51 protein-coding genes and 2 pseudogenes are annotated in these 49,891 nt (G+C 39.5%); 47 read left to right on the forward strand and 6 right to left on the reverse strand.

The annotated features are described in order from the left end of the window. The 27 genes and pseudogenes from ACTB0Y_RS12270 to ACTB0Y_RS12400 form a co-directional block, all read left to right on the forward strand. Positions 1-108, forward strand: a pseudogene (locus ACTB0Y_RS12270) (IS1595 family transposase); the annotation flags it as partial. A gap of 55 nt (positions 109-163) precedes the next feature. Then, a complete protein-coding gene (locus ACTB0Y_RS12275) occupies positions 164-4,549 on the forward strand; it encodes a CusA/CzcA family heavy metal efflux RND transporter (protein ID WP_463207119.1) in 4,386 nt (1,461 codons plus the stop codon). 27 nt (positions 4,550-4,576) lie between these two features. After that, positions 4,577-6,019: an efflux RND transporter periplasmic adaptor subunit gene (locus ACTB0Y_RS12280; RefSeq protein WP_463207120.1), complete on the forward strand. Its 1,443-nt coding sequence runs from the start codon at positions 4,577-4,579 to the stop codon at positions 6,017-6,019. A 21-nt stretch (positions 6,020-6,040) separates the two neighbouring features. Further along, complete coding sequence (locus ACTB0Y_RS12285) at positions 6,041-6,370, forward strand: P-II family nitrogen regulator (protein ID WP_463207121.1); 330 nt, start codon at positions 6,041-6,043, stop codon at positions 6,368-6,370. A 751-nt stretch (positions 6,371-7,121) separates the two neighbouring features. Continuing rightward, positions 7,122-7,772: a helix-turn-helix domain-containing protein gene (locus ACTB0Y_RS12290; protein ID WP_463207122.1), complete on the forward strand. Its 651-nt coding sequence runs from the start codon at positions 7,122-7,124 to the stop codon at positions 7,770-7,772. A 171-nt stretch (positions 7,773-7,943) separates the two neighbouring features. Next, positions 7,944-8,537, forward strand: a complete 594-nt coding sequence (locus ACTB0Y_RS12295; RefSeq protein ID WP_463207123.1) for a DUF6448 family protein — start codon at positions 7,944-7,946, stop codon at positions 8,535-8,537. 76 nt (positions 8,538-8,613) lie between these two features. After that, positions 8,614-8,766 carry a VIT1/CCC1 transporter family protein gene (locus tag ACTB0Y_RS12300; RefSeq protein ID WP_463207124.1) on the forward strand — a complete coding sequence of 51 codons (153 nt, stop codon included), beginning with the start codon at positions 8,614-8,616 and terminating at the stop codon, positions 8,764-8,766. 242 nt (positions 8,767-9,008) lie between these two features. Next, complete coding sequence (locus tag ACTB0Y_RS12305; protein WP_463207125.1) at positions 9,009-9,584, forward strand: TetR/AcrR family transcriptional regulator; 576 nt, start codon at positions 9,009-9,011, stop codon at positions 9,582-9,584. Positions 9,585-9,654: 70 nt separating this feature from the next. Then, on the forward strand, positions 9,655-11,967 hold the full coding sequence (locus tag ACTB0Y_RS12310; protein WP_463207126.1) for an efflux RND transporter permease subunit: 2,313 nt from the start codon (positions 9,655-9,657) through the stop codon (positions 11,965-11,967). Positions 11,968-11,972: 5 nt separating this feature from the next. Further along, on the forward strand, positions 11,973-12,755 hold the full coding sequence (locus ACTB0Y_RS12315; protein WP_463207127.1) for an outer membrane lipoprotein-sorting protein: 783 nt from the start codon (positions 11,973-11,975) through the stop codon (positions 12,753-12,755). A 172-nt stretch (positions 12,756-12,927) separates the two neighbouring features. Next, on the forward strand, positions 12,928-13,806 hold the full coding sequence (locus ACTB0Y_RS12320) for a hypothetical protein (protein ID WP_463207128.1): 879 nt from the start codon (positions 12,928-12,930) through the stop codon (positions 13,804-13,806). Positions 13,807-13,866: 60 nt separating this feature from the next. Further along, positions 13,867-15,111, forward strand: coding sequence for a DUF1302 family protein (locus tag ACTB0Y_RS12325; RefSeq protein WP_463207129.1), 1,245 nt, complete (start codon positions 13,867-13,869; stop codon positions 15,109-15,111). Positions 15,112-15,138: 27 nt separating this feature from the next. Continuing rightward, complete coding sequence (locus ACTB0Y_RS12330) at positions 15,139-15,579, forward strand: DUF2147 domain-containing protein (RefSeq protein ID WP_463207130.1); 441 nt, start codon at positions 15,139-15,141, stop codon at positions 15,577-15,579. A gap of 18 nt (positions 15,580-15,597) precedes the next feature. After that, entirely contained in the window at positions 15,598-15,987 is a 390-nt protein-coding gene (locus ACTB0Y_RS12335) for a TetR/AcrR family transcriptional regulator (RefSeq protein ID WP_463207131.1), read from the forward strand. 164 nt (positions 15,988-16,151) lie between these two features. Beyond that, positions 16,152-17,234 carry a sensor histidine kinase gene (locus ACTB0Y_RS12340; RefSeq protein WP_463207132.1) on the forward strand — a complete coding sequence of 361 codons (1,083 nt, stop codon included), beginning with the start codon at positions 16,152-16,154 and terminating at the stop codon, positions 17,232-17,234. A gap of 2 nt (positions 17,235-17,236) precedes the next feature. After that, positions 17,237-17,998 (forward strand): LytR/AlgR family response regulator transcription factor, encoded by a 762-nt coding sequence (locus ACTB0Y_RS12345; protein ID WP_463207133.1) that lies wholly within the window; start codon positions 17,237-17,239, stop codon positions 17,996-17,998. A gap of 138 nt (positions 17,999-18,136) precedes the next feature. Beyond that, positions 18,137-18,916, forward strand: coding sequence for a polyphosphate polymerase domain-containing protein (locus ACTB0Y_RS12350; protein WP_463207134.1), 780 nt, complete (start codon positions 18,137-18,139; stop codon positions 18,914-18,916). Then, the gene (locus ACTB0Y_RS12355) at positions 18,888-19,589 is read left to right on the forward strand and encodes a DUF4956 domain-containing protein (RefSeq protein ID WP_463207135.1); all 702 of its coding nucleotides are present in this window, start codon (positions 18,888-18,890) and stop codon (positions 19,587-19,589) included. The genes ACTB0Y_RS12350 and ACTB0Y_RS12355 overlap by 29 nt, the downstream gene beginning before the upstream one ends. Before the next feature lie 18 nt (positions 19,590-19,607). Then, positions 19,608-20,183, forward strand: coding sequence for a hypothetical protein (locus tag ACTB0Y_RS12360; RefSeq protein ID WP_463207136.1), 576 nt, complete (start codon positions 19,608-19,610; stop codon positions 20,181-20,183). Between the two features lie 63 nt (positions 20,184-20,246). Further along, entirely contained in the window at positions 20,247-22,514 is a 2,268-nt protein-coding gene (locus tag ACTB0Y_RS12365; RefSeq protein ID WP_463207137.1) for a CotH kinase family protein, read from the forward strand. Continuing rightward, the gene (locus ACTB0Y_RS12370; protein WP_463207138.1) at positions 22,511-23,155 is read left to right on the forward strand and encodes a DUF2490 domain-containing protein; all 645 of its coding nucleotides are present in this window, start codon (positions 22,511-22,513) and stop codon (positions 23,153-23,155) included. Before ACTB0Y_RS12365 ends, ACTB0Y_RS12370 begins: the two co-directional genes overlap by 4 nt. Positions 23,156-23,334: 179 nt before the next feature. After that, positions 23,335-24,627 (forward strand): MFS transporter, encoded by a 1,293-nt coding sequence (locus ACTB0Y_RS12375; protein WP_463207139.1) that lies wholly within the window; start codon positions 23,335-23,337, stop codon positions 24,625-24,627. Positions 24,628-24,647: 20 nt separating this feature from the next. Next, the gene (locus tag ACTB0Y_RS12380) at positions 24,648-28,376 is read left to right on the forward strand and encodes a nitrate reductase subunit alpha (protein ID WP_463207140.1); all 3,729 of its coding nucleotides are present in this window, start codon (positions 24,648-24,650) and stop codon (positions 28,374-28,376) included. 6 nt (positions 28,377-28,382) lie between these two features. Then, a complete protein-coding gene (narH, locus tag ACTB0Y_RS12385; protein ID WP_463207141.1) occupies positions 28,383-29,867 on the forward strand; it encodes a nitrate reductase subunit beta in 1,485 nt (494 codons plus the stop codon). A 2-nt stretch (positions 29,868-29,869) separates the two neighbouring features. Continuing rightward, the gene (narJ, locus tag ACTB0Y_RS12390) at positions 29,870-30,487 is read left to right on the forward strand and encodes a nitrate reductase molybdenum cofactor assembly chaperone (protein WP_463207142.1); all 618 of its coding nucleotides are present in this window, start codon (positions 29,870-29,872) and stop codon (positions 30,485-30,487) included. A 158-nt stretch (positions 30,488-30,645) separates the two neighbouring features. After that, the gene (gene narI, locus ACTB0Y_RS12395; RefSeq protein ID WP_463207143.1) at positions 30,646-31,329 is read left to right on the forward strand and encodes a respiratory nitrate reductase subunit gamma; all 684 of its coding nucleotides are present in this window, start codon (positions 30,646-30,648) and stop codon (positions 31,327-31,329) included. Between the two features lie 102 nt (positions 31,330-31,431). Beyond that, positions 31,432-31,791, forward strand: coding sequence for a DsrE/DsrF/TusD sulfur relay family protein (locus ACTB0Y_RS12400; RefSeq protein ID WP_463207144.1), 360 nt, complete (start codon positions 31,432-31,434; stop codon positions 31,789-31,791). 411 nt (positions 31,792-32,202) lie between these two features. Here the strand turns inward: ACTB0Y_RS12400 and ACTB0Y_RS12405 are convergent, their stop codons facing one another. The 5 genes from ACTB0Y_RS12405 to ACTB0Y_RS12425 are packed head-to-tail and all read right to left on the reverse strand — an operon-like array spanning position 32,203 to position 34,834. Then, entirely contained in the window at positions 32,203-32,721 is a 519-nt protein-coding gene (locus ACTB0Y_RS12405) for a hemerythrin domain-containing protein (protein ID WP_463207145.1), read from the reverse strand. A 14-nt stretch (positions 32,722-32,735) separates the two neighbouring features. Further along, a complete protein-coding gene (gene nadA / locus ACTB0Y_RS12410; protein ID WP_463207146.1) occupies positions 32,736-33,668 on the reverse strand; it encodes a quinolinate synthase NadA in 933 nt (310 codons plus the stop codon). Between the two features lie 7 nt (positions 33,669-33,675). Continuing rightward, positions 33,676-34,119, reverse strand: coding sequence for an RrF2 family transcriptional regulator (locus ACTB0Y_RS12415; protein WP_463207147.1), 444 nt, complete (start codon positions 34,117-34,119; stop codon positions 33,676-33,678). A gap of 3 nt (positions 34,120-34,122) precedes the next feature. Next, entirely contained in the window at positions 34,123-34,677 is a 555-nt protein-coding gene (locus ACTB0Y_RS12420) for a hemerythrin domain-containing protein (RefSeq protein ID WP_463207169.1), read from the reverse strand. Continuing rightward, positions 34,661-34,834, reverse strand: coding sequence for a DUF542 domain-containing protein (locus ACTB0Y_RS12425; protein WP_463207148.1), 174 nt, complete (start codon positions 34,832-34,834; stop codon positions 34,661-34,663). Before ACTB0Y_RS12425 ends, ACTB0Y_RS12420 begins: the two co-directional genes overlap by 17 nt. Before the next feature lie 449 nt (positions 34,835-35,283). Here ACTB0Y_RS12425 and ACTB0Y_RS12430 point away from each other — a divergent pair, with 449 nt between their 5' ends. The 4 genes from ACTB0Y_RS12430 (at position 35,284) to ACTB0Y_RS12445 (ending at position 37,942) form a co-directional block, all read left to right on the forward strand. Further along, a complete protein-coding gene (locus ACTB0Y_RS12430; protein WP_463207149.1) occupies positions 35,284-35,754 on the forward strand; it encodes a hypothetical protein in 471 nt (156 codons plus the stop codon). After that, positions 35,754-36,551 (forward strand): cation efflux transmembrane domain-containing protein, encoded by a 798-nt coding sequence (locus ACTB0Y_RS12435; protein WP_463207150.1) that lies wholly within the window; start codon positions 35,754-35,756, stop codon positions 36,549-36,551. Before ACTB0Y_RS12430 ends, ACTB0Y_RS12435 begins: the two co-directional genes overlap by 1 nt. A 152-nt stretch (positions 36,552-36,703) precedes the next feature. Next, positions 36,704-36,982 carry a hypothetical protein gene (locus tag ACTB0Y_RS12440; RefSeq protein WP_463207151.1) on the forward strand — a complete coding sequence of 93 codons (279 nt, stop codon included), beginning with the start codon at positions 36,704-36,706 and terminating at the stop codon, positions 36,980-36,982. Positions 36,983-37,045: 63 nt separating this feature from the next. Further along, positions 37,046-37,942, forward strand: a complete 897-nt coding sequence (locus ACTB0Y_RS12445) for a cation diffusion facilitator family transporter (protein WP_463207152.1) — start codon at positions 37,046-37,048, stop codon at positions 37,940-37,942. Positions 37,943-37,959: 17 nt separating this feature from the next. Here the strand turns inward: ACTB0Y_RS12445 and ACTB0Y_RS12450 are convergent, their stop codons facing one another. Further along, positions 37,960-39,147 (reverse strand): ATP-binding protein, encoded by a 1,188-nt coding sequence (locus tag ACTB0Y_RS12450; RefSeq protein WP_463207153.1) that lies wholly within the window; start codon positions 39,145-39,147, stop codon positions 37,960-37,962. Positions 39,148-39,389: 242 nt separating this feature from the next. Between ACTB0Y_RS12450 and ACTB0Y_RS12455 the strand changes: the two genes are divergently transcribed. From ACTB0Y_RS12455 to ACTB0Y_RS12530, 16 genes and pseudogenes are all read left to right on the forward strand, one after another. After that, entirely contained in the window at positions 39,390-39,818 is a 429-nt protein-coding gene (locus ACTB0Y_RS12455; RefSeq protein WP_463207154.1) for an HYC_CC_PP family protein, read from the forward strand. A 99-nt stretch (positions 39,819-39,917) separates the two neighbouring features. Then, positions 39,918-40,136 (forward strand): hypothetical protein, encoded by a 219-nt coding sequence (locus ACTB0Y_RS12460; RefSeq protein ID WP_463207155.1) that lies wholly within the window; start codon positions 39,918-39,920, stop codon positions 40,134-40,136. Positions 40,137-40,165: 29 nt separating this feature from the next. Beyond that, entirely contained in the window at positions 40,166-40,507 is a 342-nt protein-coding gene (locus ACTB0Y_RS12465; RefSeq protein WP_463207156.1) for a P-II family nitrogen regulator, read from the forward strand. Between the two features lie 10 nt (positions 40,508-40,517). Further along, positions 40,518-41,078 (forward strand): helix-turn-helix domain-containing protein, encoded by a 561-nt coding sequence (locus tag ACTB0Y_RS12470; RefSeq protein WP_463207157.1) that lies wholly within the window; start codon positions 40,518-40,520, stop codon positions 41,076-41,078. Between the two features lie 109 nt (positions 41,079-41,187). Further along, positions 41,188-41,802 (forward strand): Spy/CpxP family protein refolding chaperone, encoded by a 615-nt coding sequence (locus tag ACTB0Y_RS12475; RefSeq protein ID WP_463207158.1) that lies wholly within the window; start codon positions 41,188-41,190, stop codon positions 41,800-41,802. Positions 41,803-41,814: 12 nt separating this feature from the next. Continuing rightward, entirely contained in the window at positions 41,815-42,201 is a 387-nt protein-coding gene (locus ACTB0Y_RS12480) for a DUF302 domain-containing protein (RefSeq protein WP_463207159.1), read from the forward strand. Between the two features lie 21 nt (positions 42,202-42,222). Next, positions 42,223-42,450: an SHOCT domain-containing protein gene (locus ACTB0Y_RS12485; RefSeq protein ID WP_463207160.1), complete on the forward strand. Its 228-nt coding sequence runs from the start codon at positions 42,223-42,225 to the stop codon at positions 42,448-42,450. A 15-nt stretch (positions 42,451-42,465) separates the two neighbouring features. Beyond that, complete coding sequence (locus tag ACTB0Y_RS12490; RefSeq protein WP_463207161.1) at positions 42,466-44,913, forward strand: copper-transporting P-type ATPase; 2,448 nt, start codon at positions 42,466-42,468, stop codon at positions 44,911-44,913. Positions 44,914-44,936: 23 nt separating this feature from the next. Then, on the forward strand, positions 44,937-45,464 hold the full coding sequence (locus ACTB0Y_RS12495) for a hypothetical protein (protein ID WP_463207162.1): 528 nt from the start codon (positions 44,937-44,939) through the stop codon (positions 45,462-45,464). A 29-nt stretch (positions 45,465-45,493) separates the two neighbouring features. Next, complete coding sequence (locus ACTB0Y_RS12500) at positions 45,494-45,874, forward strand: heavy-metal-associated domain-containing protein (RefSeq protein ID WP_463207163.1); 381 nt, start codon at positions 45,494-45,496, stop codon at positions 45,872-45,874. Between the two features lie 59 nt (positions 45,875-45,933). After that, positions 45,934-45,981, forward strand: a pseudogene (locus ACTB0Y_RS12505) (hypothetical protein); the annotation flags it as partial. A gap of 16 nt (positions 45,982-45,997) precedes the next feature. Then, entirely contained in the window at positions 45,998-46,195 is a 198-nt protein-coding gene (locus tag ACTB0Y_RS12510; protein ID WP_463207164.1) for a GDCCVxC domain-containing (seleno)protein, read from the forward strand. A 372-nt stretch (positions 46,196-46,567) separates the two neighbouring features. Continuing rightward, positions 46,568-46,927, forward strand: coding sequence for a heavy-metal-associated domain-containing protein (locus ACTB0Y_RS12515; protein WP_463207165.1), 360 nt, complete (start codon positions 46,568-46,570; stop codon positions 46,925-46,927). Beyond that, positions 46,917-47,723 carry a hypothetical protein gene (locus ACTB0Y_RS12520; protein WP_463207166.1) on the forward strand — a complete coding sequence of 269 codons (807 nt, stop codon included), beginning with the start codon at positions 46,917-46,919 and terminating at the stop codon, positions 47,721-47,723. Before ACTB0Y_RS12515 ends, ACTB0Y_RS12520 begins: the two co-directional genes overlap by 11 nt. A 308-nt stretch (positions 47,724-48,031) precedes the next feature. Continuing rightward, positions 48,032-48,241, forward strand: a complete 210-nt coding sequence (locus ACTB0Y_RS12525) for a GDCCVxC domain-containing (seleno)protein (protein WP_463207167.1) — start codon at positions 48,032-48,034, stop codon at positions 48,239-48,241. A gap of 85 nt (positions 48,242-48,326) precedes the next feature. Further along, the gene (locus tag ACTB0Y_RS12530) at positions 48,327-49,592 is read left to right on the forward strand and encodes a cation:proton antiporter (RefSeq protein ID WP_463207168.1); all 1,266 of its coding nucleotides are present in this window, start codon (positions 48,327-48,329) and stop codon (positions 49,590-49,592) included. The last annotated feature ends 299 nt before the right edge of the window (positions 49,593-49,891 follow it).

Below are 49,891 nucleotides of genomic sequence, written 5' to 3' on the forward strand. Positions count from 1 at the left end.
AGAACATCAAATAGTAGAGGTTTATTGTTTATGCGGTTACTTGAACAGGCTGTTATTGCAGAGCCTTTAACATATGATAAAATTATTAACGAAAATCACGGGTGTTGATCGGATACCCCATATAAAACAATACAGTGAAGAATAATAAAAATAAACGGATGAAATGATAAACAAAATCATAACATTTTCAGTCAGAAATAAATTTATTATCGGGTTGTTTATCTTTGCCTGGATTGGCTGGGGGATGTATTCGGCGTTTAATTTGCCGTTAAGTACGCTGCCCGATTTGACGAACAATCAGGTGAAGGTCACCACGTACACTCCCGACCTGGCAACGGAGGAAGTTGAACGGCTGATTACTTATCCCATCGAACTTGAGATGGGAAATTTGCCGGGTTTAAAGGAAATTCGGTCGGTCTCAAAGTTTGGATTATCCGACATTACGTTGGTTTTTGAGGATGACATGGGCATGTATAAGCCCCGTCAGCTGGTTAAGGAAAAATTAAACAGCGCAGCCGATAAATTACCTGCCGGGGCAGGTAAACCGACAATGGGGCCCATGACCTCAGGACTGGGCGAGATTTACCAGTATGTTTTGTCAACAAAACCCGGCTACGATACGGTTTACGACGCCATGGACTTGCGCGAAATACAGGATTGGATTGTTAAAAAGGAACTGATTAATATTCCGGGTGTTGTGGGTGTAAACACCATGGGTGGCTACCTGAAACAATACGAGGTGGCAGTGGACCCCGACAGGTTGCGAAGTTACAACCTTGCCATAACAGACATTTATGATGCTTTAAAGAAAAACAACGCCAACACGGGCGGAAGCTACATTGAGAAAAACAGACGCGCATATTTTGTTCGCGGACAGGGTTTAACGCAGTCGCTGGATGATATCCGCAAAATTGTGCTGAAAAACAACAACGGTACGCCCTTACAAATTGGCGATGTTGCAACTGTGCAATATGGAAGTGCACCACGTTTTGGCGCTTTTACATACAACGGCAAAGGCGAAGCTGTGGGAGGCAAAATCATGATGCTACGCGGAGAAAATCCCGCAGAGGTAATTGCCAATTTAAAAGAGCGTTTGCCACAAGTAAAGGCTGCACTTCCGGAGGGCGTGCAGATGAAATCTTTTCTCGACCGTTCTTCGCTGATTAGTAAAACCACAAACACGGTAACCGAAAACCTGGCATTGGGAGCCTTAATCGTTATTTTCGTTCTAATTCTCCTGATGGGAAGCTTCCGTTCGGGATTAATTACCGCTTCGGTAATTCCCCTTTCCCTGCTTTTTGCCCTGGGAATTATGTACACCTTTGATTTTTCGGCTAACCTGATAAGTCTCGGGGCTATCGACTTCGGGATTATTATTGACGGCGCGGTGATTATCATCGAGTTTACCGTATTCCAAATCAGCAGGCATGTAAAGTCGCTGAGAAACCTCAAAGGAAAAGAATTGAAAACGAAACTCAATGAAATTACCATCTGGTCTTCGGGCAGGATGATGCGGACTGCCTTTTTCGGTCAAATAATTATCCTGATTGTTTTTATTCCCATACTTACGCTTACCGGACAGGAAGGCGAAATGTTCCGGCCCATGGCTATTGCATTTGGTTCGGCACTTATAGGCGCCATCATTTTATGTCTGACCTACGTGCCCATGATGTCGGCGCTCTTGCTGCGTCCTGAAAAATCGGATAAGCCCGGCCTGGCCGCTAAAATTTTTGACCGGGTACGCAACGGATACAGGGTTGTTTTAAGAAAAGCACTTCGTTACCGATATGCCGTAACATCTGTTATCATCCTGCTACTAATAAGCGCAATCCTTATTTTTGGAAGAATGGGTTCTGTGTTTATTCCTCAGTTAGACGAAGGCGATTTTGCCATTCACCCCATCTTACAGCCGGGTACATCCCTTACGGAAACAGTGGAAATAAACACGAAGCTGGAAAAAGTGCTGCTCAGTGAATTTCCTGACGAAGTGAAACAAGTTGCCACAAAAATCGGGACCGGCGAAATCCCCACCGACCCCATGTCGCTCGAAATGGCTAAGATGATTATCAACCTGAAACCGAAGGAGGAATGGAAGCGGGCCGAAACTAAAGATGAACTGGAAGCGATGATGAAACAGGAAATGTCGGCTACAGTTCCCGGGGTTAGCTTTTTCTTTGCGCAACCTATCGAAATGCTATTCAAACACTTGCTCACCGGCTCTACAGCAGATATTCTTATGAATATTTACGGCACCAACCTGGATACCTTGTACCACTACGGACAAAAAGCCAAAGGGATTATCAGCGAAATTCCCGGCGCGGGCGACTTGAATGTTCAGAAAGTAATTGGTCTCCCACAAATTGTAATTGATTATGACCGCGATAAACTGGCAAGGTATAACCTTGATATTGAAACGGTTAACCGCACCATTCAGGCAGGTTATTCCGGAGCAAAAGCTGGAATTATTTACGAAGGCGAAAGACAATTTTCACAAGTTGTACGATTGAAGGAGGAATTCCGCAACGACCCGCGTTCCATGGGCGAATTGTATATTAAGCGGCCCAACGGTCAACAAGTACAACTAAAAGAAGTGGCAAATATACGAATGCAGGCGGGTCCGGCATCTATCTCACGTAGAGCGGTAAAAAGAAAAATTGAAGTGGATATCAATGTAGGCGACCGGGATACAGAATCGTTCATTCAGGCCGTTCAGCTACAACTTGGTGAAAAGCTCAATTTACCAAAAGGTTACAACATAAAATACGAAGGAGATTTTGAGAGCCTTCAGCGTGCAAAAACACGACTGTCGTGGGTGGTACCACTAATATTGGCGTTTATCTTTACCTTGCTCTATTTCACTTTCAATTCGTTAAAACAATCCTTGCTCGTGTTCTCGGCAGTTCCACTTGCGGCTATTGGAGGTGTTTTTTCTTTATGGCTCAGGGGCATGCCGTTTAGTATTTCGGCAGGTGTAGGATTTATCGCACTTTTTGGTATAGCGGTGCTTAATGGCGTTGTGCTTATGAGTTTCTTTAATGAGTTAAAAGCAGAAGGTATGAGGAATGTTTTTAAACGAATATATCATGGAACAGACATGCGGTTGCGGCCTGTAATTCTCACAGCACTTACCGATGCACTGGGATTTTTACCAATGGCCGTATCCACATCTTCGGGCGCAGAAGTGCAAAAGCCCCTGGCTACAGTTGTAGTAGGCGGGCTGGTTACAGCCACTTTGCTTACGCTGGTTTTACTGCCTATTATTTATTCATTCAGCGAACGAATGCATAAAGTTCCTTCTTTAGGCCAAATGTTGTCACGGAACGGAAAAAGATTCAACAAGCCGCTTATAATGGGACTGTTGGGAATAGCTTTGATGATTCCGGCAACAAACTTTGCGCAAGAACCTGTTAAGCAATCTGTTCAGATTGACAATGTGAAAGAAGCCATAGAAATTGCCCTGAAAAACCATCCGTACATCAAAGCCGGGGAATTACAGGTAAAACAACAACAAAAGCTGAAAAAAACAGCATGGGATTTACCGGATACCGAGATGGCTTATGAAAAGGAGAATAATGCAGCGGGACTGAAAAAATGGTCGGTTGAACAGGAAATTAATAATCCTATGGAATATATTGCCGGGAGCAAGCTGGCAAACCAACGCATTGCACAAAGCAAAACGGATTTGGGAAAGCGCAAAGCACAATTGATAAGAGATGTTCGCTCAGCATATTTCAATGTGCTTTTTGCAAAAGAGAAGGTAAAGCTTTTGGAAGATTTGAAAAAGATATTCAGTGAACTTAGCAAGGCCGGAAAACTTCGGTATGAAACCGGTGATGTCTCTTACCTCGAAAAAGTATCGGCCCAGGCAAAATACAAGGAAATAAAAGTAGCTGAAGAAGAAGCGCTTAATCTGCTTGCTCGCAATACAAATACCCTGATGAACAGGCTGTTTGTAAATGATACGATAAAGATTGCTGAAAACCAATTAAGTAAAATGGCTATGGAAAATAGTTACACCGGAATGGATTCGCTGAATTCAAATCCGGATGTAGTGCTTTTTAAGCAAAAATGGAGAACAAAGCAGGCAGAAAGTAAAGCTGTCAAATCTATTTCATGGCCCGACCCTTTCTTCCGATACAGTCAAAATGATTTTACAGGTAACGATAGTTTCTCAGCCTTTGAATTAGGCCTTCGTATTCCACTTGATATCTGGGCTGAAAAAGGCAGAAACCAGGCTGCAAAAATTGCGGCTGAAGCATCGTACGAAGATTTCCGGCAGGTTGAAAATGACATGATGACGGCCTATAATAATATCATGAAAAATCTGGAAACCTACAGTCAGCAACTGGATTACTTTGAAAACAGCCGGTTGAAGGAGGCCGATATGATTATTAAAAGCGCCTCGAAGCAATATGAAGCCGGAAACATTGATTATTTGCAATATATCCAGTTTTTTGACCAGGCTACACGAATCCGGTTGAATTATCTGGACAAATTAAAAATGTATAATCAAAACATCATTGAACTTCAATATCTTATCGGACAATAAATCATGAATTATAAAAATTGCAATACAATGAACACTATAAAAATAAAAGCTAAACCAATCATTTTTTCCTTGTTGTTTGGAATGGCCTTATACGGCTGCTCATCGGACATAAATTCAAAAGAGCAACAAGATACAACAGAAGAACATGCAGGGCACGATCACGAAGCAGCAAAAGCAGAGGAGGGACACAATGAAGCCCTTCATGCCATAAAAGAAAAATTGGACGAAAACGAAGTGCTGATTACCGGAAAACAGATGAAAGGTGCCGGTATTCAATTAGGAGAAATTACGGAACAACAATTATCTAACGTGGTTAAATCGTTTGGCGAGCTTGTACTTGCCCCATCCGATGAAGCCTCGGTAAGCGCCCTGATTGGAGGAATAATCAGCGATATTCGTGTAATGGAAGGCGATTATGTACGTAAAGGTCAGGCTATTGCCCGCATAGTGCATCCCGACATTGTAAATTTGCAACAGGAGTTTCTGGATGCACGCAGCCAGAATGAATACCTGAAAGCCGAATACCTGCGACAAAAAAAGTTGCTTGAAGACAGTGTGAATGCGCAAAAAACGGTTCAGAGCGCCAGGGCTGCATACCAATCGAACAGGGGCAAAATGCAAAGCCTGAAGAAAAAACTTCAGCTTATCCATATCGACCCGGAGAATTTAACGCCAGAAAATATCAGGGATGGATATGCTTTAAAAGCGCCGATATCCGGTTATATTGCGCAGGTGAAAATCAATACAGGCAGCCATGTTACACCGCAACAATCGCTTTTCCATATTACAGCAAACGAAAAAACACACATTGATTTGAAGGTGTATGAAAAGGATATCAATAAAATAACGCCCGGTCAAAAAATCACCTTCAACCTGGCTAATAATACCATGAAACGACCCATGGAAGGCGAAATCATAAAAATGGGCAGGAGGTTCGATACAGAACAACGCACAGCAATTGTTCACGCCGACATCAAAGAAATAAACGAAAATATGCTGCCCGGCATGTCGGTTATTGCCTACATCCAAACAGGCGGCAAAAACCAACATACGCTCCCCGAGGCTGCTTTTGTTTCCGATGGCGGAAAAGATTATGTGTTCGTTTTAAAACGCGAAGGTAATGTTGAAGAAAACCATGCCGGCGAAGAAACTCATGCCCACCAGGAAGAAGCGCATGATGCTAATTCAGGTGAAGAGCACAACCATTCAGCTGAAAAAGCTGAAAAAGAACATATCCATCAACATGAAGCGGCCCATGATGCACATAGTAACGAAGCACATGCTGAAGGCAACCATTTTTATGTGTTTGAAAAAGTGCAGGTCAATAAGGGAATTACCCAGGCCGGATTTTCAGGTTTTTCAGCGGATATAGTGCATATGACCACGGCCAAATTTGTCGTTAGCAATGCCCAGGCACTATTATCCGAAATGAAAAAAGGCGGTAGCGGGCACAGCGGGCATGCCCATTAATGCAACAAAAAATAATGAACTATGAAAGAAATAAAAGCTTTTATCAAACCTTTTAAGGTAATGGATGTCTTTCATCATTTGAAAGATGCCGGTTTTCCCAACCTGACGGTATCAAAAGCCGAAGGAACAGGTACTTTGAAATCAGATGAAACAGAAATTTCAACTGAGTTTTCGATTACCAATACCGAAGTGGCAAAAATTGAAGTGGTTTGTAATGACAGTGATGAAGAAAAAATTGTCAGTATTATAAATGAGCAAGCCCGAACAGGTGACCGTGGCGATGGTATTATCTACGTATCGGATGTTCAAAAAGTATATAAAATAAAAAATGGTCGGAAAAGTGATATATAGTTTGTCCTAAAGCATTGAAATTTAAAATGAGTAGTGAGGGTCTCACTCACCGCGAGGCCCCCACTATACTCCCAATTGATTTTTTATTGGTCTGCAAAAAATTACAGATAATCTTTTTATATTTGAAACCTCCATGCCAGGACTTTTAACACATAGCCTGTTCCATGAAAGCGGAAAGCATGATTATTTGGAACAGTAAAAGTAAAAACTTGGTAATCAACAAATGGGAGATTCTGCCGCTTGAAGCAGGAACCATTAAAATCAAAATTATAAACGAGTGAAATATATATTTTTAATAGCCTCTTTCAATGCTATATTCTTTGCTGTTTTGATTTTGCAAAAGAAAAAGGCCTTACATGATAGAATACTGATTTACTGGCTTATTTATTTAGGTTTATACATCGGCATATACGCTTTGTTTTCAAATAAACTATTTACAGATTTTCACCTCCTTTCAGCAAGCTTTATTTCCTTACTCCTACTTCATGGCCCATTCTTGTTTTTATATATTTCTGCATTGATTGACCAAAAATTTCAATTAGATAGGAAAAAATTGTTCCATTTTGTTCCTTTTATCCTATTCAATCTTTTTATAATAATTGCTTCCTTTTTCCCTGAAATATCAGAACGAATAAGATTAGACCATGTGGAAAGTGAAGCCGGGGTTCCTCTGTTGTTCAATTTTTTCCTGATTATTACCGTTTTATCCGGCCCATTCTATTTTGTTTTGTCAATTCGGCGATTTAAAAAATTGGATATTAACATCTTCAATAATTTCTCATCGTATGAGAATGTTAACCTCGACTGGTTAAGAAAGCTTGTTTATACTTTTGGTGCTATCTGGACTGTTTTAATGATTTTTACTACGGTTCATCATATTTTTGGAATGTTCACATGGATTTTTTGTACGCACGGCTTATCTCTTTCGTTGTCCGTTTTTATTATCTTAATAGGGTATTTCGGGCTAAGGCAAAAAGAAATTTTTATTCAATATCACGATAACCGCGTTGAATACGTAACGGAACCGAAGACGAAGTATGCCGGTGTAGTATTGAAAGAATCTGAGGCAAAAAAATATGTAAGCCAAATACGGCATTTTATGAGCAAAGAAAAACCGTATTTGGATGCCAACCTTTCACTACCTGAGTTAGCCAATAAACTTCATATACCTTCGCATCATCTTTCGCGGGTTATAAATGAACAGTTTAATCTTAATTTCTTCGATTTTATTAACCAATACAGGGTAGATGAAGTAAAATCAAGGATGAAAAATCCTGAGTTTGAAAATTTGTCTCTTTTAGGAATTGCCTTCGATAGTGGTTTTAATACTAAATCGGCATTTAACAGGGTATTTAAAAAAATGACAGGATTTACCCCGAGTGAATTTAGAAATCAAATTTAAGAGCAGCACTCCAATAGTTTACTTGTTTTTCTACGGGGACTGTTTTATAAATCAGGTCTTTTTATCGTTGCTAAATGGGTACTACATTACAAAGTAGGTCGCACAGCTTAAAGAAGCATCATACTTTTGTTTCCAAATAGTTTAATATTAATCATTTAAAAAAGGATTATCATGGTACAAAAAACAAAATTGTATGCGATTTTATTACTGACATCATTTATTTTTTTGATGTCAAACACAGCTTTTGCACATTGCGATAGGGAAAACGGGCCCGTTGCCAAAGACGCGAGGGAAGCCCTAAAATCCGGAGATTTCAGCAAAATTGTTATATGGGTCGGTGAAGAGCAGGAAGAAGAGCTTCAAGCGAAATTCAAACAAACACTTGTAGTTTATAAAAACGGGGGTGAAGCCCGCAAACTGGCCACAGATTATTTTATGGAAACGGCTGTAAGGTTACACCGTGCAGCGGAAGGCATGCCATTTACCGGCCTGAAACCCGCCAGCCCCAATCCTAAAGATATCGCGAAAGCGGAAAAAGCCTTGGAAACCGGCGATATTGGCCCCTTACAAACCCTTCTTAAAGAGGAATTGGAACAAGAGACCTCCAGGTGGTTCCAAAAAGCCTTGGAGGCCAGTAAGAAAAAAGACAAAAGTTTAGAAGCCGGCCGTCAATGGGTGGATAGTTATGTCAAGTATATTGTTTATACTCATAAACTCTACCAAAAGATTCAGGCTGGCCCCCCACATGGTGTCGGTGATGAATAGACACAAAAAAATGTTCTACAACGATATGAACCCGGCCCGGAGAAGTTTTAAAAATTCTCCGGGCCAGGTTTGTTAATTGTTAAGTGCTTGTCACTTAAAAACGACATATAAAACACACAAAACACAACGGGTTGGCTGGCTTCGTGCAGCGGTTCTTGGAGCAAATGATGGAATTGTCTCCACTGCCAGTCTGGTTTTGGGAGTTGCTTCGTCAAGAGCAAATTCATAAAGCTAATGACATGCATAATCCGGGTTAGCTTAAAATACAAATAGAAAAGTATTAGAATCTGTTGAAATTTCTTTCTTGATCTCTCCGGCCGATACTAAAAAAAAAACCTGAAGCAAATACCTGCTTAGTAACTACTTATATTCTTTTTGTCTAAAATTTCAATAAAAAATTTTGCAGGTTAGCGAACATTAACTAACTTTGTGCGTATATATAGTTGAAAAAGATACTTAAAAAATTAACAAATGCATACACAACGCCAACAAGAAATTATAAACGCAGCCCTCGAGCTCATTAATAAAAAAGGAATCCAGGGGCTTACTATTAAAAACTTATCGAAAAAGATAGGTATAAGTGAACCTGCTATATATCGACATTTCGAAAATAAAATACAAATTCTATCGGCCGTATTAGCACTGTTTCAGAACAATAGTATGCAAATTTTTAAAGAGAAACTAAACCAAGAAGATTCGGCAATAGCAAAAATCAGCATGTTATTCAAGCATCATTTTAAAATTATAGCAGCAACTCCTGCACTATCAGCGGTAATCTTTTCAGAAGAAATTTTCAGGAATGAACCTTTGCTGGTTGATAAAATCACTGAAATAATTGAACGGAACCAACAAATGGTGGCAGAAATCATCGTACATGGTCAAAAAGCCGGTGAAATCAGAAATGATATTGATGCGAAGAACCTGTCGACCATTATTTTAGGGACCTTGCGACTATTCGTAAAAAACTGGCAGTTTTCTGCATTTTCCTTCGATCTTGAGAGGGAAGGAGATAAAGTAATTGAAGATATTTTAACATTAATCAAATAACTTATTGTTAGTAAAGTGGAGTCTACACTTCACTTTTTTTCAATTCTAAAGTTAGTTAATATTCACTATTATGGAAAAATTATTACAGCACTTATTAAAAACGCCCTGGTTAGTAACAATTACTACCCTGGTGTTGGGCGTAGTTTTCTTCTGGTTCATGAAGGACAATTCGCGCATGGAAACCGACCTGGACGAGTACATGCCGCAAGACCACCCGGCATTTGTTTACAGCGACAGTGCCGAAGATTGGTTCGATATTAAAGACGGCATTATTGTGGCCATCGAAGATCAGCGCGGTATTTACAGCACTGAAACGCTCGATACGCTCAAACAGCTCACCAAAAGGTTGCAGCGCATGAAGGAAATCGATAAAGATGATGTCACCTCGCTTTACACCGCCGACAACATTACTGGCACGGAGTTGGGGCTCGATGTAAAGCCTTTTTTCACACGGGTGCCAAAATCTGACGAAGCCCTGCAAAAGCTACGGCAAAATGTAGAAACCAACGAGATGACCCACGGTCGCATAGTTTCTGAAGATGGCCAAGTGGTGTTGATTATGGCTGAAATTAATGATTCGGTTTTTACACAGGAATTTTATGACCGTATTCTGGCCACAACCGAGGCTGAGGAGACAAATGATATTAAAGTTCATGTGGCCGGGCGTCCCATTGTCGAAGGCACGCTTGCGTTGCTGGGTCCGGCTGATATGAAACGCATGGTTCCTATCGTGCTTGTCGTCATTATATTAGTGTTGTACCTCATGCTTCGCAGCGTAAAAAGTACATTGCTTACCTTGTCTGTGGTGTTTTTTAGCGTGCTTTGGGCTTTCGGACTGATGGCCATCCTGGGCATTCCCATTTATTCGGTTACCACGATGATGCCGGTAATGCTCATAGCCATTGGGGTGGCCGACGGGATTCATCTTTACTCCCATTTACAACTGTACCTCAGGCATAACGAGGGCGCCTCTAAAATAGATGCAGTGAAAGATATGCTCCAAAAAATGTGGAAACCCGTTGCAATTACATCCATTACCACATCGGTAGGTTTTATTTCGTTGCTTACTTCGGAAGTTTACCCGATCAAATATTTCGGAATATTCACAGCTTTTGGCGTCATGACGGCCATGCTCTTCTCACTCGTATTCATTCCGGCCGGAATTATAATTTTTGGCCTGCCACGTGTAAAAACTGAACAAGAACAATCAGGTTCTAAAATCAGGGAATGGGCCAACCATTTTGCCGGAAAAGTTCTTTTACACAAAAAATGGTCAATTATTGTAACTGCGGCAATTATTGCACTATCAATCATCGGATTACAAAAAGTGTGGATCAATTCCAGTTTCCTGGACAAGTTTGAAAAAGACAGCGATATTGTGCAAACCGATGCGTTTATCAACCAACATTTTGGTGGAACAACAAACCTGAACCTGATTCTGGATGCTGGAAATAACGGGAAAGACATTTTTAAACAACCCCATGTTTTGCGGCTTGTAGAAGAAATGGAAAACCATGTGGACGATAGTCTGCATATTGTAGGGCAAACCTTCTCGCTTACAGATTACCTAAAACGGATGAATAAGGTGATGAATGCTGATGATGAAGCGTTTAACAAAATCCCTCCAACGCAAAATATGGTTGCGCAATACCTGCTGCTTTACGAAATGTCGGGCGACCCCGAAAATCTCGACCGTGTAGTAGATTACGATTACTCAAAACTGAATGTAAATTTTCAGCTTAAAAGTGACGATACCAAAGCGATTAATTCGGCTTTGTCAATTATCGATCAGTACGAAGGCAATTTTAAGGATAAAGGTATTGATATAAATTACGCCGGTAGCGGCTACACAGGATTAGTATTTACCGATTTAATTCTCGAAGGACAAATTAAAAGCCTTATCATGTCGCTATTTATCGTGATTATTTTGTTGGGACTGATGTACAAAAACATCAAAGCCGGTTTAATTGGCGCGGTCCCTATTACTGTTACAGCTCTTATCAGTTTTGGTGTGATGGGGTTCCTCAATATTCCGCTAAACACTACAAGTGCCCTGTTATCGAGCATTGCTATCGGAATTGGGATTGACTACGCCGTGCATTTTATTGAACAATATAAGCTCAACATTAGAGATACGGGCGACAGGTTAAAGGCGGCACAACATACCATGAACCATTCGGGAAGGGCCATCAGCTACAATGCAATAGTCGTAATTGCCGGGTTCCTTGTCTTACTTTTCTCGGTTTTTCCACCCAACCGTACGCTTGGCGCATTGGTATCATTCAACATGTTTACCAGTTTTCTGGGCACAGTAACCATCATGCTAGTATTGCTCCATGTAACCAAACCATTTATGAAAAAATCAGAACCATTAAAAAAATAGAAACTATGAAACGAATTAAATTTTTCAAAACCGTATTTGCAGTTATTTTAATAGCTGCTACCAGCGCACTGAGCGCACAAACAATGTCCGGACGCGATATTGTTAACAAATCGTACAACCGACCTACTGGCGAAGACCAGATTTCAAATCTGAAGATGACGCTGATCAACAGTCGTGGAAGCGATCGCGTAAGGGAAATTAAACAGTTTTCCCGCGACGATGGCAAGGTAGAAAAAAGCATCATGTTTTTTCTGGCTCCGGCCGATGTAAAAAATACATCGTTCATGAACTTTTCATATAGCGACGATAGAGCCGATGACCAGTGGATTTATCTGCCAGCACTTCGCAAAGTAAAACGCATTTCGAGCGACAGCAAAAGCGATTATTTCATGGGCTCGGACTTTACGTACGATGACCTTGGCGACCGTAAGGTAGACGAAGATAAACATAAGCTCTTGCGATCAGAAACAATAGATGACAAAGACTGCTACGTAGTAGAGAGTGTATCAAAAGACCCCGACTACATGTATTCGAAAACCATCACATGGATCAATAAGGAAAACTTTATTGGTGTAAAAAAAGAATTTTACGACGAGGATGGTGAATTGCTGAAAATACTTCACATTAAGAATTATAAAAAAGTGTCGGGATTTGACATTATCACCCATTCAGAAATGGAAAATGTGCAGAGAGAGCACAAAACAAAAATGGAACTGACAAATGTAGAAATCAATACAGGCGTTTCTGACAGCAAATTTTCGCAACGTATGATGATGCGCGGATTGTAGGCCACGAATAACCTAAGAATATAAGTCCACGAATAGCACGAATTAACACGAAGAGGGTTCTAATAAATCTGCAAACAGTTAAGCGGCTATTCGTGGAATTCGGGAAATGGTAGAAAGAACACCGGAAAGTTAGAAAAACTGAGCTGGAAATACACACCCAAAATACATTGAAATGAGAAATGTAATAATCATCGGGCTTTTACTTTTGAGTGTTAGTGCAATATGGGCACAATCGGAACCTGCCATTAAACTGGATCAGCTGGCAGAAATTGGAGCGGGTAACAGCTACATTACTTTCCCAACCGATATAGGGAATTTGGAGCCCTTGTGGTTCGAAGGCAATGTAAAGCCCAACTTCATGATCCGTCAATCGAAAAATGCCCGTTTAATGGGTGTGCTTACGCCTCAGATAATTATACGAATGTACCAGGAAGCGTCGTACCCCGTGCGAACACCAAGTTATATTCCACACATTAGCGTTTACTATCGGTTATACGGAGAAGAATCAAACTCTCTGACGCTAAGGGGAAAAATCGGGCACCATTCCAATGGCCAGGATGAAGCATTTTACCTGCCAGACGGCAGCATCAACCGGAAATCAGGCAATTTTGCTACCAATTATTTTGAATTGGGGCTGTTTAAAACCCGTTACAGTCGTTTTTTTAATGCCCATCAAATCATCCAGTCTTCTTTTGAAGTGCATCCTAAAGGATGGATGATGGGAGAAATAGACGATAATTATGGTCGCTATCGCTGGAAAATTGCGTTGAATATTTTCAAGTTATACGATAATGAAACAAAACCACAAGATAAAGCACCATTTTCTGTGAAAAGCGAACTGACCTGGTTGTTCGGTAAGTTGGACAATGTAGACAACGTAAACCTGGACAGGCTCATAGCAAAATTGACGCTCTATTACCATCCGTCCTTTTTCGAGGAGATTGGGTTTTTTGTACAGTTGTATCACGGCAGAGATTATTACAACATCTATTTCGACCATGACCTGAATGTCGTGCGTTTCGGCATTATGACAGAAAAACTCAGCTTTTGAACCAGGAAAAAAATTCAGGAACTCAAACCGTCAAAAGCTAACAACTAAAAAATAAAAGAAATGAGAAACTTGAAAATCATATTCAGCACTGCAGCAATACTATTGTTTACACTGCCGGCATTTACTCAAAACATTGATATAAACGGTTATGCACGCAATTACATAGGAGTATTGACCGACAATGGCGACTTTTCAATTTTACAAAACACACTCGACCTCAATTTCGAACGCAGAGGCGACAAATCGTTGCTCAAGGCCAACCCAATGCTCTATTCTTATGGAACAGACAGCCTTGATTTCCGCTTACGTGAATTGTACCTTGATTTGTATTTTAAAAAATTCGACCTGCGCATAGGAAAACAACAGGTTGTATGGGGCAAAGCCGATGGTGTATTTATTACCGATATTGTTTCGCCATTGGACCTCAGTGAATTCCTGTTGCCCGATTTCCGTGAAATCAGGCAGGGTGTAACAGCAGCCAAGCTTAACTATTATATCGGCACCGATATTGTTGAATTGATATGGATTCCGCAGCTTACCGCAACTCAAATGCCGCCAGGCAAATCAATCTGGTACCAGTCGCCTGATTTTCCCGCACCTGCCACCTTCGATTGGTCGCAATCGGAAATTGAGCCTACGCTGGAAAATAGTGAGTTTTTTGCCAAATACTCGGCGCTTACCTCAAAAATCGATTTTGAAATTATGGGCGGTTACACCTGGGATGATAACCCGGCCATGCACATCGAAAAGGAATTTGACATGTCTTCCGGTCAGCCGGTGCTTACGGGACTTAACATTACACCGGAACATCACCGGTTAACTGTTGGCGGCGGATCGTTCAGCACAGAAATTGCCGGCATCATATTCCGGGGTGAAGGAGCCTATTATCATGGTAAATATTTCAACACAACCGACCCAACCCAAACTGACGCATTGGTGAAAAAAGATTATGTACACTACCTGGCCGGCATGGATTTTATTATTGCAGACATTAACTTTAGTACACAGTTTATTCAGGAAGCAATTATTGACTACAATGCCGATATTGAACAAGATGAACTGGATAACACCATGACATTTTTGGCAAAGTATGACCTGCTGCACGAAACATTACATCTGGAACTTTTCACTTATTTAGGATTAAACAATGAAGATGCACTCCTCAGACCCAAAGTTACATACGATTTTGAAGATGGGTTCAGCATTCTGGCAGGCGCCAATATTTTTACAGGCAATAAAGACGGCCGGTTTGGCCAGTATAGAGATAACACAATGGTTTATACCAAAATTAAGTACAATTTCTAAATCAAAAAGCAGTTAATCGAAATTTTTATGAAGACAATGAAAATGTATCATATCACCATCTTTCTTGTGGTTATTTTGCTATTGACTATTTCTGCACTAAAAGCACAACATGGAGATATTATCCTGGGTAATTACCTTATGCCAAATGGTTTGGAGGTTAAAATTTTTAAAATAGATAACAAATATCATGGAAAAATTGTGGCTCTATATGATTTTGCCAATGGAGAAATTTATGATGTTGAAAACCCGGATGAATCGAAACGGAAGGAGCGGTTAGTGGGTAAAGTAATTATCTGGAATCTGGTATACGATGAGCAAAAAAATAGGTGGATTGAAGGTCGAATGTATGGCCCCGACAAAGGCATTACCGTAGACCTGGAAATACTGCAGGTCAATAAAAACACCATTTTAATAGAAGGCTCTAAATATTTTTTCAGCAAAGAGATGGAATGGAAAAGATTAAATTGAACAAGAAATATTTGAAAAATGAAAAAGGAAGAGAATATAAAAAAATCGGCATTTAGTTGTTTCATTTTGAATGGATACAAAGGCACCACAATTGATGAAATAGCAAAAGGAGCAGGGGTGAATAAAGCGTCTGTGCATTATTATTTGCGAGATAAAGAAACTTTGTATTTTTTGCTATTAGAAGAGATTAGCAATGAATTAGTTCAGCCTGTAAATATTTCTTCTGGGAAACTACTTTTTTTATTGCACGAAATACGGAGCAATAAGAACATGCTGCTAAGGACTTTGGAAAATATCAAACAATTGCCATGGGAAATGTTGATAACTCAGGAATTAAAGAAGGCACCTTCTTCATTATTTGTTGAGCTCGTAAAAGAGCATAAAGATTCAAATCAACAAGAGGGTTGATTCCATGGAATCCTAAGTTAATTAACCGGAATTAATATTTTTTTACATTTTAGCTATAGAATACTACAACTGGCGCAAATAAAATAGCATTTCAGCATCATAGGTCTTAACTGTGATATTTTTAGACTTATTTTTGCATTAACATGGTAATACAACACAGAGATATGCATTATTCAACAAATGATATACCCACAGAGCGTTTTATTAGTCGACTGCCTTCGTATGCGCCTACATCAATCCTATTTAGGTTTGTTTTTGTGAGTCTGATTGCAGTGCTTTCACTTAAATTGATTTTGATAACACTCACAAATGGAACACCTGTTCCCCGGCTAATAGACTTCGTTGTTGTGGTTGTTGCATTTAATATTCTGAGTGAATTGAACATTATATTCGACAATATTTTAGAAAGGTTTCTTCCAATCCCCCAGTATATACGCCATCGGTTAATGGTGCAGTTATTTGTTAGTTTGGGCTTGGTTGTGCTGGTGCATCAAGGAACAGTTAATATACTAAATTATAAAGCAGATGGACAACTTCATATGGTATATGTCAGCATTGCCACAGGTTTGGTTTTTGTAACGCTGGCATCAAGTAGTCTTTTAATAATAAGGCTCATGGAAAAATGGCATCATGTGCAGAAACAAGTTGAACTTATGAAGCAGGAGAAGCTCAGAATGGATTACAATACGCTGCAAGATCAGCTTAATCCGCATTTTATGTTTAATAATTTAAGTGTGCTTACCTCTCTGATTATTTATGACAAGGAAAAAGCTGTCAACTTTACACAAAATTTCACCGATGTATACCGGTATGTATTAAAAAGTCGTGATTTACACACTGTTTCATTAAAACAGGAATTAGAGTTTATTAAGAGCTATATTACCTTGCATCAGGAACGATTGGGCAAGGGATTACGTGTTAATATTAACGTTCCTGCTGAATTTTTTGTAACGGAGGTAGCACCTCTAGCTTTGCAACTTATTGTGGAAAATGCGTTGAAGCATAATATTGTAACAGCTGCTATGCCGTTACATATTGATATTTATATCCGGGAGAGAAATCTATATGTACGCAATAATGTACAAAAAAAGCAAAGTAGTTACTCAACCCATACAGGGCTTAAGAATTTATGCGACAGATATAAGATGCTTTCTGACAATGAGGTTAGTGTTGTAGAAAGTGAAAAGTATTTTGAAGTTAGTATTCCTTTATTGAAAGGAAATGACAAAATTCTAAAAGAAGCTTAATTATGCGTGTACTTATTGTAGAAGATGAAATACACAATGGCAGACTATTGCAGGGTATGATTGCTGAATTGCGTCCAACCTGGGAAATTGAAACTGTACTGGAGTCTGTGAAAGAAACTGTGGACCGGCTAAAGAATCATATCGAACCAGATCTAATCTTTATGGACATTCAGCTGAATGATGGAATTTGTTTCTCCATTTTTGAACAGGTGAAAGTTGAAAGTATGGTTATTTTCACAACAGCCTACGACGAATATGCCATTCAATCTTTTCAGGTCAACAGCATTGATTATTTGCTTAAGCCTGTAAAACAAGAACGATTAATAGAGAGTATTGATAAATTCGAGCACTTGTATAGACAGATAAAACAGGCCGATTTGCCAGATTATAAGCAACTTGTTGATTTGATAATGTCACCTGGAAAATATCGTAAGCGTTTTATGGTAGGCAATGGCAAGTCAATGATAAAACTGGAAGTGGAAAAGATTGCTTGTTTTATTACAGAGAACCATAATACGTTTGCTATAAATTTTAATAATGAAGAATATCTTCTGGATGCTACACTCGAAAAACTTGAAAAGGAAATAGATCCTGATATGTTTTATAGAAGCAGCAGAAGTTCAATTATTAATATAAACGCAGTTTTTAAGGTAGAAAATAACTTAGGTGGAAAATTAAAAGTTACACTTTCACCTCCAATTAATCGAACGGTGAAAATTAGCCGATTAAGAGCAGCTGCTTTTAAGGGCTGGGTTGATAAATAATATAAGACCAAATTAAAAATGAAAAGTACAATGGATGTGCAGGGGAGAGGTATATCCTATTGTGAAACAAAAAGCAAAGGGTTAATAAATTGAATATTAGAAGGTTATTGTTGTTTTGTAACATAAATCCCATAAACCATGCAATACTTAATTAAAAATACGCAAAACGACCTCACTGCTGATTTAATCTCTTTCAGTAGTGTGAGTTTGCAAGATATTGAGCAGGCTCAATTAATGAAACGTATTGATCATAAGTTTTTACTTAATAAGGCACAATTAAATGAAATTATACCTGAACTATACCATGATTTCTATGTGTTGACTATCAATCAGGTAAGTAATCATAATTATGTGTCAACCTATTTCGATACTTACGATTTGAGTATGTATTTTGCCCATCATAATCAGCGTGCCAATCGTTTCAAGATCAGACAACGCATCTATAATACTTCAGGCGATACTTTTTTGGAAATAAAACACAAAAATAATAAAGGCGTTACCCAAAAAATAAGGGTGCATCTGCCTGAAAAAATCGAAAATATACCTTACCACTACTTTGAATTTGTATCGAACAACTCAATTTATCACCCTATGGGATTGCGGCCGGTAATGGATAGTAGTTTTTTTCGGTTTACGCTAGTGAACAAGCAAATGAATCAGAGAGTTACAATTGATACTGACTTAGCATTTGTTAGTGGTAGAGAAGAGATACTCCTGCCGGAACTTGTAGTGGCTGAGGTGAAATCTGCAAAAAGTGATATTGATAAAACCATATTCGAAGTGCTTCGAAAGCAAGGTATTAAGCCTACTGGGATGAGTAAATATGGTGTTGGAATGGCTATGCTTAATCCTACTCTAAAGCAGAATTTATTTAAACAAAAAATTAACCATGTTAAAAATCTATGCTATGCTTGCTGAAATCAATACACAATTAATTAGTCTTCCTCTATGGAATGGTGCAGATTTAGGCATCTTTACTGTAAGATTGATCATGCACTTATTAGTGCTTTTTATCATCGTGAGGTATCTATATTACAGTAAAACTAAACGTCGCGACTATCTTTTCACATATTTTTTAATCAGTACTGTAATTTTTCTGTTAAGCTACATGCTCGAAAGTGTTAAACTTGAGTTGGGTATGGCGTTGGGCCTTTTTGCTGTTTTCGGTATAATTCGGTATCGAACCATGCAAATTCCTATTAAAGAAATGACTTATCTGTTTATAGTTATTGGGGTAGCAGTAATTAACGCATTGGCAAATAATGGGGTTTCAATGGCAGAACTGGTGGCCACTAATTTTGTAATTATTCTTATTACCTGGTCTTTGGAGCAACTGTGGCGTATTCCACATGTGAGTAGTAAGGTTGTGCAATATGATAAAATTGACCTAATTGTGCCTTCAAGAAGCCAGGAGCTAAAAGATGATCTCCGAAATAGACTGGGACTCGATATTTTTAGAGTTGAAGTGGGTAAAGTGGATTTCTTAAAAGATACAGCCAAGTTGGTAGTTTATTACAAAATTTCAGACCCGAATAATACTAATATGGCTGATGATATAGAGAGTTATACTGTAATTCAACAAGACAATTAATTAGCTTAAATAGAGGAAATGAAACGAATTTTCATACTGTTTTTTATAATTTTTATGGGGTTTTGTGTATTTGCGCAAAACGAACCTGACCGCCGGGATTTTAAGTTTTATCAACGCATAAGCGGGGGGTATATCTTTGGTGGTCAGGTTTATAATCAAGATTTTGAGTATAATCCTGGTGTTGAAATTCAGGGTGTTTATGGCTTAAAACTTAGTAAACGTGTAAGCGTCGGGGTTGGAACTGGCATTACAGTGCTCGAAGATGAGCAATTCTTACCGGTTTTTGCCGAAGTGAATGGGCTCACCAGCAAAAAGAACAATCCTGCCGCTTTATCCATGCAAGTAGGTTATGCTCATGGGTGGTATAGTGGCTACGATGATGTGGAGGGACTTGAATTTCGGGGCGGAATATATTTTGATGCTGGCCTGGGTAAGCAACTATTGGTGTCTGAAAATATCAGTGTTTTGTTTCGTGTTTCTTACAGGCATCAGTTTGCTCAAATGCAGTTTGAAACTTTCAATAACCCTGATTATAGAGAGGCTGTGCATTATGATATGCTTGTGCTTTCTTTAGGTATTGTCAATTTTAATTGACACTATTTTCTTGATATGGAAGTAAATATCAAATCAATTATAAACTAAATGCAAATTCCTGAAATGCAATATATATTTAACGCTTTTTGGTTTAGAATAATTATCAGTGGCTTTGCTCTTACGGTTAGTATATTTGATTCAAACGCACAGTCTTTGGTGATTAATGAAGTAATGTTTTCTAATCATTCTACCATTGAGGATGAAGATGGCGATACCCCAGACTGGGTAGAACTTTATAATTTAAGAAATGATCCATTAAATCTTCGCGGATACCAATTAACAGACGATACAACTGAGACCTCTCATTGGTCATTTCCTGATTATACTATGTTGCCCGGGGAGTATTTGGTTGTTTTTCTTTCAGATAAAAATCGGATCAGTGGTGCTGAATTACATTGCGATTTTAAGCTGAGTATTATGGAGGAACAGCTTTTCTTGTTAACTCCTGATAATGAAATCATAGATTTTACAAGTATCAGGTGTGTGCCAACAAATAAATCGCTTGGATGCCAGCCCGACGGTGCGAAAGACAACAGGCAGGTGTTGATGCCAACACCGGGCACGTCAAACAATGATGCTGAGGTTTTTGCAATAAATTTTTTGCCTGACTCATTGATGTACAATCTTGCAGGGGGATTTTACGATCAGGCAATTGAGGTAGAGTTTTCAAATTTATACAACCAAAATGAAATTCGCTACACGCTCGATGGTGACGAACCAGATATGAATGAATCCGTTTATTCGGGCAAAATAATTCTGCATGACAGAACTCCTGAGAATTTAAGATTTGCCAATCAGGTTGAAGATGACTATGATGTTGGAGATGCTATCTCAAAAGCCCAGGTGGTTAGGGCCCAGGTTTTTTCTGAAGGCTGCCCGGCTTCCCGGGTTTTTAGTCAGACCTATTTTATTGGGCGCCATTTTCAGGGCGCTTATGATGTACCTGTCGTGGCATTAATTACAGACGAAAACAATTTATTCGATCCTGAAGAAGGAATTTATGTGGAAGGGGCGCATCAAAATTTCAACCGTCGTGGTAAAGCCTGGGAGCGCGATGTACATGTTGAGGTATATGATAGTGCTGGAATAAAAGTTATAGACCAGGCCGCAGGAGCTCGTGTTCATGGAAACGGGAGCAGGTCAAGACCACAAAAGTCATTTCGCCTTTATGCCAGATCGGAATACGGGCAGCCATGGTTTAATTATCCTTTATTGAGTCAGAAGCCACAAATACAGAGATATAAGCGTTTACTTTTACGCTCTACAAAAGATTGGGGCAATACGCTTGTCAAAGATGAATTAACCCATTCCCTTATTAAGCCTATGAATACAGATTACACAGCAACAGAAACGTGTGTGGTTTTTCTCAATGGCGAATACTGGGGTATTTATGGATTAAAAGAACGGCAAGATGAATATTATACGGCCTCAAATTACAATGTTGATATACAGCCAATTAATATAATTGCTTATGCGGGTTCAGGGGCAATAACCGATGAGGGTGAATTTGACCATTATCAACAACTTGTTAGCTGGTTGGAGACGGTTGATCACAAATCATCGGGTTTTTATAGCGAAGCTGCAAGAAGAATTGATTTGGAGGCGCTCATCGATTATTATGCTGCGGAACTATATTTTGCCAATACAGATTTTCCTGAGAACAACTTACGGTTATGGCGGTGGGAAACTGACAGCTCACGCTGGCGTTATTTTTTCTACGATTGTGATGCCTGTATGTTGCGACCAAATTACGACCATTTGGGAGAATACAGTCATGATAATGAATCCTTTAATAATTACAAGCCATTTGCTTCGCATATTTTAAGGCACATGCTTCAGAATGGTACTTTTGCTGCGAATTTTAAGGCTGCAATAATACGGCACCTTAATAGCACATTTGCCACGGAAAGAGTGCTTAAAACAATTGAGGAATATGAAGAGAAATATGCACCCTTAGTGCCGGAGCATTGCTATAGGTGGGGGACCCCAACTGATTATGGCAAATGGCAAAAAAACATGGTTGATTTAAAATCTTTTGCTATGCAAAGACCCGTAGCTTTGAAATCCCAAATCAATAATTATTTGGGCAATCCTCTTGAGATTTCTCCGAATCCATCTGCTGGGTCCTTTAAGTTAAAAGCAGAATGGACACAGGGAACGCTAAGGGTTACCATTAGAGACTTGTATGGTAGGTTGATGTACCAATCGGCTTATCCTTCAGCTGAATCTGGTATTGAATTGTCCCCGGGGCTTAACTCGGGTTTTTATATTATTAGTGTAAGTGCAGAAGGAATGACATTTTCACAAAAACTAATTGTTATGAAACCATGAAGCCTGGAGTTTTTATACTAATACTTTTAATATTTCATGGGTTTTATGTCCATGGACAGGAATTACGCGGTGAGTTAGGGGTAGGCACTGATATTCCTAAACTGAAAAGCGATGCAGAAATGCAAATCAGACGTTTATCTTTTGAAGATAAGGACTATTCGCTACTTGGACAATTTAAAATTGAATATGAAGCCGCCGACTGGTTAAATGTCGGGATTTCATACCGATATAAAGCTACTGGTGAATCAGACAGCTATGATGGTAATCATATAGACTACAATAATAAAAATCGTTACACTTTTGATTTACAATATAAGTCTGACCGATTTGATAACGACATAAAGCTAAAAAACCGTTTAAGGTATCAGGTTAATGTAGATGCAGGAGGCGACAAGGTTACTTATTTAAGAAACAGGCTGAAACTTGATTATAAATTAACAAACCTGTACCGACCCTATATGGCTGCAGAGGTTTATTATAATACAGATGAACAGATAATTAAAAATCTAAGATTATACCTTGGAAGTGAGTTTGAACTGGGGAATCATTCTATAGAGCTTTATTACATTGTAGAGGCTGATATTGAAGACAATGTAGAATTATCTTACATTCTTGGTTTGGCTTATAAATTTGATATTTGAAAATATACTATCAGAGTTTTATTAAGGCTGTATAATAATTAACTCTATACGCTTTTAAGATATTAATATATTAAAATATAAGTATCGTAAAAGAGAACGAAAAAATTGTATTTTAGTTTATAACTTCATAGATTTACAAAGCATTAACAAACTTGTGAAACTTAAACTGAAATAGTAATATGCAAATTATAAAAACTAAAGGTAATCCGCAAAAAGGGTTGTTGGGTACCACATTGGGTTTTTTCTTCGGCTTTGCCGCTGTTTCGCTTTATGGCCCTACTGCATCAAACTTTAAAGAAGCAATGAACCTGTCGCCCGAATTGCTGGGGCTGTTGGTTGCTATTCCTGCACTATCAGGTTCTCTGCTCAGAATACCCTTTGGGGCTTGGGTAGAAACCACAGGCGGCAAGAAACCTTTTATGATTTTACTTTTATTGGGCTTAATCGGTTTAGGAGGTATAACAACCATTTTAATAACTTCGTACCCCGATGGAATGCTGGGTATGTATCCGCTCGTGTTGGTTTTCGGATTTTTAAGTGGATGCGGTATTGCAACTTTCTCTGTAGGAATTGGCCAAACTTCCTACTGGTTTCCGGTAAAAAAACAAGGTTCAGCATTAGGAACTTTTGCGGGGGTAGGAAACCTTGCTCCGGGCATTTTTTCACTGCTTCTCCCCCTTTTTCTATCTTATTATGGTTTTATATTAGCCTATTTTGCCTGGTTTTTATTTTTGCTCCTGGGAACTGTTCTTTATGGGATAATAGGTGTAAATGCATATTTTTTTCAGTATCGCAAAATGGGCATGTCAAATGAAGAAGCAAAAGAAAAAGCCCGCCGCGATGGACAGGAAATATTTCCTACCAGTGGAGTTAAAGATAGTTTGATTAATTCAGCCAAAATAAAAAATACGTGGGCATTGGTAGCCCTTTATTTTACCACATTTGGTGGATTTATTGCACTTACTGCATGGTTCCCGGTATATTGGAGCGAATTTCAGGACTTTTCAATCGTTAAAGCAGGAGTTTTTACGGCTATCTTTTCCATCCTGGCCTCTGCCATTCGGGTGCCCGGTGGGTATCTTGCCGATAAGATTGGAGGCGAAAAAGTAGCATTGTTTTCCATGGCAGCAATTTTAATTTCAGCCATAGCGCTCTCTTTTGCTAATACTATTTTAGTAAGTATTCTGGTTGTATTAGTTCTGGCACTGGGGATGGGAATTGCCAATGCAGCAGTATTTAAGCTGGTTCCATTATATGTTCCCAAAGCGGTTGGCGGCGCTGCCGGCTGGGTTGGCGGACTGGGTGCTTTTGGTGGCTTTGCCATACCACCGATTATGGGTGCTATTGCCGGAAACTACGGCGAAATCGGATACGCAAGAGGTTTTATCGTTTTTGTGGTTCTATCTGCAATTAACATTCTGATAATACGTGTTTTAATGAATAGAAGAAAAAATAGCCCGGTAAATCAATAAAAAAATAAGGAGAATCGATTATGGGTTTGCTAAATAAAATCATATACTTCAGCAGAGATGTTGAAAAAAGTACGGATAAACATACCGTCACCACCAATGAAGGCAGGAAGTGGGAGAATTTATACCGTAATCGCTGGCAGCACGACAAAGTTGTCCGTTCCACACATGGTGTAAACTGCACAGGCTCCTGCTCATGGAAAATATTTGTTAAAAATGGCCTGGTAACGTGGGAAATACAGCAAACCGATTATCCTGAGACCCGCCCCGGTTTGCCCAATCATGAACCCAGAGGGTGTCCGCGTGGTGCTAGTTATTCGTGGTATTTGTACAGCTCGAACCGCATAAAATACCCCATGATACGTGCTTCGCTTGTAAGCGCTTATCGAGAAGCTAAAAAGCAATTGAAAGACCCTGTTAAAACCTGGGAATCGTTAATGGCTGATGATGATTTCTCAAAAAAATATAAAGCGGAACGTGGCCTGGGAGGAATGATTCGTGCAGAATGGAACGAAGTAAATGAAATTATTGCTGCTGCAAATATTTATACCATAAAAAAATATGGCCCCGACCGTTTGGTTGGTTTTACACCAATTCCTGCCATGTCGATGGTTTCCTATGCATCGGGTGCAAGGTATTTAAGTCTGCTGGGCGGCACAATGCTCAGCTTTTATGATTTTTATTGCGATTTACCGCCGGCATCGCCACAAACATGGGGCGAACAAACCGATGTACCTGAAAGTGCCGACTGGTACAACGCTTCATTCCTTATGCTTTGGGGTTCTAATGTGCCGGTAACCCGAACTCCCGATGCCCCGTTTTTGACACAGGTTCGCTACAAAGGAACAAAAGTTATCAATATTTCGCCCGATTATAATGATGCCGCAAAATTCGCCGATTTGTGGATGAAACCAAAACAGGGAACCGACGCTGCACTGGGAATGGCCATGGGACATGTTATTTTAAAAGAGTTTTATCTTAATCAACAAACCTCCTATTTTTATAATTACGCCTTAAAATATACCGATTTACCTTTCCTCGTTAAGTTAGAAAAAAAAGGAGAACACTACGTTCCCGGCAAGGTAGTCAGGGCCTCTGACCTGAAAAACAATTTAAATAGTGAAAAAAATGCAGAATGGAAACCGGTACTTTTAGATGAAGGAAACAACAATTTTTGCATTCCCAATGGCACAATTGGTTCACGTTGGGACGAATCAAAGAAATGGAATCTTAACTTAACGGATACTGTAACCGGCAAAGAAATTAAACCTAGAATGTCTGTTTTTGATAACAACGATGATATTATTGAGGTTGCATTTCCATATTTTGGTGGGGAAACATACAAACATGAACATTTTAATGCCAGCCAACATCAGGATATAATTTTACGAAAGATGCCGGTGAGAAAATCAAAGGAAAATGATTTTACCTACTGCACCGTATTCGATTTAATGGTTGCGAATTACGGCGTATCCAGGGGTTTTGATGATGCTAATGCAGCGGATGAATATAGTGATGATTTGCCTTATACGCCCAAATGGCAGGAAGAAATTACAGGAGTGCCTGCTGAGCAAATTATTACTACTGCGCGGCAGTTTGCCGACAATGCCGCCAAAACAGAAGGAAAATCCATGATTATTATCGGTGCAGGAGTAAATCACTGGTTTCATACCGATATGATTTACCGAAGTGCGATAAATATGCTCATGTTATGCGGTTGCGTTGGCCAGTCAGGCGGAGGCTGGTCACATTATGTCGGTCAGGAAAAAATAAGGCCGCAAACCGGTTGGCTTCCTTTAGCTTTTGGCCTGGATTGGAGCCGCCCGCCCCGGCAGATGAATACTACTTCTTTCTTCTATATGCACACAAACCAGTGGCGGTATGAGAAGGTAGACTTATCTGAGCTGGTTTCACCTTTGGCTGACAAAGAAGAATGGAGCAAAAAATCCATGATTGACTGCAATGTGAAAGCCGAGCGAATGGGATGGTTGCCATCGAGCCCGCAATTGAGCGAAAACCCCCTGAAGCTGGCAAAAAATGCCGAAAAAGAAGGAAAAACCGTTGAAAATTATTTACTCGAAAAACTTAAAACAAATGAAGTAACCATCGCATCGGAAGATCCGGACAATCCAAAAAATTTCCCTCGCAATATGTTTGTTTGGCGGTCTAACTTATTAGGTTCGAGTGCCAAGGGTATGGAGTATTTTATGAAAAATCTTCTTGGAGCACAAAACAGCGTTTTTGGAGACGATTTAAAAGCACAGCAAAAACAGCTTCCAAAAGAAGTAAAATGGCACGATAATGCTCCCGAAGGAAAACTGGATTTACTGGTCACCCTGGATTACCGAATGTCTACAACAGCATTACATTCCGACATTATTTTACCTGCTGCAACCTGGTACGAGAAAAATGATTTGAGCACATCGGATATGCATCCCTTTATTCACCCCTTCTCTAAAGCTGTTGATCCGGCATGGGAGTCGCGCTCCGACTGGGAAACTTTTAAAGGAATTGCCAAGAGTTTATCAGGGCTTTCAACAAATCATTTAGGAAAAGAGAAAGACGTTGTATTATTACCGTTACAGCATGATTCGCCCATGGAAATTTCGGAAACTGCAAATGCAGAAGACTGGAAAGAAACGGGCCGGGAGTTAAAACCGGGAAAGAACATGTCGAAAATTATTGAGGTTACCCGTAATTATCCCGAAACGTATCAGCGATATACAACATTAGGGCCCCTGATGGAGAAAATTGGAAACGGTGCGAAAGGTATCAGTTGGGAAACCGGTTCAGAAATTGAATTTTTAAAGAAATTAATTCATACCTCTGAAAATAAAGGAGAAACAAACGGATTGGCAAAAATTGAAAGCGATATTGATGCGTCTGAAGTGATTTTAACCCTGGCTCCCGAAACCAATGGGCAAGTTGCGGTTAAGGCCTGGGAAGCCCTGGGAAAAACAACCGGATTAAACCATTTGCATTTGGCTGAAGGAAGAAAAGAAGAAAAAATCCGGTATAAAGACCTTCTAAGTCAACCCCGCAAGATTATCACATCACCCATCTGGAGTGGAATCGACTCCGAAGAAGTATCTTACAATGCAGGGTACACCAACGTACACGAGTTAATTCCCTGGAGAACACTTACCGGCCGGCAGACTACTTATCAGGATCACCCCTGGATGATTGCATTTGGCGAAGGAATGGTTTGTTATAAACCACCTATAAATACTAAATCTATTCAACAGGTTTTGGGGAAGATGGATAATGATGAGAGTTCCATGATTATCAATATGATGACCCCGCACAACAAATGGACCATCCACTCATCATGGTCGGATAACCTGCTGATGCTGACCTTGGGCCGTGGTGGCCCGGTAGCGTGGATGAGTGAAGATGATGCGAAAAAAATTAACCTTCAGGATAACGACTGGGTTGAAATATTTAACAGCAATGGGGCAACCGTTGCCCGGCTTATTGTCTCGCAAAGAATTCCCCGGGGTGCTTTAATCGTATATCATAACCAAGAGCGTACCGTAAATATGCCAATCAATCAAATTAACGGAAATCGTGGCGGAGTGCATAATTCTGTTGAACGATTAAGCATTAAGCCCACCCACATGATTGGCGGTTATGCACAGTTGAGTTACGGGTTTAACTATTATGGAACCATCGGTTCTAACCGCGATGAATTTGTAATTATCCGGAAATTAAAGAAAGTTGAATGGAAAGATGAACCATCCGACAAAAAGTAAATGATTATGAAGATACGTGCCCAAATAACAATGGTTTTAAATCTGGACAAATGTATTGGTTGCCATACTTGTTCAGTTACCTGTAAAAATGTATGGACCTCGCGTAAAGGCATGGAATATGTCTGGTTCAATAACGTAGAAACCAAACCGGGAGTCGGATACCCTGATGATTGGGAAAATCAGAATAAATATAAGGGTGGATGGATGTTAGACAAAGAACGTTTAACCCCGCAATTAGGAACTAAAACGGGGATTATGAAAAATATCTTTGGTAATCCATATATGCCCACAATAAACGATTATTACGAGCCTTTTACTTTTAACTATTCGATTTTGCATAGCGGCTCTAAATTTAAAACGCCTCCATCGGCACGTCCTTATTCAATGATTACCGGAAAACCCATGGAAAAGATTGAAAAATCAGCCAACTGGGAAGATAACCTGGGAAGTGAATTTGAAAAAAGAGGCCGCGATGTGAATTTCGATAAGGTGCAAAAAGAAATTTATGCCGAATTCGAAAACTCATTTATGATGTACCTGCCAAGGCTATGCGAACACTGCTTAAATCCAACTTGTGTTGCCGCCTGCCCTTCAGGTGCTATTTATAAACGAGAAGAAGACGGTATCGTGCTGATTGATCAGGATCGTTGTCGTGGCTGGAGACAATGTGTAAGCGCATGCCCGTATAAAAAAGTCTATTTTAACTGGAAAACCCGGAAATCGGAAAAATGCACACTCTGTTATCCGCGCATTGAAGTAGGAGAATCAACAATCTGTTCGGAATCATGCGTGGGAAGAATACGATATATTGGTGTAATGCTTTATAATGCAGATAAAATACTGCAAACAGCATCCACAAAAAAGGAACAGGATTTATACAACGAACACCTTGATTTATTCCTCGACCCAAACGACCCAAAAATAATTGAGGAAGCACAAAAGCAGGGTATCGACCATTCCGTGTTGGAAGCTGCCCGTAAATCGCCGGTTTATAAAATGGCCATCGACTGGAAAATTGCATTTCCATTACACCCCGAATATCGAACCCTGCCCATGGTATGGTACGTACCGTCCTTGTCGCCAATTATTTCTGCAGCAGAGAGCAGTAAACTGGGAATAAACGGTATTATTCCGGATGTAGAGAAGCTCAGAATACCAAATCAATATTTGGCTAATATGTTCACTGCCGGCGAAATAAAACCCATTGTTGATGCGCTTAAACGTATGTTGGCTATGCGGGCTTATATGCGTAGCAAAACAGTAGATAACTTTATAAATACCGAAGTGCTCAATGAAACAGGGTTAACGCCTGAGCAAACTGAAGAGATGTATCAATTGCTGGCAATAGCGGATATTAAAGATCGTTATGTTATTCCGGCTACACACAAAGAGTACGCCGATGATGTTTACGGAGATAAGGCAGGTTGTGGATTTTCCGATGCCAAGCATGCCACAAGTTCCAAATTCAAAAATCTTTTCGGAGGAATGTAATCATGATTAAAACGTATAAAATATTAAGCCTGCTACTAAGCTATCCCAACGAGGAGTTGCAGCAATTTCTCAACGAAGTTCCTGAAGAACTAAATAGTGAAGAACTGTTAAACAATGAAGAACAAGACGAAATTATCCGGTTTGTAAATCATTTTAAGGAAATGCCGCTAATCGAATGGCAAGCTCATTATGTTCAGATTTTTGATAATTCACGAAGTGCATCGCTTTATTTATTTGAACATGTAAAAGGCGATTCAAAGGACAGAGGGCAAGCCATGGTTGACCTGATAGAATCGTACAAAGAACAGGGACTACAGCTCAACACCAGCGAGCTGCCTGACTATTTGCCGGTTTTTCTTGAATTTTTGTCTGAACTGGAAGTTGACAAAGCATCTGAGCTACTGGTGCCGCCAATTGATGTAATATACCGCATTTACATCGCCTTGCGCGAAAAAAACATTATATATCGTCACATACTTAATGCAGTAATCTCATTATCGGCCGAAAAACCCAATGCCGAAGTTGTTCAGAAAATAATTAAAAATCAAAAACCATTAAATTTTGATAAAGAATACGAAGAAGAACCGGTTGATTTTGGTTCAAAACCTTTTTTACTCTAAGTTGAGCGATACGAGTTGTGCGCAGTATCGCTTTACTTAGAGTTAACCCCGAGTTAGAAAATGTTGGCTTCCACCATTTTTGTTAGTGAAAGCCTTACATTTTCTTAATCGTTGAGCGGAATCGCTCAATTTGGGTGTAAATTGTAAACATTAATGCCATGGAACATTACATTAATAACTTTTTATTTACCTATTTTCCCCACATTGCTTTGGCAGTATTCTGGTTCGGTTTAATTACACGATTTGTATATGCTAACCGAACCATTCAGGCGCAGTCTACCCAGTTTTTTGCCGATAAAAAAATACGGTTGGGTAGTAACTTATTCCATTACGGTATAATTGGTGTTTTTCTGGGGCATTTTACACTGTTTATTCCAGAAGAAATTTACCATTTGATAATGACAACAGAAACCAAAAAAGTAATCGCTCTTAGCCTCGGCACAACCTTTGGTTTAATGGCCTTTATTGGCATGATTATCTTGTTGCTCAGAAGAACAAATGTCACTAGTGTGAAATACAACAGCAGTTTCCACGACTATTTTATACTGGTTCTACTCTTTACAGAAGCTGCATTAGGGTTGGCATCTATTGGAACAACTGCTACTACCAGTGTTTCCGAATATGCAGCTTTGGGCGAATGGGCTCAAAAAGTTATTACATTTCAACCCGATGCAGGAAGTGTTATTGCCTCGCATAGTAGTATTTATAAAATGCACATCTTCATTGGTTTATTAATTTTCATGATTTTTCCCTATACTAAACTGATGCACATGCTTATTTTTCCTGTAATTTATTTCTTCAGAAATGGATATCAATTAGTCAGAAAATCATTGAAAAAATGAGCGGACAACAATTTCATAAACCAGATAAAAAGTAGATTTGCTCAATTTTTGCAACTCATAGTTATATATTTACATTTGTAATTAAATAAATATTTTGACGGTATGCAAAAATTTTTAATTATTATCAACGATGCACCTTACGGAACTGAGAAGGCCTACAACGCTTTAAGAATGGCCATGACGTTGCAAAAAGAACATGGCGAGAATGTGGCAGTGAAAATTTTCCTTTTAGCTGATGCCGTTTTTTGCGGGCTGCCCAACCAAAATACACCTTCCGGCTATTACAATATCGAAAGAATGCTAAAATCGGTTGTTAAAAGAGGCGGTGAAGTAAAAAGCTGTGGCGGTTGCTCCGAAGCGCGGGGAATTGACAAATTATCGTTCATTGAAGGCGTTGAATTAAGCAATATGAAAGAGTTTGCCCAATGGACAGTTGAATGCGATAAAGTACTGACGTTTTAGTCATTAATAGTGCTGCACAAATTGTAATTATCTTTTTCATGATTTTAAATGTTTTTACTTCTCTTTGACCTAAGTTGAGCGGTTTAATCGTTGTGAAAAAGCGCTTTACTTAGGGTTAACCCCTTGCTCCGCTGTCCGCGTTCGCTGAAGCTATAGCGTTTCACCTGCGGCAAGCCTATGGCGACCGAAGGGAAGCGAAAGCTACGCGAAGGCGAAGCCTTGCTCGGCCGAAGCTACGCGAAGGCGAAGCCGATTTAGAAATTGTCGGTTTTCACCGAATTGGTGAGGTGAAAGGCATACAATTTCTTTATCGTGAGCGAAAATCGCTCAATTTGGGTTTGACCTTGAATTACTTTCACAAAATAATTTGCCGCGCATCATTTGTTATTTTTTGGGTTTCTCTGGCGTAATTTATTTCGCAGGCACCAATCTTAGGTATTTTTGTATTAGCTCCGTTGGATAAACGTCGCTGTTAATCCGGTTGTATGCTTGTTGCACCAACTCTTTTTGTTCCTCCGGTATTGTTTCTTCTGCCATGGGGTAGAGCACATTATCCTCTTTGTAAATATGCTCCTGGATTAAGTGACAGTAGCCACGCGCACTGTCAAGTATCTTCTCCTTATCACTCATTGCAAGTCCCTCTTCCAGTCCTTTCACAAACCGGCGGCCTTCATCGTGCTCATGTAGCATTACCGGTATCGGATTACAATGCATGCCTATGGCATTTTCCAGCATTGTTTTAAACAAAATATCTTCTTCCTTTGCGTGATGGTATCCATCGGCATAGTTCGTTATAAAATCCACAACTTGCATGAAATAATCTTTGTCCGGTTCTTTGCCGTTTTCAATTTCATTACATTCATTCAATACCGCATCTATAACTTGTAGTATGTTTTGATGCTCTTCTGATAATACGTTTGTAATATTCATTTTATTTGGTTTTATTATTTTGATAGTTCGAGCATTTTCACAATCGGTATTTTTGCTTTTTCGATAATGTCGGCACTAAGTTGTACCTCAAATTGTTCGTAAAGCAAACTGTCATATATTTTTTGTAGCGTGTGCAGTTTCATGTATTTGCAGTCGCTACAACCACATGTTGAATCCGCAGGGGGAGCCGGAATGAAATGTTTTTCCGGACTTTGCTTTTTCATTTGATGTAAAATGCCGGATTCTGTTGCCACAATATATTCCTTGCTTTCATCGGTTTGTGTATATTTTAGTAAAGCTGAAGTTGAACCGATAAAATCTGCTGCAATCTGAATTGGTTTCTGGCATTCCGGGTGAGCTATGACTTGAGCATTCGGATATTGTGTTTTGAGTTCTAAAATTCTTTCCAGAGAGAACTTTTCGTGTACATGACAAGCCCCATCCCATAACACCATGTTTCTGCCCGTGATGCTGTTTAGATAATTTCCCAGGTTCCGATCCGGGGCAAATATAATTTCTTTATGCTGTGGAATGCTGTCTATCACCTGCTTGGCATTGGTTGATGTACATGTTATATCGGTCAGTGTTTTAATTTCGGCCGTTGTATTGACATAAGATACAACCACATGATTGGGGTGTTTTTCCCGAAAGCTTTTAAAATCGTTGTAGGGACAAGAATCTGCCAGTGAACATCCAGCTTCGGGGTCTGGTATAAGCACTTTTTTTGATGGCGAAAGAATTTTTGCCGTTTCAGCCATGAAATGTACGCCTGCAAATACAATAATATCAGCATCGGTATCGGCAGATTTTCTACTCAAATCCAAACTATCGCCTACAAAGTCGGCTATTTCCTGTATTTCACCAATTTGGTAATAATGAGCCAGTATTACAGCATTTTTCCGCTTTTTCAGCTCATTAATTTTTCCTCTTAGTGCATCGTTATTCATTCTACTTTTATTTTTGAATTATATCGGTCAACACAGCTTCTCCATCGCGAATTTTTTCTGCCAGCGATTGTATTGTTTCTATGCTTACAATTTGGTAAAACCCGCGTCTAAGCGTTAGGTACTGCCAGTGCAATGGGCAGGGGTTTTCATCACTACAGTTTTTAAGTCCGAAACCACATTTATGAAAAATACCATCACCTTCCATAACAACTATCACTTCATGCAAAGAGTGTTTTGACTGGTTTTCATCAAAGAAAAAGCCTCCTCCGCGGCCCTTCATTGATTTGATAATGGCATGTTTGGTAAGGGTTTGTAGTATTTTAGCACAAAAAGCCTTTGGAGCATCAATCTCCTTGGCTATTTCAATAACACCCGGTCTTTTGTTTTCCAAATTTGTTAGTTGAATGTAGACCAAAGCCCTCAGTGCATATTCAGTTCCTTTTGCCAACATAATTTATTGCTTCCTGTTTATTACATTTTCTAACGAAATAGCTTTCTTAAAAAGGATGTTGTTTTCCAGGTGAATATGCTTATGCAAATCCTGCTCAAAATCCTTTAGTGTTTCGTAGATAATCTTGTATGTAGTGCAACCATCGGGCGGACAAGTATAGTTGTTCGTTAGTTCAGAAATTCTCCTGAAACGATTGCCCTCAGTTTGGTGCTCTTCATCCAACAGATTAATTGTTTCGGCTACTTCACTTAAATTTTCATTTGTTTCAAAGGCTCCCTGTTTAATCTTCACCATTTTTCTTATAGCGGGAAACAATATGAGCTCTTCTTTTTTCATGTGGGCAGAAAGCGCACCGGCCGCACCCTCAAACAAATCGCGTACTTCGAATAGCTCCGGATGTTTTTCACCATGTACACCACACAACTTTTCTAATTTTTGCTGCAAAAAAGGAAGGTTCTCATTTACATAAGTATGATGCCTCTTTTCAATATAGTTACTTAATTCATCAAGCTCTAACGAATTCAAATACCTTGAATCAGGATCAGTTGATAGAACCATAGCCTCCAACTCGGGCAGTTTTAGATTTTTTGCATGCATCCTCTATACTCACATCTCCACCACAACAAAAATCAATATTGTATTTATCAAGTACCTGCGATGAGCGAAAATTTTCTTTTACGATATCGCCTACTGGGGTGTTTAAATTTATATCCATAATAAATTGCTTTAATTTTCTTCAAATATACAAAAAAATATAAAAGGATAAAAGGCTCTTTTTATAATCTTATCTTATATTTGTCGAATACACTCAAAAAGCATAAATTATGAACACAGAAAATCTATGGTTAGGATTTATTGTGGTTATGGTACTTTCTTTAGCGTAATTTTGATATTTCCCAGGTTGCTTTTGATAACACCCAAAATGGCAAAAGTAATAATTCGGGTGAACGGCTATCTGATTATTCAGGTTCGCTTAGGGCAGAATTTTTATCGGCAAAACTTGGGGAGGAACGGAAGGTGTACAAGAAAAATGTTAAAGGCTAAGTGTTTTGATTTTTTTAGCAGGGTTCAATATAGTATAACTTTGCAACTTTGTTGCATCAACTTGTTTGTACTTTTGATGTTGGTATTCTTACAATGGATGACATTTTAAAAAGATTCGTTATGAAGAAACTAATATTGATTACGATACTTTTATGCACAGTAGGTTTGGCCTTTTCACAGGAAAGCAACAAAAAACCCTATAAATTGATTATGGGTGCCCGGGTAAATCCCTTGGTGATTTACGATTTCGACGGCAACCGTAATGAAGCTGTGCGTTTACACGGGGAAATAGGCCTGATGTGGAACAAAAAGTGGTATTTCTCAGCCGGTTATACACCGTTTATGAACAGTATCTACACGTTCAACGAATATTGGTTTATCGGGATGGATAAGAAAATTCCCGTTTCGTTTGTGGCTTCGGCAGAATACATGGCCGACAATGATAAATTTATTTTGCAGGGCGGCCCCAACATAAAACTCAAATACGGTAATGTTTTTGCTTTTCTGTTTACCCCTGCCGATAAAGTTGACTGGGGACTGAAAGTAGGCGCTTTTATTCCGTTGAATGTAATTCTTAAAGAGAGAAAATAATGCAAAAATCCATATACAACATCCCGGAAATGGACTGCCCCTCGGAAGAGAACCTCATCCGCATGAAACTGGATGGTGTTGAAGGCATCCGCCAATTGGAGTTCGATATTGAAAACCGCAAACTTTCGGTCTTTCATTCCGGCGAAAATTCGGAAATTACCCAAAAACTGGACAGCCTGAACCTTGGAGCAAAACTGGTGAAAACTGAAAAAGCCGAAGAAACCGACCTTAGTGCCGAAAGTACAAGCGGCCAAACCAAATTATTGTGGACTGTACTGCTTATCAATTTTGCGTTTTTTGTCATTGAAATCACCACTGGATTTATTTCCTGTTCCATGGGCTTGGTGGCCGACTCGCTCGATATGCTTGCTGATGCGGCTGTGTACGGCTTGAGTTTGTGGGCAGTGGGCGCTGCGGTTGCCCGCAAAAAGAAAGTGGCCAGGCTAAGCGGGTATTTTCAAATGGCTCTGGCAGGTTTTGGCTTTTTGGAAGTTATACGCAGGTTTATCGCAGCAGAAGAAATTCCTGACTTCAGGATAATGATTGGAGTTTCCATTTTGGCACTTATTGCCAATTCCGTGAGTCTTTATCTGCTTCAAAAGTCAAAAAGCAAAGAAGCCCACATGAAAGCCAGCATGATTTTCACCTCCAACGACGTCATCATTAATTCGGGTGTAATTGTAGCAGGAATTTTAGTCATGCTCACTCAATCAAAATACCCCGACCTCCTTGTAGGAGCTATTGTCTTTTTGGTTGTGGTAAGAGGAGCAATTCGGATTTTGAAATTAGGGAAATAGGTTTTAATAACCGAGCCATGATTCGCCGAAAGTCGAACAAAATTCCGGAGGTGGTAGAACCGGAAATACCCCGGTTTTTTCGTTGCTCTTGTAGTAATTTGTTATTTTTGATAGGTTGATAAGAAAGAGTTTTACCGGCTTAACCGAAACAGATGATGGACAGAAAAAATGAACTGCAAAAAACAGAAAACTTTGTCATTTTCCAAACCGAAAGCGGAAAGGTAAATGTTGAAGTGTATTTTCAAAACGACACGTTGTGGCTTACACAAAAAGCCATGGCAACATTGTTTGAAAAAGACAGGTCGGTGATTACTAAACACCTGAAAAAAGTTTTTGATTCGGGCGAGCTGAATGAAGAAGTGGTATGTGCAAATTTTGCACACACCACTCAACACGGAGCAATAGAAGGGAAAACACAAAATACATTGTGAGATTTTACGAATCGGACTTTGATAAAGAAGTAAAGAAACAACTCAAAGAGAAGCAATAACCTTATGACACATATACACGAACATACGCAAGAGGCAAGCAAAAACTATAGTAAAGCTTTTGCCCTGGGCATTGGTTTAAATGTAGCCTATATTGTAGTTGAAATTGTTTACGGATTAATTGCCAATTCATCGGCTCTGCTGGCCGATGCCGGACATAATGCCAGCGATGTGCTCGGGCTTGCTTTCGCGTGGACAGCTATGTGGCTGGCTACTTTCAAACCCAGAGGTAAATACACCTACGGACTTCGAAAAACAACCATTCTTGTTTCCATTTTAAATGCTCTGTTGCTGTTTGGCGCTGTGGCCGTAATTGCCTGGGATGCCATCGGGAAATTCCAAAATCCCGAACCGGTGGCCGGCACACAGGTAATGATAGTTGCCGCCATTGGTGTAGTAATTAATACGCTCACCGCTTTGCTTTTTATGAAAGGCCAAAAAAACGACCTGAACATCAAGGGCGCATTCCTTCATATGGCAGCCGATGCCGGAGTTTCGCTGGGCGTGGTAGTGGCTGGTTTATTAATCAATGTTACCGGATTGCAGTGGATTGACCCACTCACAAGTTTCCTTATTATTGCGGTTATCCTTTGGGGAACCTGGCAATTATTTACCGATTCTATCGATTTGGCCTTAGATGCCGTCCCCAAACATATCAACCTTGAGAAAGTCAGGAAATTTCTGCTGGCACAAAAAGGCGTAGAAAACGTTCACGACCTGCATGTTTGGGCAATGAGCACCACAAAAACAGCATTAACCGCTCACCTGATAATGCCGGAAGGCCACGAGGACAATTTTATTCCCAACCTACAACATGAACTCCAACACGAGTTTGGAATCAACCACACAACCCTTCAAATTGAAAACAAAAAAATAGAAGAAGATTGTGAAATTGATTGTTAACTTTATTTTTTTTCGAGTTAATACAACAAACCAAATATCCATAAAGGAATCACATTGAAAACACCGGTTTCAATATTATCTTTCACAACAAAAGCGTTTTTCACACCCTTTATCTGTTTTTTATTTTTGGATTTCCCTCCAACCTCAAAAACTATGGTATCGTCTACAAGAAAATCAGCTTTTTCGGAAAGCTTGATTTCATGAATATGTCGCATTTGTGAGATAAAAAAGGTTTCTCTTAGATTTCCGATATCTGGTTCAATATTACTAATAGCATAACTTAGGTTTGTATTTTGCATCCAAATTTTATCGGGTTTCGACAATGTACCTATACTTTTAGATTGTTTATTGAGGGCGGATATCAACTCAGCCTTTTCCATAAAATGAAGTGCTTCAACTAAATAATTTCTATTGATACCTATTCGTTCACTCAATTTACTAATATTAGGTGTAAATGGCACATTAACAGCCAAAATATATAACAAACGCTTAAGTTTTACAATATTAGCATAATTGATGTTCTGCGTTGCCGCCATATCAACATCTAAAATCAAACTTATTGTTTGTCGCAACTTTTGATAGTATTCCTCTTTCTCTCCATCGTAATAAGGGTATACACCAACCTGCAAATATTCATGGAAGAATTGTAACGGTTTAAATTTTTGTAACAAATCGTTTGTTACTGACTCATGATTTTTTAAAACATCATCCAATGTAAATGTGGGAACGTTTATCTCTTTGTGGAACAATAAAAATTCTCTAAAAGAAAGCTCCTTTAAGTGATAACTCAAGGCACGTCGGCTTAAATCACTCTCTCCTTTATAAATATCTAATATTGATGACGAAGTGAAAAGCGTTTTAAGATTTGGGAAATCATCATAAATCAACTTTAATTCCCGTGACCAGTTTGGATATTTGTGCACTTCATCTAACAGTAATAATTCGCCACCCCGTTTATTAAATTCTTCTGCAAGACCGTATAAAGAGCTATTAGAAAAAAACAGGTCATCCAAAGCTACATAAAGTGTTGTCTTATGGCTGAATTTAAAACCAATTTGCAATAATAAAGTTGTTTTCCCTGTTCCACGTGCCCCCAATACGCTAATTAATCGGTTATTATAATTAATTTTATTGTATAAATACCGATAAAACTTCCCTGGGCAATTATTTATTTTCTGCGATGATTTTCGAAATAAGTTTTCCATTCTGCACAAATTTTAAGCAAAAGATACGCTATTTTGCTTTAAAACTAAGCAAATTTTACAAGTTTTTGCTAATATTTTTAGCAAAAGTACAAGAATAAGGACTAATGAAATGTTATTTATTGACAATTTCGTCGATGATGTTGCATCGTTGATTGATTTTCAATGGCAACGAATAAGGATATTGATAGCATATTTGTTTTTCAATAGAACAATTTACTTATTACTGCGTTTTATAGTATAAGATGAAACAGGTTTTTCCCATATTATTATCTTTTATTCTATTGGCAAGCCACACGTCCTTGACCTTAGGAACGCACTTTTGCGGTGGTGAGACCGTGGCGACAAAGATAATGTTGGGTGATACACACATAGGTTGTGGTGTAATGGATATGGAAGAACCTTGCGATGATTCTGAAAACCCCAACAAAAACAAAACTAGTTTTGATAAAAACCCGTGCTGCGAAAACGAATATCAAGGCGTACAGACAACAAATGAATTTGTAAAAGATGCTGTTCAATTTTCTTTTAATAGTGAATTCGCAGTAGCATTTATTTATACCACATTGAACCTGGATTTATTTCCAAAGTCAACTTATCAGTTTTATACTGAATATAGTCCCCCCCTCATTGAAAAAGACACTCAGGTGCTTTTTCAAACTTTCCTGATTTGATTTTAAAATAAAGATTGATTCCATACTACAAGTAATAGTCTGGCAGTTAGTGTGTTGCGTTATTGCAATAACTCATCTTTCATTTTAAAATCATGTATTATGTTTATAAAACTATTAATCATATCAATAATTCTTGTATCCGTTGTAATGCTGGCCCTCGGAATTAAATTGTGGTTCGACCCCGATGCTGAGTTTAATGCGAATTCCTGTAAGCTTAACGACGAAAACGCTAACAGCGTCAGTGGTTGCCCAAAATGCGAGTTAAAAGACCTGGTTAATTGTTCTGAAGAACCGGTCAGTAAAATCAAAACAAAATAAATGAATTGTTAAACTTAAAATTCAATATTATGAAATTAATTAAAGCATATATCAGGCACAGAAAAACAGAAGAGGTATACAACGCCCTGAAGCAGGCAGGTTTCTGCTGCATGACCTTAGTTGAATGTGAGGGAACCGGACAGTATTCCGACCACGAAAAAGAACACGTCAGCGAGAAATATCCATTCGCTGATGCGTACCTGGTTATCAAACTGGAAATATTGGTTGCAGACGAACACGTAAAATCGGTAGTTAAGATAATACGTGAAAACGGACGTACCGGCTATCGCGGAGACGGTTTGGTTGCCATTTCACCGGTGGAGGAAGTGTACAAAATTCGCAATGATGAATCAGGTATTCTTGCCATTTAATAGCAAAATCATGAAAATTTCAGTAAAAAACATGGTCTGCAACCGCTGTATCATGGTGGTTGAACAGACATTTCAGCAGGCCGGAGTTGAAGTTGAGAATATCCAACTGGGAGTTGTAGGAACAAGCAAAGAGCTGAACGAGAGTGCAATCAAAAGAATCGACGAAAATCTGAAAAAGGTTGGCTTCGAGATAATCAATGATTCAAATAGCCGGCTAATAGAGCAGATTAAAACATCAGCAGTTGATTACGTTTATCATAACAAGTGGGACGAAAGACTCAACTTTTCTGACTACCTGACCGATAAAATTAATCTCGATTATCCATATTTAAGTTCGCTCTTCTCATCTGTTGAAGGCACAACCATTGAGAAATACCTTATTAATCTCAGAATTGAACGGATAAAAGAATTAATTGTGTACGATGAAAAAACACTAAGTGAAATTGCCTGGGAAATGGGGTACAGTAGTGTGGGCCATCTCTCCGGCCAGTTTAAAAGAACAACAGGTTTTAGTCCGTCTTATTTTAAAAATATGAAAGAACAAAAGCGTAAATCAATTAATGACCTATGAATTATGTAAATCATTCAACGAATTATGTAACATGGGAGCGGACAGCATCCTGTATCTTTGCAATAAGAATTTAAAGAAAAAGATATTAATCATTAAAAATGGAGTAATTATGAAAAAGTTAGCAATTCTGGCAACAGCAATATGTTTCCTAACTGGTTTTACAGCAAATGCACAAATGCATCAGGGAAAAAGTCAAAAATCAGGTCAAAAACAAGGCATGATGATGCAAAGTAAAGGCATGATGCAGGGTGGCATGATGCACGGAGGTATGATGAAAAACATGATGTGCCCGATGCACAAAGGCATGATGGGGCAACAAATGCCCATGAAAAAATATATGATGGCAGTCAACATGCTCCCCAATATGCAGTCACAGTTGGCCCTGTCACAAGATCAGACGGAACAACTCATCGACATGCAGGCGTCATTTAAAAAGCAGCAGATAGATTATAAAGCCGATTTGACCAAGAAGCGAATGAAGCTTCAAAATATGCTGAAAAACGACGCTACTGCTGATGAGGTCAGAAGTCAAATGAAAGCCTGCTCAGAGACAAAAATCAACATGAAGGTTGCGGCCTATGAAACGGCCAACAACATGAATTCTGTACTAACTGATGAGCAAAAGGAACAGTTAAAAAACATGATGATGCAGCAGGATAACATGAGGCAAGGCAGAATGCAAAATATACAAGGAAATACGAATCAAAACAGTCACAAACATTAAAAGATATTTATCATGGAATATTACATTAATAAAACAATTACGGCAAATTTTGATCAGGCGATAGAGCTTGTAACAGAAGCATTAAAAACAGAAGGTTTTGGAGTACTTTCCGAAATTGACATTCAACAAAAGCTTAAAGAGAAACTGGATGTGGATTTCAGAAAATATAAAATCCTGGGTGCATGTAACCCGCCAAGTGCCCATAAAGCCCTTCTTCAGGAAGATAAGATTGGCACCATGCTTCCATGCAATGTAATTGTACAGGAAATCGATGAAAACCAGGTGGAAGTAGCAGCCGTTGACCCGGTAGCCTCAATGATGGCTGTCGACAATGAGCGTGTTGCAGCTGTTGCCAAAGAAATCAAATCAAAACTTGAAAAGGTTATTGCATCACTATAAAAAATAAGAAAGGAGTTTAATATGCATGGATACGGAGGAATGGGCTTTGGTATGATTTGGTGGTGGATAATCGGCCTTGTTGTGGTTGCAGCCATAATTTGGGTCGTAATACGCTCTACCGGCCAAAATAATATCCTAAATAACACAGCCAATCATAAATCGGCAATCGATATACTCAAAGAACGATATGCAAGTGGCGAAATTGACAAAGAGGAATATGAATCGAAGAAAAAAGACCTCGGGATTTAATTTAAAACTGTAGAAATGGAAAGTAAAGAGCATAACAAATTTTACTGCCCCATGAAATGTGAAGGGGACAAAGTTTATGACCAGCCTGGAAACTGCCCGGTATGCAATATGCACCTGGTTCCAGTAGGTGATGATGAACCAAAGCATGAACATCACCATCATGGTGAGCACAAAAATGAGCATGCAGAAAGTAAGCATGAGCATAAACATCGCCCACACTCGGAAAGCGGCGACAAATATTATTGCCCCATGCACTGCGAAGGTGATAAAACCTACGATAAACCGGGTGATTGCCCTGTTTGCGGAATGCACCTGAAAAAAGAAGAAGAAAATTCGGGTCCCGGCAGCGAGAAAATCATCTATACCTGCCCGATGCACCCGGAAGTGCAACAGAAGCACCCGGGCAGCTGTCCGAAATGTGGAATGGATTTAGTTCCTGAAAAAGCAGAAGAAACCAGCGAGGAAGAAAAAGCCTACAAGAAAATGGCCAAAAAATTCTGGGTGGCATTGGCTTTAAGCATACCTGTTTTCTTTATTGCCATGTCAGAATTTTTTCCATTTCTTAAATTAGACGAAATAGCTCCCCGTAAAGTCTGGGGATGGATTGAATTTGCATTGGCAACGCCTGTGGTATTCTATTCGAGCTGGGTCTTTTTTAAGCGTGGATATAGTTCCATTCGGCGTTGGTCGCCTAACATGTGGACATTGATATCTTTAGGAGTTGGCGCTGCGTATCTTTTCAGTGTATTTGCATTAATTATTCCAGAAGCTTTTCCTGAACAGTTTAAAGATGCGAGCGGAAACGTTCACCTTTATTTCGAAGCCGCAGCAGTCATTTTAACCTTGGTATTGTTGGGCCAGGTACTCGAACTCAGGGCGCACAGCAAAACCAATTCCGCCATAAAGGCTCTCCTGAATTTGGTGCCGCCGGTAGCAAGAGTTATCCGCAATGGAGAAGAAACAGAATTACCCCTTGAAGAAGTGCAGGAAGGTGACATTTTAAGGGTGCGTCCCGGTGAAAAAATACCAGTCGATGGTGTGCTCACAACAGGTAATGCTGTTGTTGACGAAAGCATGATTACCGGGGAACCTATTCCGGTAGATAAATCACAAAATGACAAGGTTACCGGAGGAACCATAAACGGGAACACTTCATTTGAGATGAAAGCTGAAAAAGTAGGGAACGATACCCTGCTGGCTCAAATTATCGAAATGGTCAACAAGGCCAGCCGGTCGCGTGCTCCTATACAAAAACTCGCCGATGTGGTAGCCAAATATTTTGTGCAAATTGTGGTAAGCATTGCTATCATTACCTTTGCCGTTTGGGCAATCTGGGGTCCTGAACCTGCATATGTTTACGCTTTTGTCAATGCAATTGCAGTACTTATTATAGCCTGCCCTTGTGCATTAGGGTTGGCCACGCCCATGTCTATCATGGTAGGTTCTGGAAGAATGGCACAAGCCGGCGTGCTGGTTAAAGATGCCCGTGCCATTGAAGAAATGAACAAAGTGGATACCCTTATTATCGACAAAACAGGGACGATAACCGAAGGAAAACCGGCATTAAAAGCTTTTCACTCATTTGGAGATTTGTCCGAAATAGATATTCTCAGGATAGCCGCATCAGTTGATGCCAATAGTGAACACCCCGTTGCAGAAGCAATTGTAAATGGAGCAAAAGAAAAAGGGATTAAACTGCAAAAGGTTGAACAATTTGAAGCAGTAACCGGCAAAGGGGTAAAAGGAATGATTGACGGGAAACAAGTTGGGCTTGGAAATAATCGGTTGGCTGATGATTTTAGAGCAACTCTTCCAAAGGAACAGCAGGAGACTGTGAAAGAATGGCAATTGACAGGTCAAACGGTGATGTACCTTTTAATTGAAAATAAAGTTGAAGGTATTGTAAGCGTGGCCGATACCATTAAAGAATCCTCTGCCAAAGCAATTCGGGAATTACAAAGTATGGACGTGGATGTGTACATGCTTACCGGCGACAATAAATTTACAGCCAAAGCAGTGGCCGATGAGTTAAAACTCGATGGCTTTGAAGCAGACTGTCTACCCAATGACAAGTTCAATAAAGTTAAGGAGTTACAGGGAAAAGGGCAGAAAGTTGCCATGGCAGGCGATGGTATCAACGATGCCCCGGCGTTGGAACTGGCTGATGTGGGCATTGCCATGGGAACCGGTACCGATATCGCCATGCAAAGTGCAGAAGTCACATTGGTAAAAGGTGATTTGGACGGAGTTGTCCGGGCGCGGGAATTAAGCCACAAGGTCATGCGTAATATAAAGCAGAATTTGTTCTTTGCTTTTGTTTACAATTCACTCGGCGTTCCGGTTGCAGCCGGAGTTTTATTCCCGGTTTTTGGAATTTTGCTTAGCCCCATTATCGCAGCTGCCGCTATGAGTTTTAGCTCAGTTTCGGTTATTTCTAATGCATTACGATTAAGAAAAGTATAGTTTAATTAATAGAATAAAAGTTTATGAAAAATTTAGTAAAAATTTCAGGAATAGTTGTAGCATTATTGGTCTTGTTTACAGCTTGTGAAAAAGATGAGACCAATAATCCAACTGTAGATGGTGTTTACGAAGGCACTTTAAACGGTTCGCAAACTAAAAGCACCGCAGAAGTGGCGGAAAGCATTCCGGCTACTACCGAAATTACAATTACCGGCGAAAATGGAATCCGGGTACATTGTTATACGGAGAATTTCGATACCACCTTTATGATGAATTATTACATGGACAACGATAGCGCTCACGTGTGCTACACCGGCGATGACTTTGAAGAAATGTATGGACACATGCTCGGTGAGGGGCACAGTGGCGGAATGATGGATGACATGCATGATGGTGAAACCGAATGGATGCACCACATGAGTGAAGAACATAATGAAGGTGATGAACACTTTGGAGGTTTTGATATGACAAATCACAGTTTTTCGTACACCTTTCAAATGGATATGAATGATCCATCGGATGATTTGCATTTTCAAGGTATAAAACAGTAATATTTATCAAACATTAAAATTATAATGATATGAAAACAAAAGTGTTAAGTTTAGTAACTATGTTCCTTCTCGGAGCAAGTATGGTATTTGCCCAGGCAAAAACCGAAAAATTCGAAGTAAAAGGTAATTGCGGCATGTGTGAAACCCGCATTGAGAAAGCCGCCAAATCTGTCGATGGTGTTACCAAAGCAGACTGGAACAAAGAAACCAAAATGATAGAGCTTTCCTTTGATGAATCCAAAACCTCGGTATCCAGTGTGCAGAGGGCTATTGCCAAAGTAGGGCATGACACACCTATGCATAAAGCTGACGATGAGGTGTACAATGCACTTCCCGGATGCTGCAAATACGACCGTACTGAAACTAAGAAAGTAATGGAAATGAGAGGTCACGAAGACCATAACCATTAATCTAAACAAAGGCTGTCTGAAAAAAGGGCAGCCTTTTTACCCTATATTTAATGTAGTTATTGTCACGTCCTAAAATAACCTGCCCCAAATGTGGTCATCAAAAAGAAGAAACAATGCCGGTAGATGCATGTCAGTTCTTTTTACGAATGCGAAAAATGTCATACAGTTTTAAAACCAAAGCAGGGAGATTGTTGCGTGTTTTGTTCTTATGGATCAATAATATGCCCACCTGAACAGAAAGGTGAAAATTACTTAACTTCTAATCACAGTTGGGTCTCGAATAGAAAGGTGTGTTATCTGACCCTAGTGATTTATAACTAATTAACTGATATTTCGCAGTTATATAAACAATTAAAAAACAGCTCTTTGGTTAATATGATAATTCCGCACCTAACGGCGCTCGGGCATTACTCAAGCATACAATTTCTACCATAATTTCGCACCTGTATTTCAACTGCGCTCAATAACCAACGGTGCTTCCCGAAATATATCGAGCCTCGTTAGAGGCGATATTATGGTAGAAACAATGATCGAAATGGAATTTCGCCGCGATGTATCGTTAAATGGTATGACTAAAAGAATTATCGGCGAACGGGTACAGGGGTAAAATAAAATCGCGCCATATATAATATTGCTAATCAGGGTGTTGTCAACTGCGAAACTTCAGTAATTAATTTTAATAAAATGAAACAGATGAATAACAAACTTACAATAATTGTAACGCTACTTATACTTTTAGGGGCTTCAACTAAAGCCTCTGCAAGATTTACAAACAGCCCGGCGCCTGCTGTTAAACAGGATTCTACCAAACAAGAAAGAGTTATTTACTACGAAGTTTTTGGTATGGATTGTCCGGGGTGCCAGTCAGCCCTGGAAAAGCAGGTAAATAAAATTGACGGAGTTGCAGGGTCAAAAGCAAGCTTCAGAGAGAAACAGGTGGTTATAGAATTGAAGCCTGACGCCAAAGTTTCTAACGAAGAAGTCGAAAAACGTATTAAGAAAGCCAATTTTACGCCCGGCAAGAAAATTAAACCTCTAAAAGATGAGGAATAAAGCCTTCAGTTTTGTATTACTGGCGGCCATTTTATGCTCCTTCGGGTTACAATCAAAAGCTGAAGGAATTAGTGTGGATGCAGGGCTTACCCCGGCCCAGGATCGTATTATCCTCCGCCTCCAGTACAGAAACATACTCAACCGGATAGGTAGTAACGACCTCCTGGTGCACATGACACCAATGGTTGTTGCATATGGTTTAACCCCGGACATCACTGTGATGCTTCGCAATAGTTACCGTGCAGTGGGGAAAAACGAAACAATGATGGAGATGAACAATCGCTGGATGGATCCATTTCTGATGGGGAAAGTAAAGCTTTACCGCCGTAACACCCGAGAGTATTCACTTGGTGTGGCTGGTTTTGCCGGAACTACATTTCCCGTATTCAACAGCTCGGTATCAAAAACCTTCAGTCCTGTGATAGGCGTAAACGCTTCGTACCGGCCAGGACTCTGGTCGTTCGACTTAAACAATGCCTACGAATGGGTAAGCTATAATACGGAGGACAACCAGGCAGCAGCCAACCAGTTACAAATGAATCTGGCCATTTCGCGCAACATCTTTTTGCCCGGTATAGAGAATTGGATATTATCGCCTGTTCAGGAATTTTCGTTGGTCAACAATAATCCGACCTCAGGGAAATCAGATTTTGTGGGATATATCTCCCCGGGAGTTCAATTTGTATCTCCCCATCTCAAAATTGAAGGATTGTACCAAATTGCAGTAAACTCTTCGCAAACTTCCGAAATTGAATATGGCAACCGATTGATTGTAGGTTTGAGGTTAATGTTTTAGCCTAACTTATTCAAAATCAGGGTTCCTGTTTTATCAACATGAAAATGTACAGGTTGATCCGGGCCCGAACTGGAGGGGATAAACCAAACAGTGTTTGTCCATAATGTCCGATATCTGCATTTCGACATGCTCAATGTATCACGTTGTTGCTCAAATTTAAAATCCTCACATACCCTATGTATGCTGCGGTTTTAAATTCTCACACGCCTTGATCTCGAACATTCTGAACTAAACACTTCACTTTGTAAACATACGAGAGTCTCTTAGAAAACACACAATTTGATGTTGTGCATAATAATAAAACACCTATGAAGAAAACTATTTTCCAATCAACAATAACCTGCCCCAAATGTGGCCATCAAAAAGAAGAAACCATGCCAGAAAATTCCTGTCAATTCTTCTATGAGTGTGAAAATTGTCATGAGGTTTTAAACCCCAAACAGGGCGACTGCTGTGTGTTTTGCAGTTACGGAAGTGTCAAATGCCCGCCAAAGCAGCAGAATATGAATTGTTGTTAGATTTCTATAATGGTAAAAAGGGGTTTATTTCTTTATATTTGTTCGTGAAGCTTTTAGTAATTGCTAATTAGAAAACACAAATACAATGGTCACCTGGTTTGAAAATACCTCTTTACCAATACTATTTATAATAGGTATCATGTTTTTGATTCCGCTGGCATTGTCGCAACTTACAAAAAAGTTGCACTTACCCAATGTAATCGCTTATATGATTGCTGGTATTGCTTTAGGACCTTCGGTTTTGAACTTAATGAATGAGCAAATGCTTGGCAATATGGAATTTATTACCCATATGGTGCTAGGGTTTGTGGCTTTTAAAATCGGGTTGGAAATAAACATTAAAGAAGTTATGGCACATGGACGGGGAATTATTATTACCGTTCTTTCCGAGTCGTTCCTCGCTGTTATAATTGTTGCACTACTGTTATATCTTTTCACCGGTAATCTGGCGTTAGCATTAATATTCGGAGCTTTAGCTCCGGCCAGTGCTCCGGCCGGCACCATTGCTGTTATTGATGAGACAAAATCTAAAGGCAGCCTCACTCAGACCTTATATTCTATCGTTGGCATAGACGACGGATTGGCCATTATCATATTCGGGTTGATAAGTCCAATAGCTATGTTTCTTCTTTCACATTTGGGCGGCGAGGGAACTCTTGATAGCAGCATTTGGACTTCCCTTATTGAACCTTTTCGTGAAATCGGGCTCAGCATCTTATTGGGTGGGGCAACTGCTATGCTGTTTATTTGGTTGAACCGTTTTAAAGGTTTTCGTGGAGAGTTAATGCTGCTTTCCTTTGGTGCAGTGATATTGGTTACCGGAGTTAGTCAACTGGCAAATCTCTCGGAGATTCTCTCGGGCATGGTGTTTGGACTTGTAATCGGGAATTACCCGAAACTCGAGGAACTAAAAGAGTATGAAGAAGAAGAAGTTGGTTTTATTATTCCGCTTTTTTATCTTTTGTTTTTTACCATTGCCGGAGCTAATCTGCATTTAAAATCTATTCCGGCCTTAGGCATGATCGGACTTTTGTATGTTATTGGCCGAATAGCCGGATTAGGCGGAGGTGCTTTTGTAGGAGCCAGTCTTGGTAAAATGGAGCCCAAAGTACGTAAATACCTGGGCTTTGGAATACTTTCACAAGCCGGTGTGGCGATTGGTCTGGCCCTTATTGTTAAAAACCGTTTCCAGGGCATGGGACCCGAAATCGACGATGCCGGGCTAACCATGGGTAGTCACATCGGAAACATTGTTTTCACCACCATTACAGCCACCAGTGTGGTTTTTGAAATTCTTGGCCCAATCCTGACCAAATTTGCACTTAAGAAATCAGGGGAAGCACAGGTCTGATCTATTAATGCTTCATCACTGCTCACGGTGTTTTAAAAACGAGTGCAACGCAGGGTTTGACGCTTTCTTGCAAAGAACACATAATTTTTAGTTTGCCACCCCACAGACGTAAGCATATATGGCAACTAAAGTTTCAGCTCTGCCAAAATGCTGGTTGGGGCAAGTGGTGTCGATTAACCCAACTTGAAAACACAAACGCATAAATAACTTCCATTGAGTGCATTATGATTTTGTTTTTTACAATTGGGGGACTACTTTTGTTTTTCTAACATATGGGCGGTGTTTAAAATTATGGCTGT

It is taken from the genome of Salinivirga sp. (assembly GCF_055145285.1).

Excerpts from the sequence above, each read along its gene's own strand:
- ACTB0Y_RS12285 (WP_463207121.1), top strand. The coding sequence starts at position 6,041 with ATGAAAGAAATAAAAGCTTTTATCAAACCTTTTAAGGTAATGGATGTC.
- ACTB0Y_RS12490 (WP_463207161.1), top strand. The coding sequence starts at position 42,466 with ATGGAAAGTAAAGAGCATAACAAATTTTACTGCCCCATGAAATGTGAA.
- narI (WP_463207143.1), top strand. The coding sequence starts at position 30,646 with ATGGAACATTACATTAATAACTTTTTATTTACCTATTTTCCCCACATT.
- ACTB0Y_RS12335 (WP_463207131.1), top strand. The coding sequence starts at position 15,598 with ATGAAAAAGGAAGAGAATATAAAAAAATCGGCATTTAGTTGTTTCATT.
- ACTB0Y_RS12400 (WP_463207144.1), top strand. The coding sequence starts at position 31,432 with ATGCAAAAATTTTTAATTATTATCAACGATGCACCTTACGGAACTGAG.
- narH (WP_463207141.1), top strand. The coding sequence starts at position 28,383 with ATGAAGATACGTGCCCAAATAACAATGGTTTTAAATCTGGACAAATGT.
- ACTB0Y_RS12510 (WP_463207164.1), top strand. The coding sequence starts at position 45,998 with ATGCATGTCAGTTCTTTTTACGAATGCGAAAAATGTCATACAGTTTTA.
- ACTB0Y_RS12380 (WP_463207140.1), top strand. The coding sequence starts at position 24,648 with ATGGGTTTGCTAAATAAAATCATATACTTCAGCAGAGATGTTGAAAAA.
- ACTB0Y_RS12325 (WP_463207129.1), top strand. The coding sequence starts at position 13,867 with ATGAGAAACTTGAAAATCATATTCAGCACTGCAGCAATACTATTGTTT.
- ACTB0Y_RS12275 (WP_463207119.1), top strand. The coding sequence starts at position 164 with ATGATAAACAAAATCATAACATTTTCAGTCAGAAATAAATTTATTATC.
- ACTB0Y_RS12305 (WP_463207125.1), top strand. The coding sequence starts at position 9,009 with ATGCATACACAACGCCAACAAGAAATTATAAACGCAGCCCTCGAGCTC.
- ACTB0Y_RS12315 (WP_463207127.1), top strand. The coding sequence starts at position 11,973 with ATGAAACGAATTAAATTTTTCAAAACCGTATTTGCAGTTATTTTAATA.
- ACTB0Y_RS12355 (WP_463207135.1), top strand. The coding sequence starts at position 18,888 with ATGTTAAAAATCTATGCTATGCTTGCTGAAATCAATACACAATTAATT.
- nadA (WP_463207146.1), bottom strand. The coding sequence starts at position 33,668 with ATGAATAACGATGCACTAAGAGGAAAAATTAATGAGCTGAAAAAGCGG.
- ACTB0Y_RS12425 (WP_463207148.1), bottom strand. The coding sequence starts at position 34,834 with ATGGATATAAATTTAAACACCCCAGTAGGCGATATCGTAAAAGAAAAT.
- ACTB0Y_RS12470 (WP_463207157.1), top strand. The coding sequence starts at position 40,518 with ATGAAAATTTCAGTAAAAAACATGGTCTGCAACCGCTGTATCATGGTG.
- ACTB0Y_RS12360 (WP_463207136.1), top strand. The coding sequence starts at position 19,608 with ATGAAACGAATTTTCATACTGTTTTTTATAATTTTTATGGGGTTTTGT.
- ACTB0Y_RS12295 (WP_463207123.1), top strand. The coding sequence starts at position 7,944 with ATGGTACAAAAAACAAAATTGTATGCGATTTTATTACTGACATCATTT.
- ACTB0Y_RS12405 (WP_463207145.1), bottom strand. The coding sequence starts at position 32,721 with ATGAATATTACAAACGTATTATCAGAAGAGCATCAAAACATACTACAA.
- ACTB0Y_RS12525 (WP_463207167.1), top strand. The coding sequence starts at position 48,032 with ATGAAGAAAACTATTTTCCAATCAACAATAACCTGCCCCAAATGTGGC.
- ACTB0Y_RS12430 (WP_463207149.1), top strand. The coding sequence starts at position 35,284 with ATGAAGAAACTAATATTGATTACGATACTTTTATGCACAGTAGGTTTG.
- ACTB0Y_RS12495 (WP_463207162.1), top strand. The coding sequence starts at position 44,937 with ATGAAAAATTTAGTAAAAATTTCAGGAATAGTTGTAGCATTATTGGTC.
- ACTB0Y_RS12320 (WP_463207128.1), top strand. The coding sequence starts at position 12,928 with ATGAGAAATGTAATAATCATCGGGCTTTTACTTTTGAGTGTTAGTGCA.
- ACTB0Y_RS12310 (WP_463207126.1), top strand. The coding sequence starts at position 9,655 with ATGGAAAAATTATTACAGCACTTATTAAAAACGCCCTGGTTAGTAACA.
- ACTB0Y_RS12440 (WP_463207151.1), top strand. The coding sequence starts at position 36,704 with ATGATGGACAGAAAAAATGAACTGCAAAAAACAGAAAACTTTGTCATT.
- ACTB0Y_RS12465 (WP_463207156.1), top strand. The coding sequence starts at position 40,166 with ATGAAATTAATTAAAGCATATATCAGGCACAGAAAAACAGAAGAGGTA.
- ACTB0Y_RS12280 (WP_463207120.1), top strand. The coding sequence starts at position 4,577 with ATGAACACTATAAAAATAAAAGCTAAACCAATCATTTTTTCCTTGTTG.
- ACTB0Y_RS12340 (WP_463207132.1), top strand. The coding sequence starts at position 16,152 with ATGCATTATTCAACAAATGATATACCCACAGAGCGTTTTATTAGTCGA.
- ACTB0Y_RS12345 (WP_463207133.1), top strand. The coding sequence starts at position 17,237 with ATGCGTGTACTTATTGTAGAAGATGAAATACACAATGGCAGACTATTG.
- narJ (WP_463207142.1), top strand. The coding sequence starts at position 29,870 with ATGATTAAAACGTATAAAATATTAAGCCTGCTACTAAGCTATCCCAAC.
- ACTB0Y_RS12435 (WP_463207150.1), top strand. The coding sequence starts at position 35,754 with ATGCAAAAATCCATATACAACATCCCGGAAATGGACTGCCCCTCGGAA.
- ACTB0Y_RS12420 (WP_463207169.1), bottom strand. The coding sequence starts at position 34,677 with ATGGTTCTATCAACTGATCCTGATTCAAGGTATTTGAATTCGTTAGAG.
- ACTB0Y_RS12330 (WP_463207130.1), top strand. The coding sequence starts at position 15,139 with ATGAAGACAATGAAAATGTATCATATCACCATCTTTCTTGTGGTTATT.
- ACTB0Y_RS12375 (WP_463207139.1), top strand. The coding sequence starts at position 23,335 with ATGCAAATTATAAAAACTAAAGGTAATCCGCAAAAAGGGTTGTTGGGT.
- ACTB0Y_RS12485 (WP_463207160.1), top strand. The coding sequence starts at position 42,223 with ATGCATGGATACGGAGGAATGGGCTTTGGTATGATTTGGTGGTGGATA.
- ACTB0Y_RS12520 (WP_463207166.1), top strand. The coding sequence starts at position 46,917 with ATGAGGAATAAAGCCTTCAGTTTTGTATTACTGGCGGCCATTTTATGC.
- ACTB0Y_RS12530 (WP_463207168.1), top strand. The coding sequence starts at position 48,327 with ATGGTCACCTGGTTTGAAAATACCTCTTTACCAATACTATTTATAATA.
- ACTB0Y_RS12480 (WP_463207159.1), top strand. The coding sequence starts at position 41,815 with ATGGAATATTACATTAATAAAACAATTACGGCAAATTTTGATCAGGCG.
- ACTB0Y_RS12450 (WP_463207153.1), bottom strand. The coding sequence starts at position 39,147 with ATGGAAAACTTATTTCGAAAATCATCGCAGAAAATAAATAATTGCCCA.
- ACTB0Y_RS12365 (WP_463207137.1), top strand. The coding sequence starts at position 20,247 with ATGCAATATATATTTAACGCTTTTTGGTTTAGAATAATTATCAGTGGC.
- ACTB0Y_RS12455 (WP_463207154.1), top strand. The coding sequence starts at position 39,390 with ATGAAACAGGTTTTTCCCATATTATTATCTTTTATTCTATTGGCAAGC.
- ACTB0Y_RS12445 (WP_463207152.1), top strand. The coding sequence starts at position 37,046 with ATGACACATATACACGAACATACGCAAGAGGCAAGCAAAAACTATAGT.
- ACTB0Y_RS12500 (WP_463207163.1), top strand. The coding sequence starts at position 45,494 with ATGAAAACAAAAGTGTTAAGTTTAGTAACTATGTTCCTTCTCGGAGCA.
- ACTB0Y_RS12370 (WP_463207138.1), top strand. The coding sequence starts at position 22,511 with ATGAAGCCTGGAGTTTTTATACTAATACTTTTAATATTTCATGGGTTT.
- ACTB0Y_RS12515 (WP_463207165.1), top strand. The coding sequence starts at position 46,568 with ATGAATAACAAACTTACAATAATTGTAACGCTACTTATACTTTTAGGG.
- ACTB0Y_RS12350 (WP_463207134.1), top strand. The coding sequence starts at position 18,137 with ATGCAATACTTAATTAAAAATACGCAAAACGACCTCACTGCTGATTTA.
- ACTB0Y_RS12460 (WP_463207155.1), top strand. The coding sequence starts at position 39,918 with ATGTTTATAAAACTATTAATCATATCAATAATTCTTGTATCCGTTGTA.
- ACTB0Y_RS12415 (WP_463207147.1), bottom strand. The coding sequence starts at position 34,119 with ATGTTGGCAAAAGGAACTGAATATGCACTGAGGGCTTTGGTCTACATT.
- ACTB0Y_RS12475 (WP_463207158.1), top strand. The coding sequence starts at position 41,188 with ATGAAAAAGTTAGCAATTCTGGCAACAGCAATATGTTTCCTAACTGGT.